We start from the raw sequence: 44,576 nt of genomic DNA, 5'->3' as shown, positions 1-44,576 counted from the left end.
CCGCCCCCCCCCCCCCAACAACCCCCTTGCCCCCCCACCCACTCCCGCCGGGGGGGCCCCCCCGGGGGCCGCGGCCCCGCGCCCCGGCGCCCCGGGGGGGGGGGGCCCCCCCCCCCCCCCGCGGCCGGGGTGCGGCGGGGTGCCGTCAGGCCACGCCCGCGTTGAGGAACATGCCGCCGTCGACGACGAGGGTCTGACCGGTGACCCAGTCCGACTGCTCCGAGGTGAGGAACGCGGCGGCACCCCCGATGTCGGAGGGCACGCCGAGCCGGGCCAGCGGGTAGGCGGCGGCCGCCTCGGCCTCCCGGCCCTCGTACAGGGCCTGCGCGAACTTGGTCTTCACCACGGCCGGGGCGATGGCGTTGACCCGCACCTTCGGCGCGAACTCGTGGGCCAGCTGCTGCGTCAGGTTGATCATCGCGGCCTTGCTCACGCCGTACGCCCCGATGAAGGGCGAGGGCGCGAGGCCCGCGACGGAGGCGATGTTGACGATGGCGCCGCCGTTGTCCTTCTGCCAGGCGTGCCAGGTGCGCTGGGCGAAGCCGAGCGCCGAGATCACGTTGGTCTCGAACACCTTGCGCGCCACGTTCAGGTCGAGGTCGGCGATCGGCCCGAACACCGGGTTCGTACCGGCGTTGTTGATCAGGTGGTCGACGCGGCCGAAGGCCTCCATCGTGCGCTCGACGGCGACCGCCTGGTGCGCCTCGTCGTGGGCCTTGCCGGCGACACCGATGACGCGGTCGGCGCCGAGCTTGTCGACGGCCTCCTTGAGGGCGTCCTCGTTGCGTCCGGTGATGCAGACCCGGTCGCCGCGGGCGACGAGCGCCTCGGCGACGCCGTAGCCGATGCCGCGGCTGGCGCCCGTGACGAGGGCGACCTTGCCGGAGAGTGCGGGCAGTTCAGTCATGTCCGTGATCCCTGGTGGTCTAGTTGAGCGGTCCGCCGGCGACGTACAGCACCTGGCCGGAGACGAAACCGGCGGCCTCGCCCGTGAAGAACGCGATCGCGTTGGCGATGTCGTCGGGCTCGCCGACGCGCGCCACCGGGATCTGGGTGGCGGCGGCGGCCTTGAACTCCTCGAAGCCCATGCCGACGCGGGCGGCGGTCGCGGCCGTCATGTCGGTGGCGATGAAGCCCGGGGCGACGGCGTTGGCGGTGATGCCGAACTTGCCCAGCTCGATGGCGAGGGTCTTGGTGAAGCCCTGCAGACCGGCCTTGGCGGCGGAGTAGTTGGCCTGGCCCCGGTTGCCGAGCGCGGAGGACGAGGAGAGGTTGACGATCCGGCCGAAGCCGGCGTCGACCATGTGCTTCTGGACCGCCTTGGTCATCAGGAACGAGCCGCGCAGGTGCACGTTGAGCACCGTGTCCCAGTCGCCGGCGCTCATCTTGAACAGCAGGTTGTCGCGGAGCACACCCGCGTTGTTGACGAGGATCGTCGGGGCGCCCAGTTCCTCGACGACGCGTGCGACGGCCGCCTCGACCTGGGCCTCGTCGGAGACGTCGGCACCGACCGCGATCGCCCGGCCGCCCGCCGCGGTGATCTTCTCGACGGTGTCCTTGCAGGCGGCCTCGTCGAGGTCGATCACCGCGACCGCGCGGCCCTCGGCGGCCAGCCGTACGGCGGTGGCGGCACCGATGCCGCGCGCCGCGCCCGTGACTACTGCGACCCGCTGCTCTGTGGTGGACATTGCTGCTTCTCCTCGCCCTCGAGAATGTACGTCCGTGTGGGGAGCGACCGTCCTGATCACCGTCGACTCGGTGAGCGACCGCTTAGTACCTTCGGCAGACGTGACGCTAGAAGCCTTGGCATCCGGTGTCAACGCCACACGGGGGCGGTGTGATTCATCACCCGGCCGGTCACCTCACCAGGAGGTCCAGCAGGCGGTCGGTCTCGGCCGCGGGATCGGTGGTGAGCCCGGTGTGCACGGGCCCCGGCTGGACGACCGTCGAGCGGGGCGCGATCAGCCAGCGGAACCGCCGCCCGGCGTCGTCGTGCGCCGCCTGTCCGGCCGCCTCGCCGCCGCCGCACACGTTCTCCACGGCGCGCAGCGCGGCGCGCACCCCGGCCACGTCCGCGTCCGGGTCCAGCGCCAGCAGCCGGGCCTCGTCGAGGTGGGTGCGGGCGCCGACGTAGCCCTGGGCCCGGCAGTAGACGAGCACGCCGGCGTTGATGCACTCGCCGCGCTCGATGCGGGGCACGATCCGCAGCAGGGCGTACTCGTAGACGTCCCGCTCGTTGGCCTCGCTGGCCCTGATGATGTGGCGCTCGTTCACCGGTCCCTCTCGATGCGTTCGTGGATGACGGCGGCGCGCGCGAGGAGGGGTGCCGCGTAGGCACTCCGGAGCGCGTCCGGGGTGTCGAAGCCGGGCTCGTCGGTCAGCCAGACGTCGGGGATCTCGGCGGTGACCTCGGCGAGGAGATCGGCGGTGATCAGGGGGGCCAGCTCGGTCGCGGCGGCCTCGACGTCCGGGCGGAAGCGGGCGAGGGCGTGGTCGGTGGCGTCGTAGGGGCGGGCCGCGGAGGCCTCGGCGGAGGGCCAGTTGTGGTGCCAGATCATGGTGGCGCCGTGGTCGATGAGCCACAGGTCGCCGCGGTGCACCAGCAGGTTGGGGTTGCGCCAGGAGCGGTCGACGTTGTTGACCAGCGCGTCGAACCAGACGATCCGCCCGGCCTCGGCGGGGTCGACCGGGAAGGCGAGCGGGTCGAAGCCGAGGGCTCCGGACAGGAAGTCCATGCCGAGGTTGGTGCCGCCGCTGGACCGCAGGAGGCCCTGCACCTGCTGTTCGGGTTCGCCGAGGCCCAGCACGGCGTCCAGCTCCACGGTGACCAGGCGCGGCACCCTCAGTCCGAGGCGGCGGGCGAGTTCTCCGCAGACGACCTCGGCGACGAGTGTCTTGCGGCCCTGCCCGGCGCCGGTGAACTTCAGGACGTAGGCGGCGAGGTCGTCGGCCTCGACGAGGCCCGGCAGCGAGCCGCCCTCACGCAGGGGCGTGATGAAACGGGTCGCGATGACTTCCTTCAGCATCGCCCCAGGCTACTGGGGTCGCGCGGGCCCGCGGGGCCCGGCCGACAGCTCCGCGACAGCTGTGGCTTACGCCCCGCTCATCCCGAACGGGTCAGGATCTCGACACCGTCCGAACGGGCTCGACCGCCGCTGAACGGGTGGCGCCCGCGGCCCGTACCTCTCGGCACACCGTCGAATCCGCCCGAAAGGAACCCCAGCATGACCAGCGCATCGTTCCACTCCGCCTCGGGACCCGCCCGCCGCACCGTCGTGGCGGCCGCCGGAGCCGCGGGGCTCGCCGTCGCGCTGACCGCGTGCGGAGGCTCCGACGACGACTCGTCCGGTTCGGTGGACTCCTCGGGAGCGGCCGGCGCCACCGGCGGTTCCGGGTCCGCGAGCACCGGCGGCGGGGCCGCGGCGGGTGCGGCCCTGACGACGACCGCGGACATCCCCGAGGGCGGCGGGAAGGTGTTCGCCGATCAGAAGGTGGTCGTCGTGCAGCCGACGGCGGGTGAGTACAAGGCCTACTCGGCGGTGTGCACGCACCAGGGCTGCGCGGTGAAGAGCATCGCCGACGGGGTCATCAACTGCCCCTGTCACAACAGCAACTTCTCCATCACCGACGGCAGCGTCAAGAGCGGCCCGGCGACGAAGTCCCTGCCCGAGGTGCCGATCAGCGTGAGCGGTGACTCGATCACGCTGGCCTGACGCGACCGCCCCGGCGCGCCGGGCACGCCAGGACCTCGTCCGTGGCGACCGGCGCGGGGGCGTGGCGGATCGTCGCGGGGGTGCGGTGCGACGGCACCCCTGCGACGGCGTCGGACGGACGGGGCGCACGGGACGGACGGGGACAGCCACCGTTGCGCGGGCGGTGAGGAGGACTCATCCTGTGCGGACCGTCCTTTCCTGACGTGCTGTCAGCGCCGCCTCCGGCACGACGTGAGAGAAGCGAAGAGAGAAGAGGGATGGATGACCGTCACCCAGCGCAGGGGCCGGAAGATCATGATGTCGCCGGGCGAGGTGAGCGCGTTCCTCACCACCCAGCGCACCTGCCGGGTGGCCACCGTGTCCGCCGACGGCGCCCCGCACGTGAGCGCCCTGTGGTTCCTGTGGGACGGCTCCGCGCTGTGGCTGTACTCCGTGGTGCGCAGCAGACGCTGGGCGGACCTGCGCCGGGATCCACGGGTCGCGATCGTGATCGACAGTGGTGAGGAGTACGACTCGCTGCGGGGCGTGGAGCTGTCCGGCACCGTGGAGTTCGTGGGCGAGATCCCGCGCACCGGGGAACTGTGCGCCGAACTCGACTCCGTGGAAACGCTGTTCGCCCGCAAGAACTTCGGCCTGGACGCCATGCCGCACGACGGACGGCACGCGTGGGTGCGGCTGCGCCCGGAGAAGATCGTGTCGTGGGACTTCCGCAAGCTGGCCGACCTGTAGGGCCTGCGGGGACAGCGGCCGGTGTCCGTCGCGTCGGCCGGCGGCCGACCGGTGCCGGCCCGGGCCGTCGGCGGCCGACCGGTGTCAGCCGAGGTTGTCGGCGGCAGACTTCAGCGCCCGCACCGCCGCCCTGATCGACGGGCGGCGGTCGGCGTCCGCCCGCCACAGGGCGTAGACGTGCCGGCGCAGCCGCTGCCGGAGCGGGACCATGACGATTCCCTCCGGCACCGGGTGGCGTCCGAGCAGCGGGGCGATGCACACCCCCAGACCGGCGGCCACCAGACCGAGCTGGGTGTGCGTCTCGGCCGCCCGGTGGCCGACGATCGGCTCGACGCCCCGCGAGCGGAGCGTGAACATCAGCCACTCGTGGCAGAACTCGCCGTCGCCCCAGGTGATCCACTCGTCCCCGGCGAACTCACCGAGGTCCACCTCGTCCCGTCCCGCGAGCGGATGTCCGGCCGGCATCGCCACGTCGGCGGGGTCGTCCAGGATCGGCGCCTTGACCAGCCCGTCCGGCACCGGCATCGGCTTGTTGTACCAGTCCAGGACGACGGCGAGATCGAGGTCGCCGCGGATCACCCCGGCGATGCCGCGCTCCGGCTCCAGTTCGCAGGAGCGCACGCGGAGCCCGGGGTGCTCCCCGCGCAGACCGGCGAGCGCGGTGGGGAACAGCCCGCGCGCGGCGGTCGGGAAGGCCGACAGTCTCAGTTCCCCCACCACCTGGCCGCGCTGGGCCTCCAGGTCCGACTGGGCCAGCTCGACCTGCGACAGGATGCGGGCCGCGTGGTCGGCGAGCAGCCGGCCCGCGTCCGTGAGCCGGACACCCCGCCCGTTCTTGGCGAGGAGCTGCTGGCCGGCCTCGCGTTCCAGCTTGGCCATCTGCTGCGAGACGGCCGAGGTGGTGATGTGCAGCCCCGCGGCGGCGCCGCTGACCGAGCCGTGCCGGGCGAGGGCGTCGAGGGTGCGCAGGCGCTCCAAGTTCAACATGTAAGCGATGCTACGAAATATTGCTCGCAAATTCTCGCTTGTGCTACGACGTCGTTGTCGGGGACGGTGAGGACCATGACCACCGCCACCACCACGGGTTCTCCGTCCGCGCCCGCGTCCGCGGCCACCTCCACATCCACGGGCGTCCGGCCGTCCGCCCAGCCCCGCCGCACCCTGGACTGGCGGCTGCGCTTCGGGTTCCTCTCGCTGATCTGGGGTTTCAGCTTCCTGCTCATCAAGGTGGGCACGGGGAGCTACGCGCCGTTCCAGGTCACGCTCGGCCGGCTGGCGTTCGGAACGGCGGTGCTGGCCGTCGCCATCGCGGTGAAGCGGGACCGGCTGCCGCGAGGGGCCCGCACCTGGGCGCATCTGACCGTCGCCGCGCTGCTCCTGAACGCGCTGCCGTTCTCCCTGTTCGCCTACGCGGAACTGACCATCCCGTCCACCCTGGCCGGCATCTGCAACGCGACCTCGCCGCTGTGGGGCATGGCCCTGTCCCTGGTGGCCCTCTCCGAGGACCGGCCGACCCGGGTCAGGGTGGCGGGTCTGGGCCTCGGCTTCCTCGGCGTGCTGACGGTCCTGGGTGCCTGGCAGGGCTTCAGCGGGCTCGACGCCCGCGGCACGGCGCTGGCGCTGCTGGCCTCGCTGAGCTACCCGGTCGGATGGATCTACGTCCGCCGCACCCTGGCCGGCACCGGCAGCTCGGCCCTGTCGATGACCGGTGCCCAACTGTTCCTGGCCACCCTGCAACTCGCCGTGGTCACCCCGCTGTTCACCACGTTCCCGGCACGCTTCCCGCTGCTGCCGCTGCTGGCGGTCGCCGCCCTGGGCGCCCTGGGCACCGGTCTGGCCCTCCTCATCCAGTACGGCCTGGTCACCGAGGTCGGTCCGACGACCGCCCAGATGGTCACGTACTTCATCCCGGTCATCGCGACGGCGGCGGGCGTGGCCCTGCTCGGCGAGTCCCTGACCTGGTCGACCCCGGTGGGGGCGGTGATCGTCCTGGCGGGAGCGGCACTGACACAGGTGCGGGGCAAGGCATAACCCCGGAGCACGGGGCGCCGGGGAGGGGCACCCGAAAGGGGGCGCGAAAGGGGCCGCGACCGGCGACGACACCATCGGCGCACGCGGCCGATGCGGCCCGCCCCCGCACCTGGTCCGGCCAGCCGATGGCGTCCACGCCGCCCGCTCCGCGCCGACGCATGCGACGCGGCCGTCCGCTCCCCCGCCCCGCGCCGACGCCCGTGATGCGGCCGCCCACTCCCCCGCCCCGCGCCCAAGCTCCCCGTCCGCGCCCCCTCGGCGCACCCGGCGGCCCCACCCTCCCCCTTCTACACGACCCCCCGCCCACTCCCCACCCGTACCGCCGAGGCCACCGCGTCCGCCAGCGCCTCCACCTCGCCCTCCGCCAGCGTCGACACGGTGATCCGGATGCCGGGCGGAGCCGCGAGCCGGAAGCGGGCGCCGGGCGCGACCGCCCACCCGGCGTGCAGCAGCCGCGCCACCGCCCCGGTCTCGTCGGGGACCGGGATCCACACGTTCATCCCGCTGCGGCCCCGCGCCGCGACCCCCCGTTCGGCCAGCGCGCCGATCAGCGCGTCGCGGCGTCTGCCGTACGCCCCCGCGACCGCCGCGGTGTCCACCGCGCCGTCGGCCCAGAGCCGTACGACGGCGCGCTGGGTGATCCTGCTGACCCAGCCGGGCCCGAGGCGCTGGCGCCCGCGGACCCGGTCGAGGGTGACCTCGTCGCCGGTGAGGACGGCGAGCCGCAGATCGGGGCCGTAGGCCTTGGCCACGGAGCGGACGAAGGCCCAGTGGCGGGTGACGCCCGCGAGGGGGTGCAGGGGCAGGTCGACGATCCGGTGACCGTGGTCGTCCTCGATGAGCAGGGTCCCCGGGTGCCGGCGCAGCACGGCCCGCAGGGCACGCGCGCGTGCGGCGCCGAGCGCGGCGCCGGTCGGGTTCTGCACCCGGTCGGTCACGATCAGGGCGCGCGCGCCGGCCCCCAGGGCACGGTCCACGTCCTCCGGGAGCGGTCCGTCGTCGTCGACGCCGACCGGGACCGTGCGCAGGCCGAGTGCCGGGACGAGGTCGAGGAGCGAACCCCATCCGGGGTCCTCGACGGCCACCGTGTCGCCCGGCCTGAGGTGCGCGGCGAGCACCCGCTCGACGGCGTCGAGCGAGCCGGAGGTGACGGCCACCGGCCCGGCCGGGACCCCGTCGGCGTCCAGCTCGGCGCGGGCCAGCCGCGCCAGTTCGGGCTCGACCGGCTCGTCCCCGTAGAGGACCGGTTCCCGGTCGCCCAGGTCGGCGGCCCGGGCGAACGCCGGCCCGAGCGGCGGCAGCAGTGCGGGGTCCGGATTGCCCGCCGACGCGTCCCGCACCCCCTCCGGCACGTCCACCCGGATGAACTCGCGGCCGGTCGTGGCCGGCTTGGACCGCACCCTGCTGCCCCGTCGGCCGTCGGTCTCGATCACCCCGCGCTCGCGCAGGGTGCGGTAGGCGGCCGCGACGGTGTTCGGGTTCACCCCGAGCTGCTCGGCCAACTCCCGCATCGGGGGCAGAAGTTGCCCCGGCTCCAGCTCACCGGCGCCCACCGCCCGCTCGACGCTCGCGGAAATGTCGGCTGCACGCCGCCCTTTGATCGGATACTCTCCTAGCACAAAACAGATTATGCACTAGTGCAATGGAGAACGCCATGCAGGGGACCGAGCAGCCGCAGGGGACCGCACCGTCGACGACGCCACCCGCCGCCTACACCGCGAGCGGCCGCACGGTCCCCACCCGGTCCGCGGAGAGGGCCTCCTACGACAAGGACCTGGTGCACGCGATACTCGACGAGGGCTACGTCTGCCACCTGGGCTTCGTCCGCGACGGCGCGCCGGTGGTGCTGCCCACGCTCTACGGCCGGGTCGGCGAGACGCTCTACGTGCACGGGTCGACGGGCTCGCGCCCGCTGCGGATGACGGGACAGGCCGACCCGGGTCTGCCGGTGTGCCTGACGGTGACGCACCTCGACGCACTGGTCCTGGCCCGCTCGGCCTTCCACCACTCGGTCAACTACCGCTCCGTCGTCGTGCACGGCCTCGCCCGCGACGTGACCGACCGCGAGGAGAAGCTCATGGCCCTGGACGCCCTGGTGGACCACGTCGTCCCCGGCCGTGCCGCCGACTCCCGGCCCGCGGACAAGAAGGAACTGGCCGCCACCGCGGTCATCCGCATCGACCTGAACGAGGTCTCGGCCAAGACCCGCACCGGCGGCGTGAACGATGAGCCCGAGGACCTCACCCTCCCGCACTGGGCCGGCGTGGTCCCCCTGCGCAAGGGCTACGGCACCCCGGTCCCGGAGGCCGACCTGCCGCCCGGCACCGAACTCCCCGCCTACCTCAGGGCCCTGTGATGCTGATCCACCCCTGGGACGCACCTCGCGACGACGCCGAGTGGCAGCGGTGGCTGGCCGCGCGCGACTTCGGCCAGCTCGCCGTCAACGGCCTTCCGGGCGACGCCCCGTGGGTCCAGCCCCTGCACTTCGCCTACGACGCCGACCGCGGCGAGGCCGTCACCCACCTCGCCCGGCCGAACCCCCTGTGGGCGGCCCTGGAGGCCGACCCCGAGGTCGTGCTCAGCGTGGTCGACGACTACGTGTACGTTCCCGGCCCCTGGCAGGCACCGCCGGAGGGGCCGGCCGAGCACGGCACCCCGACGAGTTTCTACACGGCGGTCCAACTGCGCTGCACGGCTCACCCGGTCGACGACCCCGAGGCGAAGGCCGACCTGCTGAACCGGCAGATGGGCCACCTCCAGCCGGAGGGCGGCTCCGCGCGGGTCGCGGTGGGCGAGGTGCCGTACGGCCGTCTGCTCTCCGGGATCCGCGGGATCCGGCTCGAGGTGACGGGCGTACGGGCCAAGTTCAAGTACGCGAACCACCGGCCCGCCGGGACCCGGGAGCGCATCGCGGCGAACCTCGCGGCGCGCGGCGGTCCGGGGGACGCGGCGGCACGCGGGCACCTGCTGCGCCGCGGCCCCGGGACGTGACCGCAGGGCGGCGGGGGCAGCGTCCGGGCCGGCTCTCCCGGCGCATCGCAGCCGCGCAGCCCGTCCGGCGGGAATCCGGCCTCTCTCACGCCCCTCTCAGGTCGCCGTCCCGCGGGCGGACAGCTCCCGCTCCGGGCCGCCGGCGGCCACCGGGTCCGGGGAGCCCTTGGCGGGAGCGGACGACTGGGCGATGAACGCGCCCAGCAGGACGACCGCGCCCCCGACGATCTGCGGCGCCGAGAGGTGCTCGCCGAGCAGGACCCAGGCCAGCACGGTGGCGATGACCGCCTCCAGGCAGGCCACGACACCCGCCACCTGCGGGGAGAGCCGGCGCACGGAGACCACACCGGTGACGTACGCGAGGACCGTGGCGATCAGTACGATCCAGCCGAGCAGCAGCCAGGCCGGGACCTCGGTGCCGTCCATGGTGGCGGTGCCCGCGAGCACCGACCGGTCCATGCCCCAAGGGCGGGCCACCGCCGTCAGGACGACGGCACCGACGAGGAGGCCGTAGGCGATCACGCCGAGCGGGTCGGGGGCGTCGTCGCCGGAGTCGCTGCCCTGGTCGGAGAGGACGAAGTAGCCGACCTGGCAGCAGGCGGCGGCCAGCGCCAGGGCCAGGCCGAGGACGTCGAAGCCGAGCCCCGACCAGACCTCGACGACGCAGGCGAGCCCGCCCACCGCGAGGACCACGCCGAGCGCGGCTGCCCGCGTCACCGGCCGCCGCTGCACGAACCGCACCCAGCCGAGCACGAGGGCGGGCGCCAGGTACTCGACGAGCAGGGCGACACCGACGGGGATGCGGGAGATGGAGGCGAAGTAGAACGCCTGGACGCCGGCCACGCCGAGCAGTCCGAACCCGGCGAGCAGCGCGGGACGGCGGCGTACCAGTGCGCGGTGGCGCACCGCCAGCGGCAGCATGACCAGGGCCGCGCCCGTCACTCGCAGCCACACCACGTGCAACGGGTCGAGTCCCGCCTCGATCAGCGGCTTCGCCGCCACCCCGGATCCGCCGAAGGCGATGGCCGACCCGACCGCCAGAGAGAGCCCGATGCCCTTTCCGCGACTGACCTGACTGCTCACAGACGTACGCACCGGCACATGATGACAGGCCACGACATGACCGTCACCCAGCTTGACACCTGTCTCAACCGCTGGACGGGAAAGGGGCCCCGGTCAGGACGCGTCGCCGTCGTCGGCGTACTCGTCGAGGCCGCGGTCGATCCGGGCGCACACAGCCAGTGGCTCGATGCCGGCCCGGCCCAGCACCTCGACGGCACGGGCCTGCCGGTCGGCGAGGATCGCGGCGAGCAGATCGAGACCGCGGGCGGCGTCGCGCGCGCAGGGGGGCCGGCCGGCGTCGGGGGTGTGAAGTCCGGGGCGCCCGGCGGCACGGACCCGCGCCTGCCACAGCGCGGCGGAGGCGAGCGGCGAGAAGCCCTCGACGGCCTTGACGACGGGCAGGGCGCCGGAGTCCTCGACGCCGCCCTGCCAGCGCAGCCCGTAGCCGATGCTGCGCTGGACGAGATAGCCGAAGAGACGGGCGAGCTGCGGCCCTTCACCGAAGGCGACGCGCACCGCGGGGTCGCTCTCCAGGAGGGAGTGCAGCAGGTGCGCGGTGTCGATCTGCCGGTCGCCGTCCCGGACGGCCCGCCGACGGGCGCCCTCCACCGCCGCCGCCAGCTCGGCACTGAGCCCGGCGTCGTCTTCCATGGCCCGGAACGCGTGGTCGCGGACCGGCTGCCGGGGGATACGGGGTTGCACGTCCTCCACCTCATCAGTCCCGGCCGGCCGGGTCATCCACGGAGGGAACCATCTTCGCGTCCCACGCAGAGCCGACAGCGGGCGCCGAAATCTCCTCCTTACGGATGAGATCAGGCCGTTTTCGCACCAGCGGCGCGCGCCGCCTCGCCCCACACCCCCCACACCCCCCCTGCGGCAACCGGGGACGCCCGCCGTCACGTCAGGGGACGTGGAGGGCGGGTGCCGCCCGACGGCTCCGGCCGCAGCTCACGGACCGGTCCGCCGAGGACTCGGCGACGGCCGGGCCGGCGTCGACGACGGGCCGACACCCCGAACCCGGGAAGGGAGAAGCGGAAGGCGCCCCGCGGAGTCCTCCACCAGGCGCCTTCGCTCTCGTACGGAACGGCCGTCAGTCCTCGTCGGCGAGGATCAGATACAGCTTCTTGCGGGCGTCGTTGACGACCGTGAGCGCCTTCTCGCGCTGCTCCTTGCTGCCGGTCCTCCAGACCTGCCCGAAGGCTTCCATCAGGCCGAAACCGGCCTGCCGGATCTCACCGAGGGCCTCCCAGTCGACCCCGCGGGAGGCTTCCTCCCAGGGGGCCTCGGGCCCCTCCTCGGCCGCCGTGCGGCCCGCACCGGTGAGCGAGAACAACTTCTTGCCGCCCTCCGACGCACTGCTGATCAAACCCTCGTCCTCCAGCAGTTGGAGAGTGGGGTACACCGAGCCGGGGCTCGGCTTCCAGGCGCCGCCGCTGCGTTCGGCGATCTCCTGGATCATCTCGTAGCCGTGCATGGGCCGGTCCTTCAGCAGCGCCAGGATCGAGGCCCGCACGTCACCGCGCCGGGCCCTCCCCCTGGGTCCGCCGCGCCCTCGGCCACCCCAGGGTCCCGGCCCGAAGCCCGGACCGAAGCCGCCACCGGGACCGCCGGGGCCGAATCCCGGACCACCCGGACCACCCGGGCCACCCGGGCCGAAGGGCCCGAAGGCTGCCCGGCGCCCGTCGAAGCCACCCCGGCCACCCCGGCCACGCAGGGAGAAGCCGTCCTGTCCATGTCCACGCTCGTATCCGTGGGTACGCATCGCCATCACTCCATTCATTCGCTCGTTGATCGATCGCGATGCTTCAACGATATATCGGAACAGTTCGCATGACAAGGCTCTGCACGACAGCGTCCGGCACGCAGAGCTTCAGCACTCCAAGCCCCGGAAGGGCCCAGGCCCATCCTGGTGCCGGTGCCGGTGGCGGTGGCGGTGGCGGTGGCGGTGCCGGTGCCGATGGCGGTGCCTGTTCACGCCAGGGCCGGCTCCAGCGGAGCGAAGGGGAACATCTCGTCGCCCTCGGGCCGCACCACGCCACCCGTGCCCTCGGGGACCGCGTTCCAGGCGCCGGGGAGATCGCCGAGGGGCTCGGACACGATGAGGCGCGTGGTGCCGGAGACCCCTTGCAGGAACCCCACATCGGGGTGGAGGGCGCGCAGGGTGTCCACCCGGGTGCTGTAGAACAGCGAGCGCGAGGCCTTCTGACTGGAGTAGCGGAACGCCCACAGCCGTTCCCCGTCCGTCACGGCCACCGTCATCTGCAGCGGGAACTCCACCCCGTGCTCGTGGCCGGTCCGCTCCACCAGGCCCGCCATGCGCGCGACGGCGCGCGGCGGGTCCTGCTCCAGGCCGAGGGTGAGCGCCAGATAGAACATCATCTCGGAGTCCGTGGAGCCCTCCATGTCGAGGAACAGCTCCGGGTCGACGGCCAGCGCCAGGTCCCGCCGTATCCGGTGGAACTCGGCGATCGCGCCGTTGTGCATCCACATCCAGCGGCCGTGGCGGAACGGATGGCAGTTGGTCTGCTGCACCGCGGACCCCGTCGAGGCACGGATGTGGGCGAAGAAGAGAGAGGAGCGGACGTGGCCCGCGATCTCCCGCAGGTTGCGGTTGCTCCAGGCCGGGCCGATGTCACGGACGACCGCCGGGGTGCTCAGGTCGGGCCCGTACCATCCCACCCCGAAGCCGTCGCCGTTGGTCGTCTCGACGCCCATGCGGGAGTGCAGGCTCTGGTCGATCAGTGAGTGCGTCGGCTTGTAGAGGATCGTCTCGAGCAGGACGGGCGTACCCGAGTAGGCGAGCCATCGGCACATCGCGCGCCGCCTTCCTGGCCGTTCGGACGCGCGGGCGGCCGTCGCCCCCGCACGGACGGATCGCTAGTGCTGTGACCGGAAAGGTTCACCGGCTCGCGACGTCCGGCACGGCACCTCGCCGCGTTGTCGCATCACCCGAGTACATCCAGTACGCGGGCAATGCTCCGCCTTGCGATGCACCGCACCGGACGCCGCGAGCTTTCCGGCAAACCTTTCCGGCCACAGCACTAGCGCAGCGAGGCGGTGTCCGACCGCGGCATGCACAGAGCCCAGATGACGAACCCGGAGAAGGCGATCATCACGACGGACCAGACCGGGTAGTACGGCAGTGACAGGAAGTTGGCGATGACGATGAGTCCCGCGATGGCCACGCCGGAGACCCGTGCCCACATCGATCCCCGGAAGAGTCCCATGCTGACGAGCACGGCCACCACGCCGAGCGCCAGGTGGACCCAGCCCCAGCCGGTGAGGTCGAACTCGAAGACGTAACTGCGGGTCGCGACGAAGACGTCGTCCTCGGCGATCCCCATGATGCCGCGGAAGATGTTCAGGACGCCCGCGAGCATGAGGATCACGGCGGCGAAGACCGTCAGCCCCTCGGCCCACTGCTGCTTTGCGGTCCCGGTGTGCGAAGAGTGCGTCGCGCTCATACCGTCGCCTCGATTCGGATGTCGTCAGTTGTCAGCGGCCCAGGGCGGCGGTGGAGGCCACAGGACCGTGGGCACAGGGCTGTCGGGGCCGGTGCCGTCACGCGCTGCGGCAGACGCGGCATGCGGTGACCCGATCACCCTCCTCGAGCCCGGCACGGCGTTCACCGCCACTTCTCGTCAGGCCTTGGGCAACGCTCCTTCCAGCATCCCAGCGTGCCGGTGAGTCCGCGCGGTGGAGGGTTTCCCCGCCGTTGAGTCATCACCCCGTGCCGCACGCCACCGGGCTCGGGCGGCGCGCACGGAACGCGCCGTGGATCGCGCCGTGGATCGCGCCGTCCGCCGAACGCGTCCGGCGTCCGCCACCCGACGAGCCGCCTCTCCCAGCCCGCGGCCGCGCCGGGTGGAGCCCGGGGCTCGAGGATCGGCACGGCCGTCATGCGGGTTCTCGGCCACGGGCGGGCGACGAGCTGCCGATGGGGCCCGCAGGCCCGCACCGTCCGCGGGCGGACCCCGGCCGGGACGACCCGCCGAAGGAGCTTCCCGGCGTACGCGAGACGGACCCGCCGTACCGGCCCGTGGGCCACGTCTCGTGTCCCGGTCCGTGCCCCGCGGTACCTCAGGCGCCCTGCCCCAGCCGCTCCCGGTACCACTCGGCCGCGTCCGGGAGGCGGCTCAGCGGGCCGGGGCCCGGGGGCTCGGCCGTCAGTTCCCAGATCTCGTCGGCTCGGTACCAGTGATCGCGGCCGACCAGGGCGAACTGGCGTTCCGAGGCCCGGCCGGGGGTGGCCCGCAGGCGCTCCAGGCAGGTGGCCCACGGCCAGTCGGCGTCGGGGCGGGGCGGCAGCACGCCGTACTGCGCGAGCACGGCCAGCAGGTCGCCGACGCGCACGGGGTCGGGGTGGCCCGCGTGGTACACGCCGGGCGGAACCGGGTGGGGGCCGGTGGCGACCGCGGCGATCAGGCGGGCGAGGTCGCCGACGTCGATCACCGACAGCAGGGCACGGCCGCCGTCCCACTCGGCCGGCACCCGCTCGACCAGCTCCCGCAGGCCCGGCACGACCCACCGGTCCCCGGCCCCGAGCACGAGCCCCGGCCGCAGGACGACCGCGCCGGCCTCTCGGGCGGGTGCCTCCCCGGCCAGCCGGGTCCGGCTCACGGCGGAGACCGGCTCGGCCGGTGTCTCGTCCACGGCGATGCCCCGGTGCGGGCCGGCGCCGTACACCGCGGCCGTCGACAGGTGCACCACGCGGCGGGCGCCGGCCCGCCGGGCCTCCGCCATCAGCGTCCGGGTACCACCGACGTTGACCGCCTCGCACAGCCGCTCGTCCGCGCCTACGTACGAGGCCAGGTGGACGACCGTCCGCGCACCCTCGCACAGACCGCGCACGGCGTCCGGGTCGGTCAGATCGCCGCGCACCCACTCGACGGCCCCGTCCTCCACCGCGTCGCCGGGGACCGTGCGGACCAGGGCACGCACCCGGGCTCCCCGGTCCAGCAGCGCGCCGAGCACGTGGGACCCGATGAAGCCCGTCGCCCCCGTCAGCACGAGGGGGCCCTCGTCACTCCTTGCCGTGGTGCCGTTCAGGGCAGTGTCCTTCCGCCGGTCGTCGTGGCTGCCGGGGCCGGTCGCCCCATCGCGATCAACGTCCGGGCGGGCACGGCCGGTTCCCCGGCCGGTCCAGGACCCGACGATTGGCCTTGGCCCGCCGCCGCTCCCGGCGTCTACCGTCGCCGCATGCGGATTCGTATCGTCGACGCCTTCACCGACCGTCCCTTCGCCGGGAACCCCGCCGGGGTCCTGCTGCTCGACGCCTTCCCGGGCGACGACCGGCTCCAGGACGTGGCCCTCGAGGTCAACCACGCCGAGACGGCCTTCGCGCACCCGCTGCCGGCGGGCGGCGAGGCCGACTGGGCGCTGCGCTGGTTCACCCCCGTCGCCGAGGTGGCGATGTGCGGTCACGCCACGCTGGCCACCGCCCACGTCCTGCACAGCACGGGCGCCCACTCGGGACCGGTGCGGTTCGCGACCCGCAGCGGGGTGCTCGTCGCGACGCCCGCCGAGGACGGTTCGATCACCCTGGACTTCCCGACCGCCCCCCTCACCCGCGTGGAGGTCCCGGAGGGGGTCGCCGAGGCCCTGGGCGCCGAACCTCTCACCGCCTTCGACACCGGCCCGAACGTGGGCGACCTGCTGGTCGAACTCGCCGACGAGCGCACCGTCCGCACCCTGCGCCCCGATCACAAGGCCCTGTGCGCCCACTCCGCGCGCGGCATCATCGCCACCGCCCGTGCCGAACGCCCCGGGCTGGGCCACGACTTCGTCTCCCGCTGCTTCTTCCCCAACGTCGGCATCGACGAGGACCCGGTCACCGGCAGCGCCCACACGGCCCTGGCCCCCTTCTGGTCGGAGCGCCTCGGCCGTGCCGAGCTGACCGGCCTGCAGGCCTCACCGCGCTCCGGCCACGTCCGCACCGAACTGCGCGGCCCACGCACCCTGCTCGGGGGCCGCGCGGTCACCGTCATCGAGGGCGACCTGCTCGCCTAGGGTCTTTCGTTCGATCAGGCCGGACCCCGCGAGCCCGGCATGATCCCGACGAGAGGCCCTGGCCTCCCCGGACCGGGGACGTGCGGTACGGCCCGCGCTCACGCCGTGGGCAGCCAGTCGACCTTGCCCGCCAGCAGCGCGTATCCGACGAAGGCACCGATGTCGAGCAGGGAGTGCGCGACGACCAGGGGCCCCACCCGGCCCCAACGCCGGTAGAGGTACACGAACACCACGCCCATCACCATGTTGCCGACGAAGCCGCCGATGCCCTGGTAGAGGTGGTACGAGCCGCGCAGCACGGAACTGGCCGCCAGCGCCCCGACCGGCGTCCATCCCAGCTGTCCGAGGCGGCGCAGCAGGTAGCCGACCACGATGACCTCTTCGAGGATCGCGTTCTGCAGCGCCGACAGGATCAGCACCGGGTACTTCCACCACACCTCGGGCAGGGCCTCGGGAACCACCGTGAGGTTGAAGCCGAGGCCGCGGGCGGCGAGGTAGAAGGCGATGCCGGAGCTGCCGACGACCGCGGCGATCGCGGCGCCGCGGCCGAGGTCGGACCAGGGGCGGGTGCGGTCGAAGCCGAGGGTGCGCAGGCCCTGTCCCTCGCGCAGCAGCAGGTGCGCGACGAGCGCGACGGGGACGAGCGCACTGGCGATCCCGAACAGCTGCCAGGCGAGGTCGAGCCAGGGACGGCCCGGCGCGGCCGAGGCGTTGAGGGTCGCCGCCTGGTCCTTGAGGCCGCCCGGCTTCGTGACCGATCCGACGAAACTGATCAGGGCGGACACCCCGCTCGCGCCCAGCGAGACGCCCAGGACGAGCAGCGTCTCGTCCCGGAGGATCCGCCGGGAGAACCGCTCCTGCGGAAAAGAATCAGCCACCTGCGGGGCCTCCACCTTCACACCTGCCGCACCACCATCGGACGTCACAGCTTGCCCGATCCTCCCGGTGCGACCGGCGGCGACCCCGTACCGCGGCGACCCGCGCGCACGGCTCGTCCACCGGGGACCGCGCGGTGCCCCGGAACCGTCACCCCGCGGGGACGGGCTCCGGCAGCCCCACGGGCCAGGTGTGCGCGGGCTCTCCCCGATGGCTCAGCTCCGCGTACCGCCGGGTCGTCGCCGCCAGGGCCGCGTCCCTCGGCAGCCCCGCCTCCAGCGCGGCGTGGAAGGTCGCCACCTGCCAGCTCGCGCCGTTGGTCCGCAGCCGGCACCGCTCCTCGATGACTCCCAGGTAGAGGTCGCGGTCGGCCGGTTCCACCCCCCACGCGTCCAGCCCGGCCTCGGCCAGCGGCAGCAGCTCGTCGCGTACGAGGCTCACCGCGTCGACCTCCGCGACGCCGCCGAGCCGGCCGCGCCGGGGCCAGCGCAGCCGGGCGTCGATGCCGTGGCGGCAGGCCGCGTCGAAGTTCTCGGCGGCGGTCTCGAAGGGCATCCGGGTCCACACCGGCCGTGACTCCTCGGCCAGGGCGCGGACCACTCCGTAGTAGAAGGCCGCGTTGGCGACGACGTCGGTGACGGTCGGTCCGGCGGGCAGGACGCGGTTCTCGACGCGCAGGTGCGGGACGCCGTCGGCGACGTCGTAGACGGGACGGTTCCAGCGGTACACGGTGCCGTTGTGCAGGACCAGTTCGGCGAGCTTGGGGGTGGCGCCCGCCGCCAGGACCTGCGCCGGGTCCTCGTCGTCGCAGATGGGCAGCAGGGCGGGGAAGTAGCGCAGGTTCTCCTCGAACAGCTCGTACGCGGAGCTGATCCAGCGTTCGCCGAACCAGGTCCGCGGGCGCACTCCCTGGGCCTGCAGTTCCGGCGGCCGGGTGTCGGTGGCCTGCTGGAACAGCGGCGGCCGGGACTCGCGCCACAGTTCGTGGCCGAAGAGGAACGGCGAGTTGGCGCCGATGGCGATCTGGGCCGCGGCGACGGCCTGCGCGGCGTTCCACACGTCGGCGAAGCGGCCGGGTGTGACCTGGAGATGCAGCTGCACGGAGGTGCAGGCGGCCTCGGGCACGATCGACTTCGAGGTGCAGGACAGGTGCTCGACGCCGTCGATGTCGAGCGTGAACTCCTCGCCGCGGGCGGCCACGATCTGGTCGTTGAGCAGGGTGTAGCGGTCGACCTCGGAAAGGTTGGAGGTGACCAGGTCGTCACGGTCGAGAGTCGGCAGAATCCCGATCATCACGATTCCCGCGTCGACCTCGCCGGCCTTTCGGTGGGCATATGCCAGTGACGTACGGAGTTCCTCGGCGAGCCGGTCGAATACCCGCCCGCCCAACCGGTGTGGAGCGATGTTCACTTCCAGATTGAACATGGCGAGTTCTGTTTGGAAGTCCCGGCTGGCGATCCGCTCCAGCACTTCCCCGTTCAGCATTTTCGGCAGACCGTCCGCGCCGGCGAGATTCAGCTCGATCTCCAGCCCCATGAGATTCTTGGGGCGGTCGAAGCGCTGCTGGGCCAGCAGCCGCTCCAGCACCGACAGGCACTGGCGCAGCTTGTCTCGGTAGCGCTGGCGATCGGACAGGTCGAACCCGCCCGCCACGACCTTCTCCCCCATCGGGCGTCCCTCCTCGCGTGGGCGGTCCGAGGATCCGGCCGCCGGTGTGCCGGGGTCAGGTGGGATGATGCCCAACCCCGTCGATCGATAACGTCACCTACCCGGCATCACACCCGCTACTCTGACCGGAGTCGCCCGGAGGTGACCGGAGGCACATTCACGGGGCATGAAGCAAAGGGCCGATTCACGAACTCGGGATCTCGTGAAAAAGCCGGCGGGAATAGGCCGACCGCTGCGCCTGCATATCCTGAGGTCATCGAGGCGCACCCCGCCCAGAATCGGGATGATTCACGCGTACCGCCGTCCGAATGGAATCTTGACGGGTATCCCGGGAGCGGCTAGGCGAAACACAGTCTGAACACGTGTCGTATAAACTCCGCGGACAAGGCAGAGAAGGTGGGCACCCGCGGTCGAAGGAGCCTGTCGTCGTCTACGAGACGGACGGCAGGCCGCAGGCACAGCCTCCGTTCCCAGACCCCGGCCCCCTGCCTCTCTGACCTCACCCTGAGAGCTGACAGCGCTGTCCGCCCCACCCACGCCCTCGTGCCACCGTGCCTGTCCAATGAGAGGCGACCCACCATGCCGCTGCATGTCCCCCCGGCTCCCGCGCCCGCCCTGCGCTCCGTCCTCACGGCACTGGGTTCTCCCACCGCGGTCCGCGAGGCGAGGACTCCCTCCCTGCGTACCGCCCAGGGGCCCGTCACCCCCGAACTCCCGCTGCCCGTGCACGTCCTGGACCGGATCGCCCCCGAGGGCACGTCCGCGACCAGGCTGGCCGGCTGGCGCTTCCTGATCCGCTGCGGGGACCGGTCGCTGGCCGCGGCCGAGACCCGGCTGACCCCGGACGGCTGGGCCTTCTCGCACTTCTTCGAGGGGCCGTACCTCGCCTCCACCGAACTGGCCCTGCGCCAGGCCGAGTCGACGACACAGCCGTACCAGGCGCGCCTGCTGTCCCTGCCCGGCCTGTACATGCTCACCCTGTGGCTGCACGGCGACTGCGCCTCGGACGGCACCTCCGGGCATCCGGCGGCCACCGACCTCCTGGTGCCGCTGGCCCCGGCGCCGCCCGGCATCGCCGCGCACCGCCCGCACCGGGTCGCCGAGTTGCTGCCGGTGCTCAGCCTCCGGGTGACCCGGCCGCCGCTGCTCGGCTCGCCGGCCTGACCGTACGCCCGCGGCGCCGCCGTACCCGTCACCGCAGCCCCGGTGGCGGGTACGGCGCGCTCTCCGGCCCGGTCCGAGCACCCCGTTCCATGCGGACTAGCCCCATTCGGCCAGCCGGAACCACCCGAACCGACCGTGCAGTTGGAATGAACCGCCCGCGCGGGTGACGCGTCATGAACCTGTGAGAAGCGGTGCCGCGAAATCCCTGCGGATCGACGCCCGTGGGGCAACACTGGGTTCCGACCGACTTATCACAACGGGGGGCGGCCATGAACGACGTTTCACGCCGCGGGACAGACACGACGCACCTTCCACACACCACGCCTGAGCGAGAGATCCCCTCCATGTGCCAGCACCAGCCACCGTGCCCGACAGCCGACTCCGCCGACCGGGAATCCGCCCGCCTCGTGGCGCACCACCCGGAACAGGGCTGGAGCCTGCTGTGCAACGGCGTCCTGCTCTTCGAGGACACCGGCGAGATCCTGCCGGACGGCCGGATCATCGCACCGCACCGCCCGCTGGCCGGCGGCCGCATCGTGACCGCGGCCTGAGCAGCACCGCCTCGGCACCACCCGGACGGCACCGTCGAGCGCCGTCCACCGACCCGAGGGGCCGGACCGCGGCCGCCGCCGCGCGCCGGCCCCCACGCGCGTCCGCGGCCGCTCACTCCCGGTGACCCCGTGGTCGCCCTCGTGGACCCCCGTGCCGCCCTCCTGCCTCTTCGCCCACGGGTACGCGAGGCCGGAAGGCCCCGGACGCCCCCTCGGTACGCCCCCCGCCGGGCCGCGCCCGCGCCCTACCTCAGCGCCTCCCGGATCGCGCGGTACGCCGGCTTCGGCGCGAGCTGCTCGTCCCACGGCAGGGCCGCTCCCTCGCCCGGGAAGAACGCGGGGATCCACGAGTACTTGTCCGTGTAGTCCCAGAGGGTCAGCCCTGCGCACCGGCGGACCGCGAGGCACGCCTCGGTCAGGTCCCGGTACCAGTCGGCCTGCCGGGCGAGCTTCTCCTCGGTCACGGGCAGCTGCATCCGTACGTCGACCTCGGTGAGCGCTGTGTCCAGGCCGAGGCGGCCGAAGCGGCGGAGGTTGTCCTCCAGGCTCGCCGGATAGCCGTACTGGAGGGCGAGATGGGCCTGGAGGCCGAAGCCGTGCAGCGGGACCCCTTGCGCCTTCAGCTCCTTGGCGAGGGTGTGGTAGGCGTCGCTCTTGGGGCCGACGGCCTCGACGTTGTAGTCGTTGAGGTAGAGCCTGGCCTTGGGGTCGGCCTGGTGGGCCCAGCGCAGGGCGTCGGCGATGTAGCCGGGGCCGAGCGTCTTGTAGAAGATCGTCTCGCGGTAGGTGCCGTCCTCGTTGAACGCCTCGTTGACGACGTCCCAGGAGTAGACCTTGCCGCGGTAGTGCCGTACCTCGGTCTGGATGTGGTTCTTGAGGACGGCCCGCAGCTCGGGGGCCGTCCACTCCCGGTCGGTGAGCCAGCCGGGCAGCTGGCTGTGCCAGACGAGGGTGTGGGCGCGGATCCTCTGGCCGTTGGCGCGGGCGAGGTTGACGATCTCGTCGCCGGCGGAGAAGTCGAAGACGCCTTGCTGCGGTTCGGTGGCGTACCACTTCATGCCGTTGCCGGGGGTGATCATGTCGAACTCGTCGCCGAGGATCTCCGTGTAGGCGGTGTCGGTGAGTTCGGGGTTGTCGGTGGCGCTGCCGAAGTAGCGGCCGTGGCGCTCGGCGAGGTCGGCGAGCGTCCGGGGCTTGTCGTGCGCCTGTGCGGCCGGGCCGGTGGCGACACCGGCGCCGACCAGGACGGCGGCGAGCACTCCGGCGAGTCCGAGCCGGGTACGGGGGGTGCGGGGCATGGGGCGACTCCTGGGCGATCGGTGATGTCGTCGAGTCGTACGGCCGCGGGGCGCGCGTCATCCCTTCGTGGCGCCGGCGGTGAGGCCGCCGACGAGCTGGCGCTCGGCGACGGAGTAGAAGGCGAGGGCGGGAACCATGGCGAGGACGAGGTACGCGAAGACGCGGGCGTACTCGGCCGAGTACTGGCCCTGGAACTGCTGCACGCCGATGGGGATCGTCCACCAGGTGGAGTCGGTGAACACCAGCAGCGGCAGGAAGAAGTTGTTCCAACTCCCCACCACCGCCAGCACGGAGACCGTGCCGAGGGCGGGGCGGGCCATGGGCAGCAGGATCCGCCAGAAGAAGCCGAGGGGGCCGCAGCCGTCGAGGGTGGCCGCCTCCTCCAGCTCGGCGGGGATCTCCCGGAAGAAGCCGCGCAGGATGACGATCGTCATGGGCAGCCCGAAGGCGGCCTGCGGCAGGATCACCCCGAGCGGGTTGTCCAGCAGGCCGATCTGGCGCAGCAGCAGGAACAGCGGCAGGGCCGCCACCGCGAACGGGAACATCAGCCCCAGCGTGAACAGGGTGAACAGCGCCTCCCGGCCGCGGAAGGCGAACCGGGCGAAGGAGAACGCGGCGAGCGCGGACACCGCGACCACCACCACCGTCGTACCGATCGCGATCAGGGTGCTGCTGCCGACCAGTTGCCAGAAGGAGCCGGAGCCCAGGATGTCGGTGTAGTTGGAGGTCACCCACGACTCGGGCAGGCCGATGGGGTTGCGGGACAGTTCGTCGGTCGACTTGAAGCCGGACAGGACGGCGTAGACGAGGGGGACGGCCATCGCCGTGCCGACGGCGACGAGGACGATGTGCAGCGGGAAGGTACGGCCTGTCCTGCGGGCGTTCACGAGCCGCCTCCTCTCAGGGTCGTGGTGGCCCCCTCCAGATCGCGGCGGAGCACGAACCTCTGGTAGGCGAGGGCGAAGACGAGGCTGATGACGAACATGGCCACACTGACCGCGCTGGCGTAGCCGACCTGGTAACGCTTGAAGCCGTACTGGAACAGGGTCACGGCCATCGTCTCGGAGTGGTGGTCGGGGCCGCCCGCGGTGGTGACCCAGACCAGGTCGAACAGCTGGACGGAGCCGATGACGGACAGGAAGACGCTGATCCGCAGGGTCGGTGCGAGCAGCGGCAGGGTGACGTGGCGGAAGCGCTGCCAGGGGCCGGCGCCGTCGATGAGCGCGGCCTCGGTCAACTCGGCCGGGATCGACTGGAGTCCGGCCAGGTAGAGCATCATGTGGAAGCCGAAGTACTTCCACGTCATGACGAGGAACAGGGTGGCCATGACGGTGGACGGGTCGGCGAACCACTCCCCGCCCAGGCCGTCCAGACCGACCGCGCCGAGCACGTGGTCGGCGAGGCCCTGGTCGGGCGCGAAGATCATGGCGAACAGCACGCCGGTGATCGCCTCGGAGAGGATGTACGGCGCGAAGAACAGCATCCGGTAGACGGCCCGCCCGCGGATGCGCTGGTTGAGCGCGACCGCGAGGGCGAGCGCGAACGGCAACTGGATCACGAGCGAGAACACGACCAGGAGCAGACAGCGCCAGAGGTCTCCGAGGAAGACCGGGTCGTCCAGGAGACGGGTGAAGTTGTCGCCGCCGATGTAGTCCTCGGGCATGCCGAAGCCGCCCCAGCGGAAGAACGAGGCGTACAGCGCGAACAGCATCGGCAGCAGCACCAGCACGCCGAACAGCACCAGGGCGGGCACCTGGAAGACGACGGCGGTGAGCCAGTGGCGGGCGCGCCGCCGGCCCCGCCCCCGGGCCGCTTCGGCGGCCGGGGACGGGGGACCGACGGGCGGGCCGCTGCGCTTGTCCGGGAGGTAGGTCGAGGTCATCGCCGGCTACTGCTCTTCCTTCGCGATCTTGGTGATCGACTGGGCGACCTGCGCGGGTGACTTGGAACCGGCTATGAGGGCGGCGACGCTGTCGTTGATCTCCTGGCCGAGGGCCGGCGCATAGGCCTGGTCGAGGTAGAGCTGGAAGCCGGTGGCCGCCTTCAACTGCGTCTGTACGGCTTTGAGGTTGGGGTCGGTCAGCGCGCTCTCGGCGGCCGGCACCACGGGCAGCACGCCGGTCTTCTTGACCAGCTCGGTGTCGGTGGCGGCGGAGGCGAAGAACTTCAGGAAGTCGACGGCGGCCTGCGGGGCGCCGGCACGCAGGGCGTGTCCGCCACCGCCTCCGAACACCTCGGTGAGCTTGCCCTGCCCGCCCTCGACCTCGGGGAACGGGAAGAACCCGAGGTCGGCGCCGAGCCCCTTGCCGGCGTCGGCCTCCACCACCGGGGCCCACTGGCCCATGAGTTCCATCGCGGCCTTGCCGTTCCCGACGGTGGCGGCCTGTCCGGTGGGGCTGGAGTAGGCGGCGCCGAGGAAGCCCTTCTGGAACGGCTGGAGGTCGACCAGATCCTGGAGGTGCTGTCCCGCCTGGACGAAGCCGTCCCCGGTGAAGTCCTTGTCGTCGTCGGCCTTCCGCAGGGCGTCGACCCCGGCGGTGCGCATCGCGAGGTAGGCCCAGTAGTACATGCCGGGCCACTTCTCCTTGCCGGCCAGGGCGAGCGGGGTGATGCCGGCGGACTTCAACTTCCTGACGGCGTCGAGGAATCCGCTCCAGGTGGTGGGCGGCGCGCTGACGCCGGCCTGCTTGAAGAGGGCCTTGTTGTACCAGAAGCCGATCATGCCGATGTCGAACGGTATGCCGTAGACCTTGTCGTCCACCAGGTACGGCTCCTTGGCGACCGGCAGCATGCCGTCGGCCCAGCCCTTGGTGCGATCGGTGAGGTCCTCGACGAGTCCGGCGTCGACCTGCTGCTTCAGGACGCCGCCGCCCCAGGTGTGGAAGATGTCCGGCAGCTTCCCGGAGGCGATCAGAGCGGTCATCTTCGACTTGTAGGCGTCGTTCTCCAGTTGGACGATCTTGACCTTGACCTTGGGGTTCTGGGCCTCGAACTGCTTGGCCAGGGCGGCCCAGACGTCCTTGGTCGGCTGCGTGGTGGAGATGTTCCACCACTCGATGGTGGTCGTCCCCGACGATCCTCCGTCCGAGTCGCCGCCACAGGCGCTCAGTGCCGTCATGCCAAGACCGGCCGCGGCGGAGGCCGCCAGGAAGCCTCGTCGGGAGAGTCCCGGGTCGCCCATCATGCGCTCCTTGGGGTACGGAACGGCCGGACACGGCCGTTCGCGAGATCGAAAGTTTCGGCGTTAATCCAGAAAGCTTCGCTGCTGCCGCACCCTAGAGACAGCCTTAGACAGGTGGCAACCCCTTGAACACAGAGAAATTTCCGCACGTCCGTCAGACAGGTGACAGATCGAACCCTCCGAAACATTCGACCCTTTTGACGAACATTACGGAGGGGACTGTAGAAGGCTGTCCGGGCAACGACAAGACCGCGCGTCAGCTCCCCGGACTGCGAGGGACAACCGCCTCACCTGCGGTCGATCAAGCTCCTGAGCGCGACGTCGAGTTCGAGGACGTCGACGCGCGGCTCGCCCAGGAATCCGAGGGTGCGGCCCTCGGCGCGCTCCTCCACCAGCTTCTCGACACGGGCGGCGGGCAGGCCGTCGCGCTCGGCGACCCGGTGGACCTGGAGTTCGGCGTACGCCGGGGAGATGTCGGGGTCGAGGCCCGAGCCCCTGATGCCCACGCGGCGCAGTTCGGCGAACCGCTCGCGCATGCCCTCCTTGACCACGTCCTTGAGATGGCCGACGCCGACCACCCGCGCGCCGCGGTCGTCGTCGGCCGCCACCAGCAGCGGCGTACCGCCCGCCTCGGCGATCCGGTCGGCCGGTTCCCCGGCGTCCGCGGCGACCTCACCGCCCTGCTCGCGCACCCAGGCGATGACGGCGCCGGCCGCACCCTTGCGCACCCGGCGCCCGTCGACGTCCACGCCCGACATCCGGGTGCGGGCGGTGAAGGCGATCCACTCGGCGCCGGCCGGTTCGCCCTCGTGCCGCTCACGCAGGCCGTACCGCTCCTCGGCCAGCACGACGACGGAGCGGCCCCCGGGCGTCTCGTCGGCCAGTGACGACAGCTGGGCGGCGTCGGCGGCCTCGGCCTCCGTGGCGCCCCGCACCGGCACGAACTCCGCGGCCCGGCGGTTGCCGAGAGTGATGGTGCCGGTCTTGTCGAGCAGCAACGCGGAGACGTCGCCGGCGTCCTCGACCGCACGCCCCGACAGGGCGAGGACATTGCGCCGGACCAGCCGGTCCATGCCCGCGACGCCGATCGCGGAGAGCAGCGCGCCCAGCACCACCAGCGTGAGGTGCGCGCCCGCCCGGCGCCGCTCCACCGGATCCCCCGCCGTGCCCGGCCCCCTCGTCCCGACCGGCGGCCGGCCCGGCCGGCCGCCGACTCCCCTTTCGTCGGCCGGCACCGCTCACCCCGCCCGCCCGGCCGCCGCCGGAACCGGCCCGTGACCACTGCGCCCCGCCGGCCCCCCGCACCGCGTCACCCGGCGGCCCGGCCCCGCCCCCGGCCCCGCCTGCCCTTATCGTGACCGGCATGCAGTCCTACACCATCGGCCAGGCCGCGCGCCTGCTCGGCGTGAGCCCCGACACCGCACGCCGCTGGGCGGACGCGGGCCGGGTGCCGACGCACCGCGACGACAGCGGACGACGCCTCGTCCACGGCGAGGATCTCGCCGCTTTCTCGGTCGAACTCGCCAGATCCGGCGGCGAGGAGGCCGGCGCCTCCTACACCTCGGCCCGCAACGCGTTCCCCGGCATCGTCACCGCGATCAAGCTGGGCGACGTCGCCGCCCAGGTCGACATCCAGGCGGGCCCGCACCGCCTCGTCTCCCTCCTGACCCGCGAGGCCGTCGAGGAACTCGGCCTGGAGGTGGGCATGGAGGCCACGGCCCGCGTGAAGTCGACCAACGTCCACATCGACCGCACTTGACACGAGCCCTGCACGCGCCAGCACGTCCCCATACATCGCACATGCGATCCTATGGGCCGACTCGATGCCGCTCATGCGAACCTAGAACTGACTTACACCTCGCAACTGCGGCATTATTATCTCGGTATGGGCCCGTTCGAGGGACCGCGACGACACCGAGGAGCGCACCGTGACGACCCGAACCGCCCGCCGGGCCCGCCGGACACTGCGCCTGACGGGCGCCGGGGCCGCCGCACTGCTGGTGCTGAGCGCCTGCTCCTCTTCGGACGACACCTCCTCGGGGACCGGGTCCGCCACTTCGGATCCGGCGAAGCCGTCCGGCACGGTGACCGTCTTCGCGGCGGCCTCCCTCCAGGAGAGCTTCACGGCACTGGGCGAGGAGTTCGAGAAGGCGTACCCCGGTACGAAGGTCGTCTTCAACTTCGGCGGCAGCGACACCCTGGCCGCGAGCATCACCGGCGGCGCCCCGGCCGACGTGTTCGCCGCCGCCAGCACCAAGACCATGGCGATCGTGACGGACGCCGGGGACAACGCCTCCGCCCCGGTCACCTTCGCCCGCAACCAGCTGGAGATCGCCACCCTGCCGGGCAACCCCGACAAGGTCGCCTCCCTGAAGGACCTCACGAAATCCGGCCTCAAGGTCGTCCTGTGCGACGAGGCCGTCCCGTGCGGCGCCGCCGCCCGCAAGGCCCTCGACGCGAGCGGGCTCGACCTCACCCCGGTCTCCTACGAGCAGGACGTCAAGAGCGCTCTGACGAAGGTGGAGCTGAAGGAGGCCGACGCCGCGGTGGTGTACAGGACCGATGTGCGGGCGGCCGGTGACAAGGTGGAGGGCGTGGACTTCCCCGAGTCGGCCGACGCCGTCAACGACTACCCCATCGTCCCGCTCAAGGACTCCCGGAACGCCGTGACCGCCCAGGCCTTCGTCACCCTCGTGCGCTCCGCGGAGGGCCGGAAGGCACTGACCGGGGCCGGGTTCCTGAAGCCGTGACACCCTTCGCCTCCGACCTGCGCAAGGGCGACCGGCGACCGGACCGGATCCGCACCGGCGTCCCCCTGGCCCTGCTGCTGCCCGCCCTCCTGGGCCTGGCCTTCCTGCTGCTGCCCCTGGCCGCCCTGTTGATCCGGGCGCCCTGGCACAGCCTCCCCGAGCAGCTGACCAGTCCCGAGGTGTGGCAGGCCCTGCGGCTGTCCCTGATCTGCGCCACGTCGGCGACCGCCCTGAGTCTCGTCGTCGGCGTACCGCTGGCCTGGCTGCTGGCCCGCACCGACTTCCCCGGCCGCGGTCTCGTGCGCGCCCTGGTGACGCTCCCACTGGTGCTGCCGCCGGTCGTGGGCGGTGTGGCCCTGCTGCTCGCCCTGGGCCGCAACGGCGTGGTCGGGCAGTGGCTGGACTCCTGGTTCGGCATCACCCTGCCGTTCACCACGACCGGCGTCGTGCTCGCGGAGACGTTCGTGGCGATGCCGTTCCTCGTCATCAGCGTCGAGGGCACGCTGCGCGCCGCCGACCCCCGCTACGAGGAGGCGGCCACCACCCTGGGCGCCTCCCGCTTCACCGCGTTCCGCCGAGTCACGCTGCCCCTGATCGCGCCGGGCATCGCGGCGGGCGCCGTGCTGGCCTGGGCACGCGCGCTGGGCGAGTTCGGCGCGACGATCACCTTCGCGGGCAACTTCCCCGGCCGTACCCAGACCATGCCGCTCGCCGTCTACCTCGCCCTGCAGAACGACCCGGAGGCCGCCATCGCCCTCAGCCTCGTGCTGCTGGCCGTCTCCATCGCCGTACTGGCGGGCCTGCGCGACCGCTGGATGACCGCCTCGTGAACACCCCCGACCACGCGAAGGACACCCCCGACCGCGTCACGGGCACCGCCGAGGGGCTCGACGCCCATCTCGTCGTCGACCGGGGCGCCTTCCGCCTCGACATCGCGCTGAGCGCCGCCCCCGGCGACGTCGTCGCCCTGCTCGGCCCGAACGGCGCCGGCAAGACGACGGCCCTGCGCGCCCTCGCCGGCCTCGTCCCGCTCACCGGCGGCCGTCTCCGCCTGGACGGCAGCGTGCTGGACCGTACCCCGCCGGAATCCCGCCCGATCGGCGTGGTCTTCCAGGACTACCTGCTGTTCCCCCACCTGAGCGCCCTGGACAACGTGGCGTTCGGCCCGCGCTGCCACGGCGCGAGCAAGGCCGAGGCACGCGCCCTGGCGGCGGAGTGGCTGGAGCGGATGGGTCTCGCCGAGCACGCCGGCGCCAAGCCCCGCCGTCTCTCCGGGGGCCAGGCCCAGCGGGTCGCCCTGGCACGCGCTCTCGCCACCCGTCCCCGGCTGCTGCTGCTCGACGAGCCACTCGCCGCCCTGGACGCCCGCACCCGCCTGGAGGTGCGCGCCCGGCTCCGCCGTCATCTGGCCGACTTCGAGGCGGTCGCCGTCCTCGTCACGCACGACCCGCTCGACGCCATGGTCCTCGCGGACCGCCTGGTCGTCGTCGAGGACGGCACGGTCGTCCAGGAAGGCGCCCCCTCCGACATCGCCCGCCACCCGCGCACGGACTACATCGCCCGGCTCGTCGGCCTGAACCTGTACCGCGGCCGGGCCGACGGCCACACGGTGCGCCTCGACACGGGCCCCGCGCTCACCACCACGGAGGTTCTCACCGGGCCGGTCTTCGTCGCGTTCCCGCCCGGCGCGGTCACCCTCCACCGCGACCGCCCCACCGGCTCCAGCGCCCGCAACCTCTGGCGCTGCGAGGTCGCGGGCCTGGAGACCCACGGCGACCAGATCCGCGCCGACCTCACCGGTGAGCTCCCCCTGGCCGCCGACCTCACCACGGTCGCCGCCGCGGAACTCGACCTGCATCCCGGCGCCACCGTGTGGGCCACGGTCAAGGCGGCCCAGACGCACGCCTATCCGGCCTGAACCGCCTCCTGACACGCCCCCTGACACGCCGTCCCGGCCCCCGCCCTGCGCGGACGGGGGCCGGGACGGCGTACGGCTGCCGGATCAGTCCTGGTACGCGTCCAGCGGCGGGCACGAGCAGACCAGGTTGCGGTCGCCGAAGGCCTGGTCGATCCGGCGTACCGGCGGCCAGTACTTGTCGGCGGCGGACACCCCGGCCGGGAAGACGGCCTCCTCGCGCGTGTAGGCGTGGTCCCACTCGCCGCCCAGCGCGGCCGCCGTGTGCGGAGCGCCCCGCAGCGGGTTGTCCTCGGCGGGCCACTCACCGGCCCCGACCTTCTCGATCTCCCCACGGATCGCGATCATCGCCTCGCAGAACCGGTCGAGCTCGGCCAGGTCCTCCGACTCGGTCGGCTCGATCATCAGCGTCCCGGCCACGGGGAACGACATCGTCGGCGCGTGGAAGCCGTAGTCGATGAGCCGCTTGGCCACGTCGTCCACGCTGACACCGGTCGCCTTCGTCAGCGGACGCAGGTCGATGATGCACTCGTGCGCGACCAGCCCGCCGGGACCGGTGTAGAGCACGGGGTAGTGCGGTTCGAGCCGCTTGGCGACGTAGTTGGCGGACAGCACGGCCACCTGCGTGGCCCGCTTCAGCCCCTCCCCGCCCATGAGCCGCACATAGGCCCACGAGATCGGCAGGATCCCCGCGGAACCCCACGGCGCGGCCGAGATCGGCCCCACCCCCGTCGCGGGCCCGGCCTCGGGCTGGAGCGGGTGGTTGGGCAGGTACGGCGCCAGGTGCGACCGTACGGCCACGGGGCCGACGCCCGGACCGCCGCCGCCGTGCGGGATGCAGAACGTCTTGTGCAGGTTCAGGTGCGAGACGTCGCCGCCGAAGTGCCCGGGCTTGGCGAGCCCGACGAGCGCGTTGAGGTTGGCGCCGTCCACGTACACCTGGCCACCGGCCTCGTGCACCTGCGCGCAGATGTCGGCGACGTGCTCCTCGAACACCCCGTGCGTCGACGGATAGGTGATCATCAGGACCGCCAGCTCGTCGCGGTGCTTCTCGATCTTCGCCCGCAGGTCCTCGACGTCGATCTCGCCGTCCTCGGCGGTGTTCACGACGACGACCTTCATCCCGGCCATCACGGCGCTCGCGGCGTTCGTGCCGTGCGCCGACGACGGGATCAGGCACACGGTCCGCTGCTCGTCCCCGTTGGCCCGGTGGTATCCGCGTACGGCGAGCAGTCCGGCGAACTCGCCCTGCGACCCGGCGTTCGGCTGGAGGGACACCTTGTCGTACCCGGTGACCTCGGCGAGCCGCTCCTCCAGCTCATGGATGAGCGTGAGGTAGCCCCGCGCCTGCTCGGCGGGCGCGAAGGGGTGCAACTGCCCGAACTCGGGCCAGGTGACCGGCTCCATCTCGGTGGTCGCGTTCAGCTTCATCGTGCAGGAGCCCAGCGGGATCATGCCCCGGTCCAGCGCGTAGTCGCGGTCGGCCAGCCTGCGCAGGTAGCGCAGCATCGCGGTCTCGGAGCGGTGCTGGTGGAAGACGGGGTGGGCGAGGATCTCGTCGCGGCGCAGCAGCGCGGCGGGGAGGGTGTCCTCCGTGACCGCGTCGAGGGCCTCGATGTCGCCCTCGACCCCGAAGGCCCGCCAGACGGCGCTGATCTGCGCCCGCCCGGTGGTCTCGTCACAGGAGATCGCCACGTGGTCGGCGTCGACGAGGTGCAGGTTGACGCCGTTGTCCCGCGCGGCGGCGACGGCTTCGGCAGCCTTCGCGGGGACCCGCACGGTCAGCGTGTCGAAGTAGGAACCGTGCACGACCTCGACGCCGCCCGCGGTGAGCCCGGCGGCCAGGACCGAGGCGTAGCGGTGGGTGCGCCACGCGATCGCCCGGAGGCCCTCGGGACCGTGGTAGACGGCGTACATGCCGGCCATGACGGCGAGCAGCACCTGCGCCGTACAGATGTTGCTGGTCGCCTTCTCCCGGCGGATGTGCTGCTCACGGGTCTGCAACGCCAGCCGGTACGCCCGGTTGCCGTCCACGTCGACGGACACGCCCACGAGCCGCCCGGGCAGGCTGCGCGCGAACTTCTCGTGGACGGCCATGTAACCGGCGTGCGGTCCGCCGAAGCCCATCGGCACCCCGAACCGCTGCGTCGTGCCGACGGCGATGTCCGCGCCCAGCTCACCGGGCGAGGTCAGCAGCGTCAGCGCGAGCAGATCGGCGGCGACGGTGACGAGCGCCCCCAGCTCGTGCGCCTGGTCGATGACCGGCCTGAGGTCGCGTACGGCGCCGGAGGCCCCCGGGTACTGGATCAGCACACCGTTGATCTCGCGCGCGGCGATGTCGGCCGGAATGCCCTCACTGAGGTCGGCGACGACGACCTCGACACCGGTCGGCTCGGCACGCGTCTCGATCACGGCGATGGTCTGCGGCAGCGCGTCCGCGTCGATCAGGAAGAGGCCCTTCTTGTTCTTCCCCATGCGCCGGGACAGCGCCATCGCCTCGGCCGCGGCCGTGCCCTCGTCGAGCAGCGAGGCGCCGGACGTCGACAGTCCGGTCAGATCGGCGACCATGGTCTGGAAGTTCAGCAGCGCCTCGAGCCGGCCCTGCGAGATCTCCGGCTGGTACGGCGTGTAGGCCGTGTACCAGGCCGGGTTCTCCATGACGTTGCGCAGGATGACCGGCGGGGTGAAGGTGCCGTAGTAGCCGAGCCCGATCATGGAGTCCATGACCTGGTTGCGGTCGGCCAGCGACCGCAGCTCGGCCAGCACCTCGGCCTCGGTGCGCGCACCCGGCAGGTCCAGCGTGTCGGCGTTCTTGATCACGTCGGGGACCGCGGCGGCGGTCAGCTCGTCCAGGGAGCCGTAACCGACCTGCGCGAGCATCTTGGCCCGCGCCTCCTGGTCGGGCCCGATGTGGCGCTGCTCGAAGGGGATTCCCTGTTCGAGGTCGGAGAGCGGAATGCGATGGGCGGTCATTGCGGAGGCCTCCTGGTCAGACACGACCTTCGAGGGGCACCACTGGCGGGTACCCGGACGGCCTCCCCCTCTGTCATCTCAACCTGAGAGCTTCACCGGCCGCCCGAGGGCACCCGGCTTTCACCGTCGGTGAGAGCGGAAGCCGTCGACGCCGTCGGCACCCGCCCTGCTTTCCAGAGTGACCTCGTCCGTGCGGTACGTGAGCCTGAGAGATTCCGGGGAGGATTTGCTCCTTCGGCGCCTCCGGTGGTCTCCGGAGGACTCTCCCGCACGGGGTCAGCGGCCATTGCCAGACTACCAGCGAGGTCAACGAGGCCTCTCTTCGAGTGGCCGCGACTCCCGATGTGCTCTTTTGTAGTGCTGAGGGATGAGTTTGCGACCAAGTGGAGGGGCCCGTGCAGACCGACATCGACCCGCGCAACCTGATCGGCCGCAAGGCGTTCGACCGGAACGGCACCAAGATCGGCACCATCGACGAGATCTATCTCGACGACGCGACCGGCGTGCCGGAGTGGGCGGCCATACGCACCGGCCTGTTCAGCAGGGACGCCTTCGTCCCCCTGGAGCCCAGCGAACTGGTCGAGGGCACCCTGCACGTCCCCTTCGACCGCGCCCTGATCAAGGACGCCCCCGACTTCGGCGTGGGCCGTCACCTCTCCCCCGACCAGGAACTCCAGCTCTATCACCACTACGGCCTCGACGTGGCCGCCCCTCCGCCCCTCCCGGACCGTGACTTCGGCAGGCTGGCGGGCTCGGAGGAGACCTGAGCGGACCCGCCGCACGCCCGGACCAGCGCCCCCAGGAGCCCCTGCGGATCGTGGAGCGGCCGCGCCCCGTCGGTGACGACGCGTCGCGTGCCCGCGTCGACGGGATCGGTACGCGCCCAGTCGGCGGGGCCGATGCCGACCTCGACCTCCAGACCGGAGGCGGTGACGTACCGCCATTCGGTGACGGGCCCCCAGGCCCGGTTGCGGATCAGCTCTCCCAGGGCCAGGTCGCGCCCCCAGGCGTCCTCGGCAACGTACCGGCCCGGCTCGGCGGTCAGCACCACGAGATCGACATCCGAGTCCGCTCGCCCGGCGCCCCGCGCCCAGGACCCGACGAGCAGCACCCCGACGACGTCCTCGCGCCCCGCGGCCCGTCCGGTGACCCGCCGGACCACCGAACGCACCTCGTCACGCCGCTCCGCCGAGACCGCGGCAGGGCCCGTCCGTCCCTTCTCGTCCGCCACCGCCCACCGCCTCGCTCGATCCCGTCACCGGCCGTCCCCCGACCGCGGCCCCACCGCCGGCACCCGGCCGGCCGTGTCCACGGCTGATGTCCCGTCCGGTCTTCGACGCACCAGCGGCAGCGGCTCCGCCGGTTCCAGATCGGGGTCGTCGATCCGGAACGTCCGCACCCGGCCGACCTCCGACTCGGGTGTCTCGAACCGCACGGTCACCCGCCCCAGCCCGCTGCCCTGCACCCATCCGTGGCCGAGCCCGGCGTGCCGCACGTCGAGCCCCGGCCGCCACCGGTGCTCCGCGGGCACCGCCTCGGCCACGGCGGGCTCCTCCGGCGCCTCGTCCTCGGCCCCCTCGGCCCGCACGTCCGCCGCCCGCACCTCGGCCGCCTGCGCGAACAGGTCCTCCTGCGTGAAGTCGGCCAGCCCGCTGACTCCCACCCCGAGCAGCCGCACACCGCCCGTCGTGTCCACCGCGTCCAGCAGCCGCGCCGCCGCCTCCCGCACGACCGCCGGATCGTCCGTGGGCCCCCGCAGGGTCTCCGACCGGGTGAGCGTGGAGAAGTCGTACCGCCGCACCTTCAGGACGATGGTCCGCCCCGACAGACCGGCCTCCCGCAGCCGCCGCACACACCGGTCGGCGAGCCGCTGCACTTCCAGCTCCACCCGCATCCGGTCATGGATGTCCACGTCGTAGGTGTCCTCCACCGACACGGACTTGGTCTCCCGCTCGGCCACCACGGGCCGGTCGTCCCGGGCCAGCGCCATGGCGTACAGCGCGCGCCCGTGTGCCTTGCCCAGCAGCCTTACCAGCTCGTCCTCCCCCGCCTCGACCATCTCCCCGACCGTGGCGATCCCGGCCCGCCGCAGATGGTCGCCGGTCGCCGGACCGACCCCCGGCAGCGTCCGCACCGACATCGGCGCGAGCAGGGACCGCTCGGTGCCCGGCTCGATCAGCACCAGGCCGTCCGGCTTGGCCTGCTCGGAGGCGATCTTGGCGAGCATCTTCGAGGCCGCCAGCCCCACCGAACCGGTGAGCCCGGTGACCGCCCGGATGTCGGCGCGCAGCCGCACCCCGGCCAGCCGCGCCGACTCGCTGTCCCAGGCCGCTCCACCGGCCTCCAGATCCACGAACGCCTCGTCCAGACTGAGCGGCTCCACCAACGGCGACAGGGCGCGCAGCAGCGCCATGACCTGGTCGCTGATCTGGCGGTAGAACGCGCCCCGCGGCACCAGGTAGGCGGCGTTCGGAGCGAGCCGGCGGGCCTGCGCCATCGGCATCGCCGAGTGCACCCCGAAGACCCGCGCCTCGTACGAGGCGGTCGCCACCACCCCTCGCGGCCCGAGGCCCCCCACGACCACCGCCTTCCCGCGCAGACTCGGCTTGGACGCCTGCTCCGCCTGGGCGAAGAAGGCATCCATGTCGAGATGCAGGATGGTGGGCGCGTTTCTCACATCTCCGATGCTGCACCACGCCACTGACAATGAGGCCGTGCAGCCGCCCGCGAAGGCGCCGGGGCCGTCAGACCGCCCGGTTGCGCCGGCGGGCCAGCTCGTCCGCCGGGTTGGGCCCGACGAGTGTCTCACCGGTGTCGACGCGCTCCCCGTGCAGCTGGGACAGCGCGCTCTCGACATCCCGCCACACCACGCCGACGGCGATCCCGAAGATGCCCTGACCGCCTTGGAGCAGTGCGTGGACCTCGTCCGGAGAGGTGCACTCGTAGACCGTGGCGCCGTCACTCATCAGCGTCATCCGCTCGAGGTCGCTGAAACCGCGCTCACGCAGGTGCTGGACGGCGGTGCGGATGTTCTGGAGTGAGACCCCGGTGTCGAGGAAACGCTTGACGATCTTCAGGACCACCACGTCCCGGAAGCTGTACAGGCGCTGCGTACCGGACCCGTGGGCGGGCCGTACGCTCGGCTCGACCAGCCCCGTGCGCGCCCAGTAGTCCAGTTGCCGATAGGTGATGCCGGCGGCCGCACAGGCCGTCGGGCCGCGGTAGCCGATCTCCTCGGACGCCATAGACGTCGCCCCTCCGCTGCTCGGCACGGCCGCCGGTCGCTGCGGAGCGTGATCGGCCGCGCCTCCGTGATGGGGGTACCCCCCGCTCGCGCGGAGCCGAGAGCTTGAGGGAGGGTACGGACCGCTCCCCCCGACACCGAGTCCGGGGGCACCCCCCACCGTACCGTCGCCGCTGCTTCTCACGCCGACCTCCGTCCTTGACCTGCCTTCTCGACGGTAGGCAGTCACCAGGGGTGCGTCAACGATCGCCACACTCGGCACGCCGAGTGATAATCACCCTAGGAGTGGTTTCCCCCGCTCCACCGCGGGGAAAGGCTAGCCGAATGCGCTGAGCGGAAGCCGCAGGACGCTCTCATGGTCCGGCGGCAATTGCCGCGGCCGAGCCGCCGCGCCCACCGGACCACCCGCGCCTGCCGACGGCTACTGATTGCTGCTGCCGAAGTCCTCGGGCGAGATCTGGTCGAGGAACTCGCGGAACTTCTCCACCTCGTCCTCCTGCTCGTCCGGGATGGCGATCCCCGCGTCGTCGAGCACCGTGTCGCTGCCGTAGATCGGCGTCCCGGTGCGCAGGGCCAGCGCTATGGCGTCGGACGGCCGCGCGCTCACCTCCACCCCGCTGGCGAAGACCAGCTCGGCGTAGAAGACGCCTTCACGCAGGTCCGTGATGCGCACTTCGCTGAGCTCCTGGCCCACGGCCTCCAGCACGTCCTTGAACAGGTCGTGGGTCAGCGGCCGCGCCGGAGCCATGCCCTGCTGGGCGAAGGCGATCGCCGTCGCCTCCCCCGGCCCGATCCAGATGGGGAGGTAACGGTCGCCTCCCACTTCACGCAGCAGGACGATCGGTTGGTTGGAGGGCATCTCGACCCGGACACCTACGACATCGAGCTCGTTCACACAGCAACCCTAGGCCGTGCTCGGGACGTTTGGGTAGTCGGGCCGGGAACGGGTGACCGATCCGGGCGGCCCGGACCGTCCGCCTCAGGGCAGGCGCACCCCGAGCGCGGTCTGCACCAACGCCGCGTGCAGCCTGACCGTGAGCCCCGCCAGCTCCTTCGTGCGAGCCTCGGCATGCGCCCTCGTCTGCGGATTGCGGTGGCGCCGGAGCGGTGCGACCACCTGGTCCACGAGCCCCGCCTCACGGTCGGCCGCGGCCTTCATCACCCGCAGGTGCCGGGGCTCGATCCCGAACCGCCCCAGCTCGGAGACGAGGGCGGCCACCGTGACGACCTCGGCGTCGTAGACCCCGTCCTCCAAGGGCGCGACGAGCCCGTAGGCCTCCCACTCCTGGAGTTCGCGCTCGTCGATCCCGGCGGCCGCCAGCAGCTCGGACCGCCCGATGCGGGCGGCGGTGGACGCGTCGGGCCGCTCCGGTACCGCCTCCCCGTCCCGCTGCCGGCCCACGGTCGGCAGCGGTGCCGCCTCACCGCGCTCCATGGCGTCCAGATGCTCCCGGATCACCTTGAGCGGCAGGTAGTGGTCCCGCTGCATCCTGAGGACATGACCGAGGCGCTCGACGTCCTCCCGGCTGAACTTGCGGTACCCCGCCGGGGTCCGCTGCGGCTCGACGAGCCCCTCCGACTCCAGGAAGCGGATCTTGGAGATGGTGACTTCGGGGAACTCGTCGCGCAGCACGTTCAGCACTGTGCCGATGCTCATCGCACCACCGTCGACCGCGGCGGCGCCGGGTTCGGCACCGCCCCTCGGTGTTCGCAGCATGGGCCTTCCCTGGGGGTTCCCCCGGACCGGGTCCGGGGGAGGGTCAGTAGCCTCGCTGGCTCGCGTGGAAGACCAGCCGGTACTTGCCGATCTGCACCTCGTCACCGTTCGACAGCGGGACCTCGTCGATCCGCTCCCGGTTGACGTACGTGCCGTTCAGACTGCCGACGTCGGCCACCGTGAACGAACCGTCCTGGCGGCGCCGGAACTCCACGTGGCGGCGCGAGACCGTCACGTCGTCCAGGAAGATGTCGCTCTGCGGGTGCCGCCCGGCCGTCGTCAGGTCGCCGTCCAGCAGGAAGCGGCTGCCCGAGTTGGGGCCACGCCGCACGACCAGCAGGGCGGAACCCAGCGGCAGCGCGTCGACCGCGGCCTGGGCCTCGGGCGAGAGCGCCGGCAGCTGCGTCTGTCCGGTGGCCTCGGAGTCGTAGGCCTCGAGACCGGAGATGGAAATGGTGGACGTCGTCTCCGACGGGCGCTCGGGCGTCAGCCCCGGCCTCAGCGGCGCGCCGCAGTTGGAGCAGAAGCGGCTGTTCTCCGCGTTGCGGTTACCGCACCTCGTACACACCAGGGCCGACATAGGGGAAAACCCTCCACCCGTACTTGAGGTTGACGGTTGTCCGAAACCTATGCCGCCGGACTGCGCAGGGTCAACCGACGCCCCGCCCTGGCCTCCGGAAATGTCACCACCCGGACCAGCCACCTGGTCCCGGAACAGCGGCCGCTGGCCCTCCGCGTCAGGCTGTGCACGGTGACGGGCGGTCGCGTTGTCACCGCTGCCCTCTCGCGCGCTCTTGCCGAACAACTTCGCAAACAACTTCACGGGCGATTCCCCTTGACCGAAACAGACCCGCCCGTGGGGCAGGACGAACCCTGAATGATTAGACCGGCCGACCCGGACATCTTCACAACGTCCGTATCCACCAGACAGTTTCCACCACGCACCACCCGTTCGGTGCGCCGACCCCCCGCAACCTCATGCCCTTGCCCGACGGTCCCCATGCACCCCCGGTTCACTGCGAGGACGACCGAGCGTAGTCAGGCTGCTCCGCTGCTCGCAAGGCGTCCACGACGATCTTGGTGGATCGCTCCACGGACACCGTGGCCTGCTCCTTCTCGAGAGTCTGCACCACGCCCCCAGGGATGTTGAGCGCCGGTTCGAGGTCCTGCGGCTTGCCGATGACCTTGAAACGATAGGGAGCGTTGATCTTGTTCCCGTCGACGCTCACGCTCTTGCCGGATTCCGTCAGATACGTGCCGGCGACGACCCGCACGCCGTTCACCTGGATCGCCTCGGCGCCCGCCGCGCGCAGCTCCTGGATAGCGTCGAGCAGCATGTCGGCCTCGACCGTCCCCTTCGTGTCCTCGACGACCATGGTGATGCCGGGCCCCTGAGCGGCCACCGTGCCCGCCAGGATGCCGAGTTGCTTCTCCTTCTCGACCGTCTGCCTGCGGGCCTCCTCGGCCTGGTCGGAACTGTTCTCCAGCTCCTGCCGCTGCTTCTCGAGACCCTGCTTCTCGTCCTCAAGACGCTGACTGCGGTCATCGAGTTCATCGAGGATGCGCACGAGATCTTCCTGGCGCGCCCCGCGCAGGGCATTGCCGCTCTCGCTGTTGGAGGCCACTTGCACGGCCAGCCCGAAGCCGAGCCCGAACAGCAGCAGGGCGACGATGAGTTGGGCACGGCTCACCCGCGGCGGCCACAGCCCCTGCACCAGCCGCTGCCGGCCGGTCAGCGTGGGCTTCCCGCTCTCCTCGGGCCGTTCCTCGCGCGGAACGGCCGCGGGAACCTCCTGGGGCAGCTCCTTGCGCAGCCTGGTCGTGGGCGTCTCCTCCCGAGGTGTCTCGACCCGCGGTGACTCGTTGCGGGGTGACTCGTTGCGGGGTGACTCGTTCCGAGGGGTCCCGTCGGGCTGGGTCGCGTCGTGGTCGCTCATCGCCCTCACGCCCGGAAGACGTGCCGGCGGATCGCCGCGGCGTTGGAGAAGATCCGGATGCCGAGCACGACCACCACACCCGTGGACAACTGGGCGCCGACGCCCAACTTGTCACCGAGGAACACGATCAGGGCGGCCACGACCACGTTCGACAGGAACGACACGACGAACACCTTGTCGTCGAAGATGCCGTCGAGCATGGCCCGCAGACCTCCGAAGACGGCGTCCAAAGCCGCCACGACGGCGATCGGCAGATAAGGCTCGACGACCGCCGGAACCTCGGGCCGGACCAAGAGGCCGGCCACGACTCCCACGACGAGGCCCAGTACGGCGATCACGATGTGCCCTTCTCAGTTCTCGGCTCTGCTGTACGTACGATCACACTCGGTGCCGCGGGCACCCGGACGTCCTTCTCCACCGAGATGGCGGTCCGGATGCCGAAGTTCTCCTGGAGGGCGTGCAGATACAGCCCGTCGGGGCTGTCCTGGAACCGGGTGCTCAGGTTCTTCCCGTCCCCCACCGCGAGCACCGTGTACGGCGGCACCAGCGGCTTGTTGTCGACCAGTATGGCCTCGCCCGCGGCCCTGATCGCCGACAGCGCGGTCAGCCGCTGGCCGTTGACGGAGACCGCCTCGGCACCCGACGCCCACAGCCCGTTGACGACACGCTGCATGTCACGGTCCCGGACCCGCCCGGTGTCGGAGAAGCCGGAGGTCTCGCGCGGATCACCGTCACCGCCGGTGGAGGCCGCCTCGGCGTCGTCCACGACCAGCTTCACACCGGGTCCGTGCACCTCGACCGCGCCTGCGAGGATTCCCACCAGCTCCGCCTGGTCGCCCCCGCCGCTCTCCCGGAGGGCCTCCCGCTGCCGCGCGCTCACGTCGTCACGCAGTTCGTCGACGGTGTCCTCTAGCTCGTCCGCCGCCTCGGTCTCACTGTCGATGCGGTCGATCAGTTCCTCGCGCTCCTTGGCCACGACCGGAGCGGCGATCCGCGCCTGAGCGGCTCCCACGGTCACGACGAGAGCCGCGAGCACCAGGCCCGCGGCCAAGCCCAGCTTCGCGCGCAGCGTCCTGGGCAGCCCACCGACGCCCTCGGCCCGCTTCCGGACGGCCGCCTCGGCATATCCGTCGTCGAGGCTGTGGTCCATGACGTTGGTGAGCAGCGACATGGACGCGTCCGGACGCGACGCTCGCGCGGGCGTGCTCCGAACGGGGGGCTGCTGCGGCATGCCGCACATCGTCGCACGCCGCGCCCGCTACCTCCGAATGGCCCCACCCACGTGCCGGACAGGCCCCCTTGGGGACACCTGTCCGGCACGCGCGCGTGGTAGGTGTGTCAGCGCCCGGCGCTGTCCACGACGGACGACCACTCGTCCAGCAGGGCCTGCGCGGAGGCGTCGTCGGGGCCTTCCGCCCACAGGTGCGTGACCGCCTCGGCCGGGTCCGGCAGCACCATCACCCAGCGTCCGTCGGCCTCCACCACCCGGACACCGTCCGTGGTGTCCACGGAGCGGTCTCCGGCGGCCTCGACGACCCGCCGCATCACCAGACCCTTGACGGCCCACGGAGTGGCCAGATCCCGCTTCAGAACGTGCGCCCGCGGGATCCTCGCGTCGATCTGGCTCAGCGTGAGCTGCGTCCGGGCCACGAGCCCGATCAGCCGCACGAAGGCCGCCGTACCGTCGAAGACGCTGCTGAACTCGGGGACGATGAAGCCGCCCTTGCCGTCCCCGCCGAAGATGGTCGACTCGTCGCGGCCCACCCGGGTCAGGTCGTCGGGCGACGTCGTCGTCCATTCCACCTGGGTGCCGTGATAGGCCGCCACCTGCTCGGCGATCCGCGTCGTGGTCACCGGCAGGGCCACCCGCCCGCTGCGCCGCTCGGCGGCGACCAGGTCGAGCAGCACGAGCAGCGCCCGGTCGTCCTCGATGATCCGGCCCTTCTCGTCGACGAGAGAGAGCCGCTCGCCCACCGGGTCGAAGCGCACACCGAACGCGGCCCGCGACGACGCCACGATCTCCCCGAGCCGCACGAGCCCGGAACGCCTCTGGTCACTGCTCTCCGTCGGCCGGGCCTCGTTCAGACCGGGATTGACGGTCAGCGAGTCGACCCCGAGCTTTCCGAGCAGGCTGGGCAGGACGAGACCGGCACTGCCGTTCGAAGCGTCCACCACGACCTTCAACCCGGATTCGGCGATCCCGGTCGTGTCCACGTTCCGCAGCAGCGACCCGGTGTACGAGTCGAAGACACTGGCGGGGAAATGCAGGTCCCCGATCTCTCCGGGGAACGCCCGCCGGTACTCCTGCCGCGCGAACACCCGGTCCAGCTTCCGCTGACTGCCCTGCGACAGGTCCGCGCCCTGCCCGTCGAAGAACATGATGTCCACGGAATCGGGCACTCCGGGCGACGTCCGGATCATGATCCCGCCGGCACTGCCGCGCGCGGTCTGCTGCCGCGCCACGGGCAGCGGCACATTCTCCAGATCGCGTACGTCGATGGCGCTGGCCTGCAACGCGGAGATCACCGCTCGCTTCAGAGCACGGGCGCCGCGGGAGTGGTCGCGGGCCGTGGTGACGGTGGAGCCCTTCTTGAGCGTGGTCGCGTAGGCCCCTGCGAGGCGTACGGCCAGCTCCGGCGTGATCTCGACGTTCAGGATGCCGGAGACGCCGCGCGCGCCGAAGAGGTGTGCCTGGCCCCGCGACTCCCAGATCACCGAGGTGTTGACGAAGGCGCCGGCCTCGATGGTCTTGAACGGGTAGACCCGCACATTGCCCTGCACGATCGATTCTTCACCGATCAGGCATTCGTCGCCGATGACGGCGCCGTCCTCGATCCGGGCCGCCCGCATGATGTCGGTGTTCTTGCCGACGACGCAGCCGCGCAGATTGCTGTGCTGTCCGACATACACGTTGTCGTGGACGACGGCCTTGTGCAGGAAGGCTCCGCTTTTGACGACGACGTTGGACCCGATGACCGTGTGTTCGCGGATTTCCGCGCCGGCCTCCACCTTGGCGTAGTCCCCGATGTAGAGGGGGCCGCGGAGCACGGCGTCCGGATGCACTTCGGCGCCTTCGGCGACCCATACGCCAGGCGAGATCTCGAAGCCGTCGAGTTCGACGTCGACCTTGCCTTCCAGCACGTCGGCCTGGGCCTTCACGTAGCTCTCGTGCGTGCCGACGTCCTCCCAGTAGCCCTCGGCGACGTAGCCGTAGATCGGCTTGCCTTCCTTCATCAGCTGCGGGAAGACATCACCGGACCAGTCGACGGGCACATCGGCCTCGACGTAGTCGAAGACCTCGGGTTCCATCACGTAGATGCCGGTGTTCACCGTGTCGGAGAAGACCTGGCCCCAGGTCGGCTTCTCGAGGAAGCGCTCGACCTTGCCCTCCTCGTCGACGATGGTGATGCCGAATTCCAGAGGGTTGGGCACACGCGTCAGACAGACGGTGACGAGTGCACCCTTTTCCTTGTGGAAGTTGATCAGCTCGGTGAGGTCGAAGTCGGTGAGCGCGTCGCCGGAAATGACGAGGAAGGCGTCGTCCTTCAGCGCCTCCTCCGCGTTCTTGACGCTTCCCGCGGTACCGAGTGGCTTCTCCTCGTTGGCATAACTGAGCTCCATGCCGAGCTCCTCACCGTCACCGAAGTAGTTCTTGACCAGTGAGGCCAGGAACTGGACAGTGACGACGGTCTCATTGAGCCCATGCCTTTTGAGCAGCCTCAGAACGTGCTCCATGATCGGCCGGTTGGCCACCGGCAGGAGCGGCTTGGGCATGCTCGAGGTCATAGGACGAAGGCGTGTGCCTTCGCCTCCGGCCATCACGACGGCCTTCATGTCGGAAGCGTCCTCCTTGAAGAGACGACGGTCTAGCCGACTTCACCCGTCCAGATTGTCCCGCACTTTTCTGTAGCGGGCCATCGAGCCAGCGCTGAGTGCCAATCGCTTCGGCGAGATCAGTCGGCCATGGGGTCCGCACGGACCAGGCGGCGGACTTGTACCACGTAGAGGACTCCTGCCCACCAATACAGCGTTGTACCCCATCCTGCGAACGCCCATCCGAAAATAGCAGCGAGTGACGCCAGCCATCCGCTTCCGTCACTGAGCAGCAGAAGCGGGAAGGCGTACATCAGGTTGAAGGTGGCCGCCTTCCCGAGGAAGTTCACCTGGGGGGGCGGATAGCCGTGCCGCCTGAGGATGCCCACCATCACCAACAGCATCAGTTCTCGCGCCAGAAGTGCAGCGGTCAACCAGAGGGGGAGAATCTCCCGCCAGGTGAGGCCGATCAGGGTCGAGAGAATGTAGAGCCGGTCCGCGGCCGGGTCGAGCAGCCGGCCAAGGCTGCTGACCTGGTTCCAGCGCCGGGCGAGCTTGCCGTCGAGGTAGTCGCTGATTCCGCTCAGAGCCAGCACGAGGAGGGCCCAGCCGTCGCTCTGCGGCCCTCCGAACTCAGGCCTGAGAATCAGCCACAGGAACAGCGGTACGCCGAGCAGGCGCGCCATGCTGAGGATGTTGGGGATGGTGAGGACCCGGTTGGTCTGCACACGGGTCTCCTGGACCTCCACCCGGGGGCCTCCAGTAGAAAATGAGCCAACGATGCTCCCTGACCCTACCTCAACGCAAAAAAGCTCCGGCTCCTGGGCGGTATGCCCAGGAGCCGGAGCTGTAAAAGGAGTTCGGCGGCGTCCTACTCTCCCACAGGGTCCCCCCTGCAGTACCATCGGCGCTGTGAGGCTTAGCTTCCGGGTTCGGAATGTGACCGGGCGTTT

44 protein-coding genes, 1 rRNA gene, 1 pseudogene and 1 riboswitch are annotated in these 44,576 nt (G+C 71.8%); of the genes and pseudogenes, 13 read left to right on the top strand and 33 right to left on the bottom strand.

Annotated features, from left to right (window positions below):
- Positions 1-145 precede the first annotated feature (145 nt).
- The 4 genes from ACIP5W_RS32445 to ACIP5W_RS32430 form a co-directional block, all read right to left on the bottom strand.
- Positions 146-907, bottom strand: a complete 762-nt coding sequence (locus tag ACIP5W_RS32445; protein ID WP_401481085.1) for an SDR family oxidoreductase — start codon at positions 905-907, stop codon at positions 146-148.
- 19 nt (positions 908-926) lie between these two features.
- Positions 927-1,688 carry a 3-oxoacyl-ACP reductase FabG gene (fabG, locus tag ACIP5W_RS32440; RefSeq protein ID WP_401481083.1) on the bottom strand — a complete coding sequence of 254 codons (762 nt, stop codon included), beginning with the start codon at positions 1,686-1,688 and terminating at the stop codon, positions 927-929.
- 169 nt (positions 1,689-1,857) lie between these two features.
- On the bottom strand, positions 1,858-2,274 hold the full coding sequence (locus ACIP5W_RS32435) for a DUF3037 domain-containing protein (RefSeq protein WP_401481081.1): 417 nt from the start codon (positions 2,272-2,274) through the stop codon (positions 1,858-1,860).
- On the bottom strand, positions 2,271-3,026 hold the full coding sequence (locus ACIP5W_RS32430) for a HipA family kinase (protein ID WP_401481079.1): 756 nt from the start codon (positions 3,024-3,026) through the stop codon (positions 2,271-2,273). The genes ACIP5W_RS32435 and ACIP5W_RS32430 overlap by 4 nt, the downstream gene beginning before the upstream one ends.
- Positions 3,027-3,224: 198 nt before the next feature.
- On the opposite strand from ACIP5W_RS32430, the gene ACIP5W_RS32425 reads away from it, so the two are divergent.
- On the top strand, positions 3,225-3,713 hold the full coding sequence (locus ACIP5W_RS32425; RefSeq protein WP_401481077.1) for a Rieske (2Fe-2S) protein: 489 nt from the start codon (positions 3,225-3,227) through the stop codon (positions 3,711-3,713).
- 261 nt (positions 3,714-3,974) lie between these two features.
- The gene (locus ACIP5W_RS32420; RefSeq protein ID WP_401481075.1) at positions 3,975-4,442 is read left to right on the top strand and encodes a pyridoxamine 5'-phosphate oxidase family protein; all 468 of its coding nucleotides are present in this window, start codon (positions 3,975-3,977) and stop codon (positions 4,440-4,442) included.
- A gap of 84 nt (positions 4,443-4,526) precedes the next feature.
- Here the strand turns inward: ACIP5W_RS32420 and ACIP5W_RS32415 are convergent, their stop codons facing one another.
- Positions 4,527-5,429: a LysR family transcriptional regulator gene (locus ACIP5W_RS32415; protein ID WP_401481073.1), complete on the bottom strand. Its 903-nt coding sequence runs from the start codon at positions 5,427-5,429 to the stop codon at positions 4,527-4,529.
- 75 nt (positions 5,430-5,504) lie between these two features.
- Here ACIP5W_RS32415 and ACIP5W_RS32410 point away from each other — a divergent pair, with 75 nt between their 5' ends.
- The gene (locus ACIP5W_RS32410; RefSeq protein ID WP_401481071.1) at positions 5,505-6,473 is read left to right on the top strand and encodes a DMT family transporter; all 969 of its coding nucleotides are present in this window, start codon (positions 5,505-5,507) and stop codon (positions 6,471-6,473) included.
- 287 nt (positions 6,474-6,760) lie between these two features.
- On the opposite strand, the gene ACIP5W_RS32405 is transcribed toward ACIP5W_RS32410, so the two are convergent.
- Entirely contained in the window at positions 6,761-8,092 is a 1,332-nt protein-coding gene (locus ACIP5W_RS32405) for an aminotransferase class I/II-fold pyridoxal phosphate-dependent enzyme (protein ID WP_401481069.1), read from the bottom strand.
- A gap of 35 nt (positions 8,093-8,127) precedes the next feature.
- Between ACIP5W_RS32405 and ACIP5W_RS32400 the strand changes: the two genes are divergently transcribed.
- Both ACIP5W_RS32400 and ACIP5W_RS32395 read left to right on the top strand, forming a co-directional pair.
- Positions 8,128-8,829, top strand: a complete 702-nt coding sequence (locus tag ACIP5W_RS32400) for a pyridoxamine 5'-phosphate oxidase family protein (RefSeq protein ID WP_401481137.1) — start codon at positions 8,128-8,130, stop codon at positions 8,827-8,829.
- Positions 8,829-9,464: an FMN-binding negative transcriptional regulator gene (locus tag ACIP5W_RS32395; RefSeq protein WP_401481067.1), complete on the top strand. Its 636-nt coding sequence runs from the start codon at positions 8,829-8,831 to the stop codon at positions 9,462-9,464. Before ACIP5W_RS32400 ends, ACIP5W_RS32395 begins: the two co-directional genes overlap by 1 nt.
- Before the next feature lie 96 nt (positions 9,465-9,560).
- Here the strand turns inward: ACIP5W_RS32395 and ACIP5W_RS32390 are convergent, their stop codons facing one another.
- The 6 genes from ACIP5W_RS32390 to ACIP5W_RS32365 form a co-directional block, all read right to left on the bottom strand.
- Positions 9,561-10,565, bottom strand: a complete 1,005-nt coding sequence (locus ACIP5W_RS32390; RefSeq protein WP_401481135.1) for an EamA family transporter — start codon at positions 10,563-10,565, stop codon at positions 9,561-9,563.
- 75 nt (positions 10,566-10,640) lie between these two features.
- Positions 10,641-11,228 carry a Clp protease N-terminal domain-containing protein gene (locus ACIP5W_RS32385; protein ID WP_401481065.1) on the bottom strand — a complete coding sequence of 196 codons (588 nt, stop codon included), beginning with the start codon at positions 11,226-11,228 and terminating at the stop codon, positions 10,641-10,643.
- 388 nt (positions 11,229-11,616) lie between these two features.
- Positions 11,617-12,288: a PadR family transcriptional regulator gene (locus ACIP5W_RS32380; protein WP_401481063.1), complete on the bottom strand. Its 672-nt coding sequence runs from the start codon at positions 12,286-12,288 to the stop codon at positions 11,617-11,619.
- Positions 12,289-12,497: 209 nt separating this feature from the next.
- Positions 12,498-13,340 (bottom strand): class II glutamine amidotransferase, encoded by an 843-nt coding sequence (locus tag ACIP5W_RS32375; protein ID WP_401481061.1) that lies wholly within the window; start codon positions 13,338-13,340, stop codon positions 12,498-12,500.
- 227 nt (positions 13,341-13,567) lie between these two features.
- Positions 13,568-13,990, bottom strand: a complete 423-nt coding sequence (locus ACIP5W_RS32370; protein WP_401481059.1) for a hypothetical protein — start codon at positions 13,988-13,990, stop codon at positions 13,568-13,570.
- Positions 13,991-14,606: 616 nt separating this feature from the next.
- The gene (locus ACIP5W_RS32365; protein ID WP_401481057.1) at positions 14,607-15,536 is read right to left on the bottom strand and encodes an NAD-dependent epimerase/dehydratase family protein; all 930 of its coding nucleotides are present in this window, start codon (positions 15,534-15,536) and stop codon (positions 14,607-14,609) included.
- Positions 15,537-15,725: 189 nt separating this feature from the next.
- Between ACIP5W_RS32365 and ACIP5W_RS32360 the strand changes: the two genes are divergently transcribed.
- The gene (locus tag ACIP5W_RS32360) at positions 15,726-16,535 is read left to right on the top strand and encodes a PhzF family phenazine biosynthesis protein (RefSeq protein ID WP_401481055.1); all 810 of its coding nucleotides are present in this window, start codon (positions 15,726-15,728) and stop codon (positions 16,533-16,535) included.
- 98 nt (positions 16,536-16,633) lie between these two features.
- Here the strand turns inward: ACIP5W_RS32360 and ACIP5W_RS32355 are convergent, their stop codons facing one another.
- Together ACIP5W_RS32355 and ACIP5W_RS32350 are read right to left on the bottom strand one after the other, a co-directional pair.
- Positions 16,634-17,434: a CPBP family intramembrane glutamic endopeptidase gene (locus tag ACIP5W_RS32355; protein ID WP_401481133.1), complete on the bottom strand. Its 801-nt coding sequence runs from the start codon at positions 17,432-17,434 to the stop codon at positions 16,634-16,636.
- Positions 17,435-17,561: 127 nt separating this feature from the next.
- The gene (locus ACIP5W_RS32350) at positions 17,562-19,079 is read right to left on the bottom strand and encodes a glutamate--cysteine ligase (RefSeq protein WP_401481053.1); all 1,518 of its coding nucleotides are present in this window, start codon (positions 19,077-19,079) and stop codon (positions 17,562-17,564) included.
- A 579-nt stretch (positions 19,080-19,658) separates the two neighbouring features.
- Here ACIP5W_RS32350 and ACIP5W_RS32345 point away from each other — a divergent pair.
- Together ACIP5W_RS32345 and ACIP5W_RS32340 are read left to right on the top strand one after the other, a co-directional pair.
- Complete coding sequence (locus tag ACIP5W_RS32345) at positions 19,659-20,243, top strand: hypothetical protein (RefSeq protein ID WP_401481051.1); 585 nt, start codon at positions 19,659-19,661, stop codon at positions 20,241-20,243.
- A gap of 344 nt (positions 20,244-20,587) precedes the next feature.
- The gene (locus ACIP5W_RS32340) at positions 20,588-20,794 is read left to right on the top strand and encodes a DUF5999 family protein (RefSeq protein WP_356562720.1); all 207 of its coding nucleotides are present in this window, start codon (positions 20,588-20,590) and stop codon (positions 20,792-20,794) included.
- A 245-nt stretch (positions 20,795-21,039) separates the two neighbouring features.
- On the opposite strand, the gene ACIP5W_RS32335 is transcribed toward ACIP5W_RS32340, so the two are convergent.
- The 6 genes and pseudogenes from ACIP5W_RS32335 to ACIP5W_RS32310 form a co-directional block, all read right to left on the bottom strand.
- Entirely contained in the window at positions 21,040-22,092 is a 1,053-nt protein-coding gene (locus tag ACIP5W_RS32335; protein ID WP_401481048.1) for an endo-1,4-beta-xylanase, read from the bottom strand.
- Between the two features lie 57 nt (positions 22,093-22,149).
- On the bottom strand, positions 22,150-22,914 hold the full coding sequence (locus tag ACIP5W_RS32330; RefSeq protein WP_363092998.1) for a carbohydrate ABC transporter permease: 765 nt from the start codon (positions 22,912-22,914) through the stop codon (positions 22,150-22,152).
- 62 nt (positions 22,915-22,976) lie between these two features.
- Positions 22,977-23,975, bottom strand: coding sequence for a carbohydrate ABC transporter permease (locus ACIP5W_RS32325; protein ID WP_401481046.1), 999 nt, complete (start codon positions 23,973-23,975; stop codon positions 22,977-22,979).
- A gap of 6 nt (positions 23,976-23,981) precedes the next feature.
- Positions 23,982-25,274, bottom strand: a complete 1,293-nt coding sequence (locus tag ACIP5W_RS32320) for an extracellular solute-binding protein (RefSeq protein WP_401481131.1) — start codon at positions 25,272-25,274, stop codon at positions 23,982-23,984.
- 287 nt (positions 25,275-25,561) lie between these two features.
- A complete protein-coding gene (locus tag ACIP5W_RS32315; protein WP_401481129.1) occupies positions 25,562-25,780 on the bottom strand; it encodes a potassium-transporting ATPase subunit C in 219 nt (72 codons plus the stop codon).
- Positions 25,771-26,410: pseudogene (locus ACIP5W_RS32310) on the bottom strand (potassium-transporting ATPase subunit B); the annotation flags it as partial. The pseudogene ACIP5W_RS32310 and the gene ACIP5W_RS32315, both read right to left, overlap by 10 nt.
- A 227-nt stretch (positions 26,411-26,637) precedes the next feature.
- On the opposite strand from ACIP5W_RS32310, the gene ACIP5W_RS32305 reads away from it, so the two are divergent.
- The 4 genes from ACIP5W_RS32305 (at position 26,638) to ACIP5W_RS32290 (ending at position 29,942) form a co-directional block, all read left to right on the top strand.
- Positions 26,638-27,033, top strand: coding sequence for a molybdopterin-binding protein (locus ACIP5W_RS32305; RefSeq protein ID WP_401481044.1), 396 nt, complete (start codon positions 26,638-26,640; stop codon positions 27,031-27,033).
- Between the two features lie 169 nt (positions 27,034-27,202).
- On the top strand, positions 27,203-28,024 hold the full coding sequence (modA, locus tag ACIP5W_RS32300) for a molybdate ABC transporter substrate-binding protein (RefSeq protein WP_401481042.1): 822 nt from the start codon (positions 27,203-27,205) through the stop codon (positions 28,022-28,024).
- Positions 28,021-28,854: an ABC transporter permease gene (locus tag ACIP5W_RS32295; protein ID WP_401481040.1), complete on the top strand. Its 834-nt coding sequence runs from the start codon at positions 28,021-28,023 to the stop codon at positions 28,852-28,854. Before modA ends, ACIP5W_RS32295 begins: the two co-directional genes overlap by 4 nt.
- Entirely contained in the window at positions 28,851-29,942 is a 1,092-nt protein-coding gene (locus ACIP5W_RS32290) for an ABC transporter ATP-binding protein (RefSeq protein ID WP_401481038.1), read from the top strand. Before ACIP5W_RS32295 ends, ACIP5W_RS32290 begins: the two co-directional genes overlap by 4 nt.
- An 84-nt stretch (positions 29,943-30,026) precedes the next feature.
- On the opposite strand, the gene gcvP is transcribed toward ACIP5W_RS32290, so the two are convergent.
- Positions 30,027-32,912 (bottom strand): aminomethyl-transferring glycine dehydrogenase, encoded by a 2,886-nt coding sequence (gene gcvP, locus ACIP5W_RS32285; RefSeq protein ID WP_401481036.1) that lies wholly within the window; start codon positions 32,910-32,912, stop codon positions 30,027-30,029.
- 183 nt (positions 32,913-33,095) lie between these two features.
- Positions 33,096-33,191, bottom strand: a riboswitch (glycine riboswitch).
- 116 nt (positions 33,192-33,307) lie between these two features.
- Between gcvP and ACIP5W_RS32280 the strand changes: the two genes are divergently transcribed.
- Positions 33,308-33,679: a PRC-barrel domain-containing protein gene (locus ACIP5W_RS32280; RefSeq protein WP_398103323.1), complete on the top strand. Its 372-nt coding sequence runs from the start codon at positions 33,308-33,310 to the stop codon at positions 33,677-33,679.
- Here the strand turns inward: ACIP5W_RS32280 and ACIP5W_RS32275 are convergent.
- The 12 genes from ACIP5W_RS32275 to rrf all read right to left on the bottom strand — a co-directional run.
- The gene (locus ACIP5W_RS32275; RefSeq protein ID WP_401481034.1) at positions 33,601-34,143 is read right to left on the bottom strand and encodes a nucleotidyltransferase domain-containing protein; all 543 of its coding nucleotides are present in this window, start codon (positions 34,141-34,143) and stop codon (positions 33,601-33,603) included. The two genes, ACIP5W_RS32280 and ACIP5W_RS32275, sit on opposite strands and share 79 nt — an antisense overlap.
- 24 nt (positions 34,144-34,167) lie before the next feature.
- Positions 34,168-35,589: a DNA polymerase IV gene (locus tag ACIP5W_RS32270; RefSeq protein ID WP_401481032.1), complete on the bottom strand. Its 1,422-nt coding sequence runs from the start codon at positions 35,587-35,589 to the stop codon at positions 34,168-34,170.
- Between the two features lie 67 nt (positions 35,590-35,656).
- On the bottom strand, positions 35,657-36,340 hold the full coding sequence (locus tag ACIP5W_RS32265; protein ID WP_401481030.1) for a MerR family transcriptional regulator: 684 nt from the start codon (positions 36,338-36,340) through the stop codon (positions 35,657-35,659).
- A 237-nt stretch (positions 36,341-36,577) separates the two neighbouring features.
- On the bottom strand, positions 36,578-37,051 hold the full coding sequence (locus tag ACIP5W_RS32260) for a bifunctional nuclease family protein (protein ID WP_073494403.1): 474 nt from the start codon (positions 37,049-37,051) through the stop codon (positions 36,578-36,580).
- 84 nt (positions 37,052-37,135) lie between these two features.
- Complete coding sequence (locus ACIP5W_RS32255) at positions 37,136-37,873, bottom strand: MerR family transcriptional regulator (RefSeq protein WP_401481028.1); 738 nt, start codon at positions 37,871-37,873, stop codon at positions 37,136-37,138.
- 43 nt (positions 37,874-37,916) lie between these two features.
- On the bottom strand, positions 37,917-38,804 hold the full coding sequence (locus ACIP5W_RS32250; RefSeq protein ID WP_401481127.1) for an FHA domain-containing protein: 888 nt from the start codon (positions 38,802-38,804) through the stop codon (positions 37,917-37,919).
- An 82-nt stretch (positions 38,805-38,886) separates the two neighbouring features.
- Positions 38,887-39,810: a DUF881 domain-containing protein gene (locus tag ACIP5W_RS32245; protein WP_401481026.1), complete on the bottom strand. Its 924-nt coding sequence runs from the start codon at positions 39,808-39,810 to the stop codon at positions 38,887-38,889.
- 5 nt (positions 39,811-39,815) lie between these two features.
- On the bottom strand, positions 39,816-40,148 hold the full coding sequence (locus ACIP5W_RS32240) for a small basic family protein (RefSeq protein WP_003988855.1): 333 nt from the start codon (positions 40,146-40,148) through the stop codon (positions 39,816-39,818).
- Complete coding sequence (locus ACIP5W_RS32235) at positions 40,145-40,981, bottom strand: DUF881 domain-containing protein (protein WP_401481024.1); 837 nt, start codon at positions 40,979-40,981, stop codon at positions 40,145-40,147. The genes ACIP5W_RS32240 and ACIP5W_RS32235 overlap by 4 nt, the downstream gene beginning before the upstream one ends.
- Before the next feature lie 167 nt (positions 40,982-41,148).
- Positions 41,149-43,644 (bottom strand): mannose-1-phosphate guanyltransferase, encoded by a 2,496-nt coding sequence (locus ACIP5W_RS32230; protein WP_363092996.1) that lies wholly within the window; start codon positions 43,642-43,644, stop codon positions 41,149-41,151.
- Positions 43,645-43,763: 119 nt separating this feature from the next.
- Positions 43,764-44,372: a CDP-alcohol phosphatidyltransferase family protein gene (locus ACIP5W_RS32225; RefSeq protein WP_401481021.1), complete on the bottom strand. Its 609-nt coding sequence runs from the start codon at positions 44,370-44,372 to the stop codon at positions 43,764-43,766.
- 109 nt (positions 44,373-44,481) lie between these two features.
- Positions 44,482-44,576, bottom strand: a 5S ribosomal RNA gene (rrf, locus tag ACIP5W_RS32220); the annotation flags it as partial.

The organism is Streptomyces sp. NPDC088766, from assembly GCF_044750845.1.
GTDB lineage: Bacteria > Actinomycetota > Actinomycetes > Streptomycetales > Streptomycetaceae > Streptomyces.
Note: the sequence above shows the minus strand (reverse complement) of the source record. Positions and strands in the feature narration are given on the sequence as shown.

Coding starts and splice junctions, on each gene's coding strand:
- ACIP5W_RS32445 (WP_401481085.1), bottom strand. CDS start 907: ATGACTGAACTGCCCGCACTCTCCGGCAAGGTCGCCCTCGTCACGGGC.
- fabG (WP_401481083.1), bottom strand. CDS start 1,688: ATGTCCACCACAGAGCAGCGGGTCGCAGTAGTCACGGGCGCGGCGCGC.
- ACIP5W_RS32430 (WP_401481079.1), bottom strand. CDS start 3,026: ATGCTGAAGGAAGTCATCGCGACCCGTTTCATCACGCCCCTGCGTGAG.
- ACIP5W_RS32425 (WP_401481077.1), top strand. CDS start 3,225: ATGACCAGCGCATCGTTCCACTCCGCCTCGGGACCCGCCCGCCGCACC.
- ACIP5W_RS32420 (WP_401481075.1), top strand. CDS start 3,975: ATGACCGTCACCCAGCGCAGGGGCCGGAAGATCATGATGTCGCCGGGC.
- ACIP5W_RS32415 (WP_401481073.1), bottom strand. CDS start 5,429: ATGTTGAACTTGGAGCGCCTGCGCACCCTCGACGCCCTCGCCCGGCAC.
- ACIP5W_RS32410 (WP_401481071.1), top strand. CDS start 5,505: ATGACCACCGCCACCACCACGGGTTCTCCGTCCGCGCCCGCGTCCGCG.
- ACIP5W_RS32400 (WP_401481137.1), top strand. CDS start 8,128: ATGCAGGGGACCGAGCAGCCGCAGGGGACCGCACCGTCGACGACGCCA.
- ACIP5W_RS32395 (WP_401481067.1), top strand. CDS start 8,829: ATGCTGATCCACCCCTGGGACGCACCTCGCGACGACGCCGAGTGGCAG.
- ACIP5W_RS32380 (WP_401481063.1), bottom strand. CDS start 12,288: ATGCGTACCCACGGATACGAGCGTGGACATGGACAGGACGGCTTCTCC.
- ACIP5W_RS32375 (WP_401481061.1), bottom strand. CDS start 13,340: ATGTGCCGATGGCTCGCCTACTCGGGTACGCCCGTCCTGCTCGAGACG.
- ACIP5W_RS32370 (WP_401481059.1), bottom strand. CDS start 13,990: ATGAGCGCGACGCACTCTTCGCACACCGGGACCGCAAAGCAGCAGTGG.
- ACIP5W_RS32360 (WP_401481055.1), top strand. CDS start 15,726: ATGCGGATTCGTATCGTCGACGCCTTCACCGACCGTCCCTTCGCCGGG.
- ACIP5W_RS32350 (WP_401481053.1), bottom strand. CDS start 19,079: ATGGGGGAGAAGGTCGTGGCGGGCGGGTTCGACCTGTCCGATCGCCAG.
- ACIP5W_RS32345 (WP_401481051.1), top strand. CDS start 19,659: ATGCCGCTGCATGTCCCCCCGGCTCCCGCGCCCGCCCTGCGCTCCGTC.
- ACIP5W_RS32340 (WP_356562720.1), top strand. CDS start 20,588: ATGTGCCAGCACCAGCCACCGTGCCCGACAGCCGACTCCGCCGACCGG.
- ACIP5W_RS32335 (WP_401481048.1), bottom strand. CDS start 22,092: ATGCCCCGCACCCCCCGTACCCGGCTCGGACTCGCCGGAGTGCTCGCC.
- ACIP5W_RS32330 (WP_363092998.1), bottom strand. CDS start 22,914: ATGGCCGTCCCCCTCGTCTACGCCGTCCTGTCCGGCTTCAAGTCGACC.
- ACIP5W_RS32325 (WP_401481046.1), bottom strand. CDS start 23,975: ATGACCTCGACCTACCTCCCGGACAAGCGCAGCGGCCCGCCCGTCGGT.
- ACIP5W_RS32320 (WP_401481131.1), bottom strand. CDS start 25,274: ATGGGCGACCCGGGACTCTCCCGACGAGGCTTCCTGGCGGCCTCCGCC.
- ACIP5W_RS32305 (WP_401481044.1), top strand. CDS start 26,638: ATGCAGTCCTACACCATCGGCCAGGCCGCGCGCCTGCTCGGCGTGAGC.
- gcvP (WP_401481036.1), bottom strand. CDS start 32,912: ATGACCGCCCATCGCATTCCGCTCTCCGACCTCGAACAGGGAATCCCC.
- ACIP5W_RS32255 (WP_401481028.1), bottom strand. CDS start 37,873: ATGCTGCGAACACCGAGGGGCGGTGCCGAACCCGGCGCCGCCGCGGTC.
- ACIP5W_RS32245 (WP_401481026.1), bottom strand. CDS start 39,810: ATGAGCGACCACGACGCGACCCAGCCCGACGGGACCCCTCGGAACGAG.
- ACIP5W_RS32235 (WP_401481024.1), bottom strand. CDS start 40,981: ATGTCGCTGCTCACCAACGTCATGGACCACAGCCTCGACGACGGATAT.
- ACIP5W_RS32230 (WP_363092996.1), bottom strand. CDS start 43,644: ATGAAGGCCGTCGTGATGGCCGGAGGCGAAGGCACACGCCTTCGTCCT.